The organism is Bifidobacterium pseudolongum subsp. globosum (genome assembly GCF_000741295.1).
GTDB lineage: Bacteria > Actinomycetota > Actinomycetes > Actinomycetales > Bifidobacteriaceae > Bifidobacterium > Bifidobacterium globosum.
Map to the genome: position 1 here is coordinate 1 of NZ_JGZG01000010.1, position 57,671 is coordinate 57,671.

Annotated in this window: 48 protein-coding genes, 2 tRNA genes, 2 pseudogenes and 1 riboswitch (1 of these 53 running past the window's edge); of the genes and pseudogenes, 25 read left to right on the forward strand and 27 right to left on the reverse strand. The window is 63.8% G+C overall.

Annotated features, from left to right (window positions below; genetic code table 11):
- The 4 genes and pseudogenes from BPSG_RS08875 to BPSG_RS06750 form a co-directional block, all read right to left on the reverse strand.
- Window positions 1–189: pseudogene (locus tag BPSG_RS08875) on the reverse strand (ISL3-like element IS2001 family transposase); the annotation flags it as partial.
- A 272-nt stretch (window positions 190–461) separates the two neighbouring features.
- Window positions 462–1,523 carry a ketol-acid reductoisomerase gene (gene ilvC / locus BPSG_RS06740; protein ID WP_026643825.1) on the reverse strand — a complete coding sequence of 354 codons (1,062 nt, stop codon included), beginning with the start codon at window positions 1,521–1,523 and terminating at the stop codon, window positions 462–464.
- 395 nt (window positions 1,524–1,918) lie between these two features.
- The gene (locus tag BPSG_RS06745) at window positions 1,919–3,292 is read right to left on the reverse strand and encodes an MFS transporter (protein ID WP_026643824.1); all 1,374 of its coding nucleotides are present in this window, start codon (window positions 3,290–3,292) and stop codon (window positions 1,919–1,921) included.
- A gap of 336 nt (window positions 3,293–3,628) precedes the next feature.
- The gene (locus tag BPSG_RS06750) at window positions 3,629–5,200 is read right to left on the reverse strand and encodes an MFS transporter (protein ID WP_026643823.1); all 1,572 of its coding nucleotides are present in this window, start codon (window positions 5,198–5,200) and stop codon (window positions 3,629–3,631) included.
- Between the two features lie 156 nt (window positions 5,201–5,356).
- Here BPSG_RS06750 and BPSG_RS08665 point away from each other — a divergent pair, with 156 nt between their 5' ends.
- A complete protein-coding gene (locus tag BPSG_RS08665; protein ID WP_129851275.1) occupies window positions 5,357–5,647 on the forward strand; it encodes a type II toxin-antitoxin system RelB/DinJ family antitoxin in 291 nt (96 codons plus the stop codon).
- Window positions 5,640–6,065, forward strand: a complete 426-nt coding sequence (locus BPSG_RS06755; protein ID WP_051592057.1) for a type II toxin-antitoxin system VapC family toxin — start codon at window positions 5,640–5,642, stop codon at window positions 6,063–6,065. The genes BPSG_RS08665 and BPSG_RS06755 overlap by 8 nt, the downstream gene beginning before the upstream one ends.
- Before the next feature lie 101 nt (window positions 6,066–6,166).
- Here BPSG_RS06755 and gtfA read toward each other — a convergent pair whose 3' ends face one another.
- Complete coding sequence (gene gtfA / locus BPSG_RS06760) at window positions 6,167–7,684, reverse strand: sucrose phosphorylase (RefSeq protein ID WP_026643821.1); 1,518 nt, start codon at window positions 7,682–7,684, stop codon at window positions 6,167–6,169.
- 632 nt (window positions 7,685–8,316) lie between these two features.
- On the opposite strand from gtfA, the gene BPSG_RS06765 reads away from it, so the two are divergent.
- Both BPSG_RS06765 and BPSG_RS06770 read left to right on the forward strand, forming a co-directional pair.
- Window positions 8,317–8,688 carry an MmcQ/YjbR family DNA-binding protein gene (locus BPSG_RS06765; protein ID WP_026643820.1) on the forward strand — a complete coding sequence of 124 codons (372 nt, stop codon included), beginning with the start codon at window positions 8,317–8,319 and terminating at the stop codon, window positions 8,686–8,688.
- 339 nt (window positions 8,689–9,027) lie between these two features.
- Entirely contained in the window at window positions 9,028–10,059 is a 1,032-nt protein-coding gene (locus tag BPSG_RS06770; RefSeq protein ID WP_026643819.1) for a LacI family DNA-binding transcriptional regulator, read from the forward strand.
- 2 nt (window positions 10,060–10,061) lie between these two features.
- Here the strand turns inward: BPSG_RS06770 and BPSG_RS06775 are convergent, their stop codons facing one another.
- From BPSG_RS06775 to fbaA, 4 genes are all read right to left on the reverse strand, one after another.
- Complete coding sequence (locus BPSG_RS06775; protein WP_026643818.1) at window positions 10,062–10,436, reverse strand: fluoride efflux transporter FluC; 375 nt, start codon at window positions 10,434–10,436, stop codon at window positions 10,062–10,064.
- Window positions 10,436–11,311: a fluoride efflux transporter FluC gene (locus BPSG_RS06780; protein WP_051592056.1), complete on the reverse strand. Its 876-nt coding sequence runs from the start codon at window positions 11,309–11,311 to the stop codon at window positions 10,436–10,438. The genes BPSG_RS06775 and BPSG_RS06780 overlap by 1 nt, the downstream gene beginning before the upstream one ends.
- 102 nt (window positions 11,312–11,413) lie before the next feature.
- Entirely contained in the window at window positions 11,414–12,700 is a 1,287-nt protein-coding gene (locus BPSG_RS06785) for an adenylosuccinate synthase (protein ID WP_026643817.1), read from the reverse strand.
- A gap of 97 nt (window positions 12,701–12,797) precedes the next feature.
- Window positions 12,798–13,862 carry a class II fructose-bisphosphate aldolase gene (gene fbaA, locus BPSG_RS06790; RefSeq protein ID WP_026643816.1) on the reverse strand — a complete coding sequence of 355 codons (1,065 nt, stop codon included), beginning with the start codon at window positions 13,860–13,862 and terminating at the stop codon, window positions 12,798–12,800.
- 219 nt (window positions 13,863–14,081) lie between these two features.
- On the opposite strand from fbaA, the gene BPSG_RS06795 reads away from it, so the two are divergent.
- The 6 genes from BPSG_RS06795 (at window position 14,082) to BPSG_RS06820 (ending at window position 19,285) form a co-directional block, all read left to right on the forward strand.
- Window positions 14,082–15,359: a polysaccharide deacetylase family protein gene (locus BPSG_RS06795; protein WP_080699260.1), complete on the forward strand. Its 1,278-nt coding sequence runs from the start codon at window positions 14,082–14,084 to the stop codon at window positions 15,357–15,359.
- Window positions 15,360–15,397: 38 nt separating this feature from the next.
- Window positions 15,398–15,757, forward strand: a complete 360-nt coding sequence (locus BPSG_RS06800) for a hypothetical protein (RefSeq protein WP_026643815.1) — start codon at window positions 15,398–15,400, stop codon at window positions 15,755–15,757.
- A gap of 411 nt (window positions 15,758–16,168) precedes the next feature.
- Entirely contained in the window at window positions 16,169–16,570 is a 402-nt protein-coding gene (locus BPSG_RS06805; protein WP_026643814.1) for a cupin domain-containing protein, read from the forward strand.
- A gap of 39 nt (window positions 16,571–16,609) precedes the next feature.
- Window positions 16,610–17,326 (forward strand): carboxymuconolactone decarboxylase family protein, encoded by a 717-nt coding sequence (locus BPSG_RS06810; RefSeq protein WP_026643813.1) that lies wholly within the window; start codon window positions 16,610–16,612, stop codon window positions 17,324–17,326.
- A 138-nt stretch (window positions 17,327–17,464) separates the two neighbouring features.
- Window positions 17,465–17,956 (forward strand): methylated-DNA--[protein]-cysteine S-methyltransferase, encoded by a 492-nt coding sequence (locus BPSG_RS06815; protein ID WP_026643812.1) that lies wholly within the window; start codon window positions 17,465–17,467, stop codon window positions 17,954–17,956.
- 93 nt (window positions 17,957–18,049) lie between these two features.
- Window positions 18,050–19,285 carry a Fic family protein gene (locus tag BPSG_RS06820; protein WP_225531761.1) on the forward strand — a complete coding sequence of 412 codons (1,236 nt, stop codon included), beginning with the start codon at window positions 18,050–18,052 and terminating at the stop codon, window positions 19,283–19,285.
- A gap of 18 nt (window positions 19,286–19,303) precedes the next feature.
- Here the strand turns inward: BPSG_RS06820 and BPSG_RS06825 are convergent, their stop codons facing one another.
- The 7 genes from BPSG_RS06825 to BPSG_RS06855 all read right to left on the reverse strand — a co-directional run bounded on the left by BPSG_RS06825 (window position 19,304) and on the right by BPSG_RS06855 (window position 25,798).
- Window positions 19,304–19,618, reverse strand: coding sequence for a DMT family transporter (locus tag BPSG_RS06825; protein WP_026643811.1), 315 nt, complete (start codon window positions 19,616–19,618; stop codon window positions 19,304–19,306).
- Between the two features lie 11 nt (window positions 19,619–19,629).
- A riboswitch (guanidine-III (ykkC-III) riboswitch) is annotated at window positions 19,630–19,697 on the reverse strand.
- A gap of 5 nt (window positions 19,698–19,702) precedes the next feature.
- Entirely contained in the window at window positions 19,703–20,914 is a 1,212-nt protein-coding gene (locus BPSG_RS06830) for an MFS transporter (protein WP_080699256.1), read from the reverse strand.
- A gap of 88 nt (window positions 20,915–21,002) precedes the next feature.
- Complete coding sequence (locus tag BPSG_RS06835) at window positions 21,003–21,680, reverse strand: SOS response-associated peptidase family protein (RefSeq protein ID WP_026643809.1); 678 nt, start codon at window positions 21,678–21,680, stop codon at window positions 21,003–21,005.
- Between the two features lie 325 nt (window positions 21,681–22,005).
- Window positions 22,006–22,079 (reverse strand) — tRNA-Gly (locus BPSG_RS06840).
- A 56-nt stretch (window positions 22,080–22,135) separates the two neighbouring features.
- Entirely contained in the window at window positions 22,136–23,122 is a 987-nt protein-coding gene (htpX, locus tag BPSG_RS06845; RefSeq protein ID WP_026643808.1) for a zinc metalloprotease HtpX, read from the reverse strand.
- 29 nt (window positions 23,123–23,151) lie between these two features.
- Window positions 23,152–24,222, reverse strand: a complete 1,071-nt coding sequence (locus tag BPSG_RS06850; RefSeq protein WP_051592055.1) for a serine hydrolase — start codon at window positions 24,220–24,222, stop codon at window positions 23,152–23,154.
- A 121-nt stretch (window positions 24,223–24,343) separates the two neighbouring features.
- Entirely contained in the window at window positions 24,344–25,798 is a 1,455-nt protein-coding gene (locus tag BPSG_RS06855; RefSeq protein WP_026643807.1) for an FAD-dependent oxidoreductase, read from the reverse strand.
- Window positions 25,799–26,101: 303 nt separating this feature from the next.
- Here BPSG_RS06855 and BPSG_RS06860 point away from each other — a divergent pair, with 303 nt between their 5' ends.
- Complete coding sequence (locus BPSG_RS06860) at window positions 26,102–27,139, forward strand: hypothetical protein (RefSeq protein WP_129867439.1); 1,038 nt, start codon at window positions 26,102–26,104, stop codon at window positions 27,137–27,139.
- Between the two features lie 169 nt (window positions 27,140–27,308).
- Here BPSG_RS06860 and BPSG_RS06865 read toward each other — a convergent pair whose 3' ends face one another.
- Together BPSG_RS06865 and BPSG_RS06870 are read right to left on the reverse strand one after the other, a co-directional pair.
- Complete coding sequence (locus tag BPSG_RS06865) at window positions 27,309–29,516, reverse strand: heavy metal translocating P-type ATPase (RefSeq protein WP_026643805.1); 2,208 nt, start codon at window positions 29,514–29,516, stop codon at window positions 27,309–27,311.
- 266 nt (window positions 29,517–29,782) lie between these two features.
- A complete protein-coding gene (locus tag BPSG_RS06870; RefSeq protein WP_080699255.1) occupies window positions 29,783–31,645 on the reverse strand; it encodes a S1C family serine protease in 1,863 nt (620 codons plus the stop codon).
- Window positions 31,646–31,859: 214 nt separating this feature from the next.
- Here BPSG_RS06870 and tgt point away from each other — a divergent pair, with 214 nt between their 5' ends.
- The 4 genes and pseudogenes from tgt to BPSG_RS06890 all read left to right on the forward strand — a co-directional run bounded on the left by tgt (window position 31,860) and on the right by BPSG_RS06890 (window position 35,676).
- Window positions 31,860–33,161, forward strand: a complete 1,302-nt coding sequence (gene tgt / locus BPSG_RS06875; RefSeq protein WP_033502281.1) for a tRNA guanosine(34) transglycosylase Tgt — start codon at window positions 31,860–31,862, stop codon at window positions 33,159–33,161.
- Between the two features lie 497 nt (window positions 33,162–33,658).
- Window positions 33,659–33,741: transfer RNA gene (locus BPSG_RS06880), tRNA-Leu, on the forward strand.
- Window positions 33,742–34,357: 616 nt separating this feature from the next.
- Window positions 34,358–34,715: pseudogene (locus tag BPSG_RS06885) on the forward strand (cupin domain-containing protein).
- A gap of 40 nt (window positions 34,716–34,755) precedes the next feature.
- Window positions 34,756–35,676: a putative RNA methyltransferase gene (locus tag BPSG_RS06890; RefSeq protein WP_080699254.1), complete on the forward strand. Its 921-nt coding sequence runs from the start codon at window positions 34,756–34,758 to the stop codon at window positions 35,674–35,676.
- On the opposite strand, the gene BPSG_RS06895 is transcribed toward BPSG_RS06890, so the two are convergent.
- The 4 genes from BPSG_RS06895 to BPSG_RS06910 are packed head-to-tail and all read right to left on the reverse strand — an operon-like array spanning window position 35,611 to window position 41,715.
- Entirely contained in the window at window positions 35,611–37,080 is a 1,470-nt protein-coding gene (locus BPSG_RS06895; protein WP_026643802.1) for a hypothetical protein, read from the reverse strand. The genes BPSG_RS06890 and BPSG_RS06895 overlap by 66 nt on opposite strands.
- Before the next feature lie 51 nt (window positions 37,081–37,131).
- Window positions 37,132–38,157, reverse strand: a complete 1,026-nt coding sequence (locus tag BPSG_RS06900; RefSeq protein ID WP_080699258.1) for a DMT family transporter — start codon at window positions 38,155–38,157, stop codon at window positions 37,132–37,134.
- Between the two features lie 47 nt (window positions 38,158–38,204).
- Window positions 38,205–39,278, reverse strand: coding sequence for an alpha/beta fold hydrolase (locus BPSG_RS06905; RefSeq protein ID WP_026643800.1), 1,074 nt, complete (start codon window positions 39,276–39,278; stop codon window positions 38,205–38,207).
- A gap of 52 nt (window positions 39,279–39,330) precedes the next feature.
- Complete coding sequence (locus tag BPSG_RS06910; RefSeq protein WP_051592054.1) at window positions 39,331–41,715, reverse strand: S9 family peptidase; 2,385 nt, start codon at window positions 41,713–41,715, stop codon at window positions 39,331–39,333.
- Between the two features lie 80 nt (window positions 41,716–41,795).
- Here BPSG_RS06910 and BPSG_RS06915 point away from each other — a divergent pair, with 80 nt between their 5' ends.
- From BPSG_RS06915 to pknB, 7 genes are read left to right on the forward strand one after another with little or no spacing between them, the layout of a single operon-like run.
- Complete coding sequence (locus BPSG_RS06915) at window positions 41,796–42,497, forward strand: FhaA domain-containing protein (protein ID WP_022857935.1); 702 nt, start codon at window positions 41,796–41,798, stop codon at window positions 42,495–42,497.
- 24 nt (window positions 42,498–42,521) lie between these two features.
- Window positions 42,522–43,082, forward strand: coding sequence for an FHA domain-containing protein FhaB/FipA (locus tag BPSG_RS06920; RefSeq protein ID WP_033489193.1), 561 nt, complete (start codon window positions 42,522–42,524; stop codon window positions 43,080–43,082).
- A 40-nt stretch (window positions 43,083–43,122) separates the two neighbouring features.
- The gene (locus BPSG_RS06925) at window positions 43,123–44,679 is read left to right on the forward strand and encodes a PP2C family protein-serine/threonine phosphatase (protein WP_051592058.1); all 1,557 of its coding nucleotides are present in this window, start codon (window positions 43,123–43,125) and stop codon (window positions 44,677–44,679) included.
- On the forward strand, window positions 44,679–46,247 hold the full coding sequence (locus BPSG_RS06930) for an FtsW/RodA/SpoVE family cell cycle protein (protein WP_080699253.1): 1,569 nt from the start codon (window positions 44,679–44,681) through the stop codon (window positions 46,245–46,247). The genes BPSG_RS06925 and BPSG_RS06930 overlap by 1 nt, the downstream gene beginning before the upstream one ends.
- Window positions 46,244–47,710, forward strand: coding sequence for a peptidoglycan D,D-transpeptidase FtsI family protein (locus BPSG_RS06935; RefSeq protein WP_026643796.1), 1,467 nt, complete (start codon window positions 46,244–46,246; stop codon window positions 47,708–47,710). The genes BPSG_RS06930 and BPSG_RS06935 overlap by 4 nt, the downstream gene beginning before the upstream one ends.
- A complete protein-coding gene (locus BPSG_RS06940; RefSeq protein ID WP_236822950.1) occupies window positions 47,707–48,723 on the forward strand; it encodes a serine/threonine-protein kinase in 1,017 nt (338 codons plus the stop codon). The genes BPSG_RS06935 and BPSG_RS06940 overlap by 4 nt, the downstream gene beginning before the upstream one ends.
- A complete protein-coding gene (pknB, locus tag BPSG_RS06945) occupies window positions 48,720–50,810 on the forward strand; it encodes a Stk1 family PASTA domain-containing Ser/Thr kinase (RefSeq protein ID WP_026643795.1) in 2,091 nt (696 codons plus the stop codon). The genes BPSG_RS06940 and pknB overlap by 4 nt, the downstream gene beginning before the upstream one ends.
- Before the next feature lie 103 nt (window positions 50,811–50,913).
- Here the strand turns inward: pknB and BPSG_RS06950 are convergent, their stop codons facing one another.
- From BPSG_RS06950 to BPSG_RS06960, 3 genes are read right to left on the reverse strand one after another with little or no spacing between them, the layout of a single operon-like run.
- Window positions 50,914–51,591 carry an anthranilate synthase component II gene (locus BPSG_RS06950; RefSeq protein ID WP_051592053.1) on the reverse strand — a complete coding sequence of 226 codons (678 nt, stop codon included), beginning with the start codon at window positions 51,589–51,591 and terminating at the stop codon, window positions 50,914–50,916.
- A 34-nt stretch (window positions 51,592–51,625) separates the two neighbouring features.
- Window positions 51,626–52,723 (reverse strand): class E sortase, encoded by a 1,098-nt coding sequence (locus tag BPSG_RS06955; protein ID WP_026643793.1) that lies wholly within the window; start codon window positions 52,721–52,723, stop codon window positions 51,626–51,628.
- Window positions 52,724–52,750: 27 nt separating this feature from the next.
- Complete coding sequence (locus BPSG_RS06960) at window positions 52,751–53,488, reverse strand: DUF881 domain-containing protein (protein WP_026643792.1); 738 nt, start codon at window positions 53,486–53,488, stop codon at window positions 52,751–52,753.
- Window positions 53,489–53,593: 105 nt separating this feature from the next.
- Here BPSG_RS06960 and crgA point away from each other — a divergent pair, with 105 nt between their 5' ends.
- Entirely contained in the window at window positions 53,594–54,073 is a 480-nt protein-coding gene (gene crgA / locus BPSG_RS06965; RefSeq protein WP_026643791.1) for a cell division protein CrgA, read from the forward strand.
- Between the two features lie 12 nt (window positions 54,074–54,085).
- On the opposite strand, the gene BPSG_RS06970 is transcribed toward crgA, so the two are convergent.
- Both BPSG_RS06970 and BPSG_RS06975 read right to left on the reverse strand, forming a co-directional pair.
- Window positions 54,086–55,306: a THUMP-like domain-containing protein gene (locus BPSG_RS06970; protein WP_026643790.1), complete on the reverse strand. Its 1,221-nt coding sequence runs from the start codon at window positions 55,304–55,306 to the stop codon at window positions 54,086–54,088.
- Between the two features lie 404 nt (window positions 55,307–55,710).
- Window positions 55,711–56,514, reverse strand: a complete 804-nt coding sequence (locus tag BPSG_RS06975) for a rhomboid family intramembrane serine protease (protein ID WP_026643789.1) — start codon at window positions 56,512–56,514, stop codon at window positions 55,711–55,713.
- 197 nt (window positions 56,515–56,711) lie between these two features.
- On the opposite strand from BPSG_RS06975, the gene BPSG_RS06980 reads away from it, so the two are divergent.
- Both BPSG_RS06980 and BPSG_RS06985 read left to right on the forward strand, forming a co-directional pair.
- The gene (locus tag BPSG_RS06980; protein WP_026643788.1) at window positions 56,712–56,939 is read left to right on the forward strand and encodes a hypothetical protein; all 228 of its coding nucleotides are present in this window, start codon (window positions 56,712–56,714) and stop codon (window positions 56,937–56,939) included.
- 265 nt (window positions 56,940–57,204) lie between these two features.
- A protein-coding gene (locus BPSG_RS06985; RefSeq protein WP_051592052.1) for a DUF805 domain-containing protein crosses the window boundary here: on the forward strand, window positions 57,205–57,671 show its beginning. The gene runs 631 nt beyond the window's last position; the window shows 467 of its 1,098 coding nt (coding positions 1–467); the start codon lies at window positions 57,205–57,207; the stop codon falls past the right edge of the window.

The following is a 57,671-nucleotide window of genomic DNA, read 5'->3' on the forward strand; positions in this document are numbered from 1 at the left end:
ACGCGCCGCACGAGGGCACCAGCGTGCGTCGTGCGAGTCCGGCTCGCACCTGATCTGCCTTAACCCCGGGCCGTCCGGCCTGCCAAGACGCCGCCACGAGAGCACACGAAGACCCATCTCATCCAAACCAAGGAAACGTTGGGGGTCGAACACGATAAACTCGGGTTCAGGCCGTGTTTCCTCATTCAATTTTTCTATCACACAAGCAATGATGAAGCACGGCCCTTACACACTAACTTGAGAAGAGCCCCTTTCTGTTGTTACGGGTAGTGCTTCTGCTGGCAAGCGCCAAGTAGAATCGTTGGAAAATAGCGGTTTATGGGGAGAAGATTCCTGGAAAAGCACTACCCGTAACGAAAAGAGCACTACCCGTAACACAAAGGTGGGGTGCACAACGGTTGTTGTGCACCCCACCTTGAAACCTAGGTTAGGCTACCCGGCCTGCTGGGGCCGGGCTGCGATCACTCAGCGTCCTGGACCTGGGCGCGGGCGATCTTGCCGGTGAAGGAGTTGGCCTCATCGGCGTCCTTCGCGGCTTCGTTGTTCCAGGAGAACATCGCGCGGAGCTTCGGGCCGACTTCCTCGATGCGGACGTTCGAGTACTCTTCCTGAAGCTGCTTGAACTTCGGGGCGCCAGCGGCCTGGTCGTCCATGAACTCCTTGGCGAAGGAGCCATCCTGGATGCGCTGCAGGTGGTACTGCATGCGCTCACGGGCGTGCTCGTCGATCACGGTGTTGACGTAATCGCCGTACTGAGCGGTGTCGGAGCAGCTCCAACGATCCTTGTTCAGGCCGCCTTCGTTCATCAGGTCCACGATCATCTTGAGCTCGTGGCAGACCTCGAAGTAGGCGATCTCCGGCTGGTAGCCGGCGTCGGTGAGGACCTCGAAGCCCATCTCGACGAGCTTGTTGACGCCACCGAGGAGCACGTTCTGCTCACCGAAGAGATCGGTCTCGGTCTCCTCCTTGAAGGTGGTCTTGATCGCGCCGGCGCGCAGGGCACCGATGGCCTTGGCGTAGGCGAGGGCCAGATCCCAGCCGTCGCCGCGCGGATCCTGCTCAACGGCGGTCACGACCGGAACGCCACGGCCGGCCACATACTCGCGGCGGACGATGTGGCCCGGGCCCTTCGGGGCGACCATGAAGACCGGGTGGTCCTCGGACGGCTTGATGTAGCCGTAGTGGATGTTGAAGCCGTGCGCGAAGGCCAGAGCGGCGCCTTCCTTGATGTTCGGCTCGATGTCGTTCTCCCAGATGCCCTTCTGATACTGGTCAGGGGCCAGGATCATGATCACATCGGCTTCGGCAGCGGCTTCCGGAACGCTCTTGACTTCCAGACCCTGCTCCTTGGCGAATTCCACGGACTTCGAGTTCGGACGCAGGCCGACGACGACGTCCACACCGGAGTCACGCAGGTTGAGCGCGTGCGCGTGGCCCTGCGAGCCGTAACCGATGATCGCGACCTTCTTGCCGTCGAGAACCGAGAGATCGCCGTCGTCTTCGTACCAGATCTGTGCTGCCATAATTGGCACTCCTTTGTTGTCTGCAGCGCGGGCATCTTAGCCTGCCGCGATGCTTGTGTTGTTGTGTGTCTGTTACATGGACCGCGCGCACCATGGTTTGGGGCGGCAATCCGTGTACGCAAGTTTCCCACTGTGTTGGAGCTTTTGCCTCCAAAACTGAATCCTCATATTACTGAAATCCGCAGGCGCTTCCGCCTCAAGTCCATCTTTTGGATACCGTTGACGCTTCGTTTTGGGATACACACGGTTTCTTTTGGAAAATGGCGCATACCCCTCCTCGTCTGTCTGAAATCAGCAAGATAATCCGCCCACATAGTGGACGCTCCCGGCGCGGCCCGCGTCGCCGCCACAGCCCTCCTTTCTCAACGCCGCGAACAGTGAACGCATGTGCGGGATCACTGCATGTAATCCACGTCTTTGGTTTCATGGCACGTCAGGATCGCCACAAGGCAGCACAGCGCCATGACGCCCAAATAGAGCCCCACCGACCCGACGCCCCAATGCGACGAGAGCCATGTGGCGACCGAGGGGACGAACGCTGCGCCGACGATCGCCGCGAGGTTGTAGCCGATGCCGGAGCCGGTATAACGCACATTGACACTGAACAGTTCCGGCAGCAGCGCGCCGATTGGCCCGAACGCGACGCCCATCAGCGCAAAACCGAGGCACAGGAACAGCATCGCGGCGGCGGTGTTGTGCACGCCGACGACATTGCGGTTCATCAGCAGCGGGAACAGCGCGGCGAAGACGAGCAGCGCGACCGACGAGCCGATGATCACGCGGCGGCGCCCCAGCCGGTCCGCGAAGACGCACGAGAGCACGATGAACGCCGCGAACACACAGACGGAGACCATGAGCATCGTCATGTATTCCTTGGTGGAGAAACCGAGTCCGCCACCGCCCTGCGCGTCGCTTTTCGTGGCCCACGCGAGCGACCATGTGGCGAGCGTGTAGAACAGCGTATATGTGACGGCCACAAGGAACGTGGCCTGCAGCACCTGCCGCCAGCTCGTGCGGAACACCTCGACGGCCGGCGCCTTGACGACGCGCCGGCTCTGCTGCGCGGCCCGGAACGCGGGCGTCTCCTCCATATGCACGCGCACGAGCAGACCCACGACCACGAGCAGCGACGACAGCAGGAACGGCACGCGCCAACCCCACGCGAGCATCGCCGCGTCGTCGTTGAACATCTCGAGCACCACATATGTGCCGTTGCACAGGAAGAATCCGATCGGCGCGCCAAGCTCGGGGAACGAACCGTACAGCGCGCGCTTGTCCACTGGCGCGTTTTCGGTCGCGACGAGCGCCGCGCCCGACCATTCGCCACCCAAACCGATGCCCTGCACGAAGCGGCACACGCACAGCGCGAGCACGGCCCACACGCCCCATGCGTCGTAGCCGGGCAGGCAGCCGATGAGGAATGTCGCCACGCCCATCGTCATCAGCGAGACGACGAGCGTCGCCTTGCGCCCGATCGAATCGCCGAAATGCCCGAAGATGAGCGAACCGACCGGCCGCGCGAGGAACGCGACGGCGAAGGTGACGAGCGAGAGCAGCAGCGCGACGGTCGGATTCGTGGTGTCGGAGAAGAACACGTGCGGGAAATAGTTCGCCGCGGCGGTGCCGTACGCGTAGAAATCGTAGAACTCAATCGTCGTGCCCACCATGGATGCGGCGATGATCGTGCCCACCGACGAGCGTGCTGCACGCGACGCCGGCCGGGCGAATGTGGCTGCGGCGGATTCCGCCTCTGTTTCGACTGCGGTCATGAAAACCTCCTGGTAGTGTGCCTGCGTTCATGGATTGGGGCACAAACGCAAAAACCCCGCACACATGGCGGGGTCCGAGGTAGTTCACGATCCGTCCCCACCACCGTCGGCGGGGCTGTGTTCGGATATACGAATCAGCTCGCCGATGGCGAGATAATAATTCGTACGATCTGCAGTCGTGCATTACCGGCCATGACGAGCCTCCTTTCGTGTATCCTGCGTGGTCATCACGTTGGCACCGAACCTACGCCGAGCCACCCTGCATCACCCTCGTTTATCCACATAGTGAGACAACTTCATCTGCGATACGGGCGGCTCGGCGATCAGGCAGCCACATCATCCCTGCTTGCGTGACGAGGCGATCGCCACGGCCGCGCACACCCCGGCGAGCGCGAACGCGACCGCCGCCCATAGGAAGACGCTCGAGAACGTGGCCGCAAAGGCGAAGACGAATCCGCCGGCTGCAACGCCGAGCAGACGCCCGAGCGTCGCGCTCGAGTTGAACACGGCCAGGTAGCCAGCCGCGCGGTCAATCTGCGGCACCGAGGAGACGGCGAGCGCCTGCAGCGCATCGTCGACCATGTGCACGGCGAACCCGCCGACACCCGCGAACACGTATAGCCCGGCGGTCGTATAGCTGACGAGCGGCACAACCGCCGCAACAATGGACAGCACAACACCCACCATGAGCACGAGCTGGTCGTTGTCTGTCGACGAGCGGATCAGGTCGGTGACGCCTTCACTCAGCAGCGCCATCGCGCACGCCAGCAGGCCCATCAACGCGACCATGATCATCGTGGCGCGCACATCGAGCCCCTCGCCGGCGCCGTGCAGATAGCGCACGACGAACCAGACGAACGCGATCGCGAGCACCGCGCCGGCCGAAGCGAACAGGCGCGTGAAGCAGATCATGCGCCATGCGCGCGTGGGGTGCGGCACGCGCAGCGTCACGAGCAGATCGTCGTTCGTCATCGGCTTGGCGCGCGAATAGACCGTCGACGATTCGCGCGGAATCACGAACAGGCCCACGATGCCCGCAATGAGCAGGCCGATGGCGCACAGATCCATGCCTTCGGCCGGGTTATGCGCCATGAGCACGCCGAGCCAGATGCCGCACACGAGGCCCGCGAGCAGGCCGACCGTGCGCCAGCGGCCCACGGCGTCGCGGAATTTGTCGGGGACACGCTCGCCGAGCGACGCGTGCAGTGAGCACAGCGCGGCGGCGATGCCGATCTGCATGATCGCCCAGACGATGCCGACGGCGGCCGGCGCATGGCACGCGCTGAGGGCGAACGCGAAGATGACGGAGAGGATTGTGCCGCCGGCGAACCAAGGCGCGCGACGGCCGAACGGCGTGCGCGTATGGTCGGACAGCGGCAGGAAGAAGATCGTGGCGACGAATGAGCACACAATGCCCACACCAAGCACCCAGGCGAGCCCAATGGCGCCGCCCACCGGGCCGCTCAGCGCGTCGAGCTCCTGCGGCACAAGTGTGATGTTGAGTGCGGCGAGCGCAAGCGCGAGGAAGAACGCCGTGCACGCGAAGCCAATCTTCATGCGCAGGATCTGGGTTTTCGTGGGGCGGTCGCCGTTGGCATCCACCATCGGGTCGCGCATGTCGAGGAATGCGGACTCGAGGGCCGGCACGGGCTCATCCGCACCACCGACGGGCGCGGTGACTCCCATCGCCGCGGCCTGCACTTCCGGCTGGTCGGCCGCGGCGGGCGGTGTCTTCGGCTTCTGGCGCACGGCGAGGCGCGCGACCGCGGCTTTGTCCTCGTCGGTGAGCGCCTTGTCCAGATCGGGGCGGTCGTCGATGCCCGGGCGCACGTAGTCGGAGTTCGGGAACGGGCGCGGCGCGGGGCGCTCGGGCTCGTTCGGGTTCTGTTGTGGTGACTGATCGTTCATACAGACAACGATAGCCGCACTGTACGGTGCGCGCAGCCGTTGCCACTAACCGCGCATTGTGTGTGGGGCAGAGTGATGGTCTCGTACATCCCTTACAACACCCATAATCAATGATAGAATTATCTACAGTAGATACACGGCTAACGGGGAGGGCATATGAGCACATCAACGGTCAGCGCAAGTGTGGATTCCACGACCAAGGCCATTGCGAACGCACGTATCCGCGAAGCAGGCGCCACACCAAACAGCGTGATTCGCGATCTATGGGCGCACATCGCCAGCACTGGCGACATTCCCGTGTATGACGACTCCAGTTCACGGCGTTCACGCAAACAGACGGCGATGCAGCGCCTGGAGGCGCTCCGTGCAACAGTACCGAGCGGCACGCCACTCGCCACCATGTCAGACAGTGAGGTTCGTGAGGAACTGAGGAACCGACATGTCTAATGCACGCCGCATCCTGCTTGACACCAATATCCTGCTCGATTACATAGTGCCAGACAGACCGCACTCCAGCGCGGCAGCGACGCTTGTACACATGGCCGGAGCAGAAAGCCTCACCATTTTCGTAACCCCCGGCTCACTGAAAGACATGTATTACATTGCACGCAAATACATCGATGAGCAAACCGCCCGGCAATATATTGAGCTGTTTCTTGACCTATTCGTAGTACTATCAGTCGGTCAGGAGGCTTGCGAACTGGCGGCGCGATCGGATGAGCCCGATTTTGAGGACGGACTCATCCGGGCGGTGGCGGAAATCAATTCAATCGACTTCATCATCACCCGTGACCGCACCGCATTCCAGCGCTCGACCGTGCGCAGCATGAGTTCCGACGACTACGTGCACCTCTTCGCACAGTAAAAGCGACAATCACTTCACATTGCGGATGCGCATGATGAGGGCGGCGACGAATACCCAGCATAGGCAGCGGCGGGCGGGAGTTGCGCAGAATGCTGCGGCGTTCAGTCCATGTGCACCACAGGCGGATTCGCAATCAGGTCGTCGCTCGTGTGCTCGCCGGCGGCGTCTGCCCACGTGAGCACGGCCACGGGTTGGGCGTTGTCCGCGCCCATGCCCCGCGAAGGTGTGAAGCGCAGGGTGGCGGAAGTCGCACCATCGTTCCACGTGAAACTCATCGTCTCGCCGTCGACGGCGTAGTTGAAGCCGCCATCGAACGCGGGCAGCTCGTTGCGGAACTTCGCGAGCGCGTTGAGCGCGCGTACGACGGGCCGCTCGAGGTTCGCGTCGATCTCCGCGGTCGTGTAGTAGTGGCGGTTGATGTCGCGGCCGACATTGGTGCGCTTGAGCAACTCCATGTCGTTGCTGCCGGCGAGCGCGCCGACGTAGTACACCTGCGGCACACCCGGCAGGAAGAACTGCACGGCGCGCGCAGCGATGTAGTGCTGGTCGTTGCCGCCGAGCGCGGAATAATACGTGGAGTTCACCTGGTACAGGTCGAGGTTCGACGCGGCGGCGCCGGTCGCAGCCTTCGACTCGCCGTGCGTGTTCTTCGCGATCGTCTCGACCATGGCGTCGACGTCCTCGTCGGGAACGAGGCCCTTGAGCGAGCGGTCGAGCTGGTCGGAGCCGATGTCGATGACGCCGATGCCATCGTGCGTGTCCAGCACGGTGACGGCGTTGTTCGGGCGGATCTCGGTCCAGTGCGCGAGCGCGTCCACACGGCCGGTGAACAGCGAATGCAGCAGCAGCGGGGGCAGCGCGAAGTCATAGACGCGGTCCACCTTCGCGGCGATCTCCACCTGCTTCTTGTAGTACGAGTGCACCTCGATGAGGATCTCGAGTCCGCGCTTGGCGCCCTCCTCGCGCAAACGGGAGATCAGAGCGAAGGTCTTGGGTGTCATGAAGCAGCTCGTGCCGGCCTCTTTTGCGCCATAACCGACGGCATCGAGGCGAATGTACTTGACGTGCGATGTGCCCATCCGGTCGAAGATCGACATCAGGTACGCCCAGCCTTCGGCGGAGTCGGTGTCGATGTCCACCTGCTGCGGCGTGAACGTGACCCACACCAGGCGCGTCTTGCCGGCGAAGGTGTAGTGGGTGAACGGCAGGCCCGGGCGCGGGCGGTAGATCCCGGCGAGCTCCTCTTCGGTCGCACCGTCCGGGAAGACCGAGCTCATCGTCAGGAACATCGGGTAATACTCGGACTCTTCGCCGTGCTTGAGCACATCCTGGAACTGGCGCGACTGCCAGCTCATGTGGTTGACGATCGCGTCGACCATGATGTCGTGTGTCTTGGAGAGCTCGGCGATGTCATCCCAATCACCGAGGCGCGGGTCGACTTTCGTGTGGTCGATGGGGTCGAAGCCAGCGTCGGCGCCGTCGAACGGCGTGAAGAACGGCAGGATATGCACGCCTTCATACACGCCGGCGAAACGGGTGCGCAGGATGTCGGTCAGGGATGCGAGATTGCCATCGCCCACTCGGTCCGCATAGGTGATGAGCTGCACTTTGTTCTTCACGAGTTCCTCCTCGTCGAGTCGGTTATGGTCGATCAATCACGCCGTTGGGACTAAACGGCCCGGTAGCCCGGGAGCCGATTCAGCACAGGTGCGCTTTTCCGCGCGGTGAGCCGTACGCTTACTGTGTCGAACCGGTTCGATAGCGATTATCACACTGTTCCCACAGCCATGCAACCATCTTCGTCTCGGCGTGTCGAACCGGTTCGATATACAGCAGGCCCTCTAGGGTATACCCCTCCCCCTTCTCCTTCTCGCCCCTTCTCCTTCCGCCTACCCAGACCTTCCCTCACCTCTCTGCAACCCGTCTCCTTTTTCACGGCTGCGCGTGGCTACCCCCTAGACATCCACAGCCACCTCCCTCTGCATAAACAGCACACCATGACTACCCACTAGACACCGACAGTCAACTTGGTGCGGATAAATGGTCGGATGTCGCTACCCCATAGACGCCAACAGCCAATCCAAAGTAGGAAAACAGCTGTAGGCAACTACCCACTAGACGCCTACAGCCATCGCATATCGACACGCTTACCGGTCTCAATCACATTTGGCTCCTCACGATGGGACCAGACGGCCTAGCGGCACGGGCCTAGACTGGGGCTTATGACAACAAGAGCGACACCTCGGCAACCATGTATGATCAGGCCAATGATTACATAAGCGAACGCTATGGCGTGCAGCCGGAACACCTATGGCAGGAATACCCGGAATACGATGTCTTCCGCCACCCTTCGCGCGACGGCAAAGGCAAATGGTTCGCATTCCTCGCCAATGCCATGTACGAGCAGATCGGCGAAAAAGCGAACAACCCGAACGAAGAGACATTCGTGGCTGTCGTCAAGGTGGACCCTGAGCTCATCAACGAGCTTTCCACACAACCCGGATACGCCCGCGGATACCACATGAACAAGGAGCATTGGCTCACCGTGCTACTTGACGGATCGGTGTCGTTCACTGATGTGTGCAAGCATATTGACAGCAGTTTCCAGCTCACCAGCGACTGACAGGCAGCAGAAACATCACCCATCCGCCGCATACAAGGCCGTCCGCTGCTACTGCATAGTCACTAACAGCCGCCCCAAAGCAGAACAACAGCTGTCGGTAACTACCCCCTAGACACCTACAGCCACTTTCCACTGCACACACAGCACTCCGTAGCTACCCACTAGACACCCACAGCCGTCAATCGCCGCGCAAACGGCCGCCCGCATCTACCATCCAGTCACCAACAGCCGCCAAGCGCCGCGCCCACAAGCACACACGGGACGGCGGTTGGCGCACATGGCGGCTGCGCATACAATAAAACCGGTTCGACCCCGGAGCACAACAGCGAGGAGGCACATATGGTCGGCATGCGCGATGTCGCAAAGAAAGCGGGAGTCTCGTTGAGCAGCGTCTCGCTCGTCATCAACGGCACCGGCTATGTGTCGCAGGACATGCGCGACAAGGTCGAGCAGGCGATGCGCGAACTCAACTATGTGCCCAATGAGCTCGCCCGCAACTTCTATCACGGCAAGACCGGCATCGTCGGCGTCATCGTGCCCACCATCCAGCATCCGTTCTTCGCGACGCTCACCGCGCATCTGCAGCGCGAGTTCGCCGCCCGCTCACTGCGCACCATGCTGTGCTCGACCGTCGACTCCGCGAACGGCGAAGCACAGTACGTCGAGATGCTGCGCCAGCGCAGCCTCGACGCGCTCGTCGTCGCCGCGCACACCACGCATGACAGCGACTATTGGACGTCGATCGGGCGTCCGATCGTCGCCTTCGACCGCAATCTCGGCGCGCACATCGCACAGGTGAGCTCGGACCACGCGCACGGCGGCGAGCTGATCGCCGACCTGCTTGCCAGCACCGGCGCGCGCAACGTCGCGATTGTCGGCGGCCCGCGCGCGCAATTCACCGATCTCAGCGGATCGAACACGACCTTCCCCACGGTGCGCTACGTGCAGACGCTGGAAAAATGCCTTTCCCAGGCCGGCATCGCGCACACGTACGTCGAGTCCGGCGAGGTGTGCGACCTCGACGGCGTGCGGCGCGCGGTGCATGGCGTGTTCAACGCTCACCCGGGCATCGACGCGTTTGTCGGCGCAGATTTGGCCGCCGCATTCGCGATGCAGGAGGCGACAATGCGCGGGATCGCCGTGCCCGGGCAACTGCAGATCGTGGCATATGACGGCACAATGACGGCCGATTGCGCAGGACTGCCGCTGACCGTGGTCCGTCAGGATTTCCGGGCGATCGCGTGCGGCATCGCAGACAAGATCGAAGCGGAAATCGCACGATTAGCAGGCGACGCGCGGCAATCCATGGCGCAGGCGCCGCAACCTGAAATCGTCCCGGTCACGCTCGAGGGACGCGCTACAACGCGGTAGCTTCAGCGCCCCATCGAGCCGATCCACCAGCCCACGATCACCATGCCGAATGGTATGACGAGGGTGACGAGGAAGTAGAAGGCCGCCATCACGAGCTTTTTGCTCTTGGCGAGCGAGACCATCTCGTTGACCGCCGTGGAGAACGTGGAAAAACCGCCGAGGAAGCCAGTCACGAACAGCAGATACGTGTAGTAATTCACCGTCTGGTATGTGTAGGCGGCGGCCGCCACGCCCGCGAGCAGCGACGCGAGCACGTTGATGATGAACGTGGAGAGAGGGAAGAGCTTGCGCCAGCTGCGTTGGATCGAGGTGTTGAGCACAAAGCGCGCCACGGCGCCCACGCCGCCGCATGCACAGATCAACAGGAACTGGCCCATCACTTCACCTCCCCCGTCATCGGGTCGGCCACCACGGGAATCTCGTCGGTGTCCGGGTCGGGGTCGCCGGTGTGCGTCGTCGCGGCCAGGGCGGCAAGCGACGCCGACTGCAGTTCGTCGTTCGAATCGGTGGTATGCGCCCCCGCCACCTCCGGGTCGGTCGGCACACGCACGCCGATCGCCGGCTTGGCGCGCGTCTGCATGCGCAACGCCTCGGCCACCGCCTGCTTGGCGGAACGTTTCTTGGTGAGCTGCAGTCCGAGCCATGAGCCGAACCATGCGACTGCGATACCCACGATGAACGTGACCATGGTGTAGAGGAAGAATCCCCAATAGCCGCCGTTGTGCATGGCGGTGATGTCTTCGATCATCATGGCCGAAAGCGTGGAGAAGCCGCCGCACATGCCCATGCCGACGCCGCGGCTGATCAGTTGCCGCGCGCGTTTGCGGATCCAGATCGCCTGGGTCATGTACGACGACAGCAGTGCGAAGACGAAGGTCGCGATCATGTTGGCGATGAATGTGGCCGGGGGGAACGCCATCAGCAGATGGTTTGTGGTGCCCCGGTACGGCAGCCACAGCCACAGGCCGTAACGCAGTGCCGTGCCGAAACAGCCGCCGATGAACACGACGAGATACACCATGACGTCGGCGAGCGGATTGAACCGCGCCTGCACGCGTTTGAGCGGCGCGAGCGGCACGCTCGGCGGCTTGCGCGCAGCCGCGGCGCCGGTGGGGTGCGGACGCAGCAGCTCCTGTTCGAAATCGCGGGTCAGTGGGTTGTCTGAGTCTGCGTTCGCCGCCGGTTCATGATCTGGTTCGGTGTGCGCCGTCAGCGACTGACCGCGCGGATCGCCGTCGTCGTACGTATGCATTGTGGGATGTCACCGCCTCGGTACTTCTTTGGGCTTGGGCGTGTGCTGCCCATGATAGCCCAATGCAACAGGGCACGGACAGCGCACGCCACGTGGTGGACGTCAGTCAATGAGCGAATGGATTTCGATGATGTGGTCGCGCTGCGGGCCGGTGCCAATGACCGAGATGCGGCAATTGGACAGCTCTTCGAGGCGCTTGACGTAGGCCTGGCAGTTGGCCGGCAGCTCATCGAAGCTGTGCACCTGCGAGATATCTTCGGTCCAGCCGGGCATCGTCTCGTAAATCGGCTTGGCGGCGGCGAACGCGGCTTGGTCGGTCGGCATGTCGTCGTAGCGCACGCCGTCCACGTCGTAGGCGACGCAGATCGGGATCTCATCGAGCCCGGTAAGCACGTCGAGCTTCGTGAGCACGATGTCCGTCAAGCCGTTGACTTGCGTGGCGTAGCGGTTGACCACCGCGTCGAACCAGCCGCAGCGGCGCGGGCGGCCGGTCGTCACACCGTATTCGTGGCCTTGCGCGCGCAGCCAGTCGCCCCACTCGTCAAACAGTTCGGTGGGGAACGGGCCTTCGCCCACACGCGTTACATACGCCTTGGAGACGCCGATCACGCGGTCGATCTTGGTCGGGCCCACACCGGTGCCGGTGCAGGCGCCGCCAGCCGTGGGATTCGACGAGGTGACGAATGGATAGGTGCCGTGGTCCACGTCGAGCATCGTGGCCTGACCGCCTTCGAACAGCACGGTCTTGCCGTCGTCGAGGGCGTCGTTGAGCACGAGCGAGGTGTTCGCCACATACGGCTTGAGGCGCTTGCCCAGTTCGAGCAGCTCCTCCACCGTCTGGTCCACGTCGATGGGCCTGCGGTTGTAGAGCTTGACGAGCATCTGGTTCTTCTGGTGCAGCGAGCTGGACACCTTGTCGCGCAGATGCTCCTCGTTGAACAGGTCGTGCACACGGATGCCCACGCGGTTGATCTTGTCGGCGTAGGCCGGGCCGATGCCACGGCCGGTGGTGCCGATCTTCTTCTTGCCGGCGAAGCGTTCGGTGACCTTGTCGATCGTGCGGTGGTACGGCGCGATGATATGCGCGGATTCGCTCACGAGCAGACGCGAGCAATCGATGCCGCGGCTTTCGAGCCCATCGATCTCCTGGAACAGCACTTCGGGATCCACCACAACGCCATTGCCGATGACCGGCGTGGCGCGCGGGCTGATGATGCCGGACGGCAGCAGGTGCAGCGCATACGATTCGTCGCCCACCACCACCGTGTGGCCTGCGTTGTTGCCGCCGTTGAACCGGGCAACATAATCCACCTTGGTGCCGATCAGATCGGTGGCTTTGCCTTTGCCTTCGTCGCCCCACTGGGCGCCGATCAATACGATTCCGGGCATGTTCGCTCCTCTGGGTCGCCGTATTCCCGCCGAGGCAAGGTTACCCCACGCCCTGCCCGTTTGGCTAGAGGGGCGCCGCCAGAGGGGCGAAGCGGCGTTACTTGAGCGCGCGGCCGGCGGATCCGAGTCGCTCGCACGCCTCGACGACGCGCGCGGCCATCGAATCCTCGGCCTCGCGCCCCCACGAACGCGGGTCGTACATCTTCTTGTTGCCTACTTCGCCGTCGACCTTGAGCACCTCATCGTAATGGCGGAACATGTGGCCCGCCACCGCGCGCGTGAACGCGTACTGCGTGTCGGTGTCGATGTTCATCTTCACCACCCCGTACGAGACGGCTTCGGCGATCTCCTGCGCGGTGGAGCCGGATCCGCCGTGGAACACGAGCTCGAACGGCTTGCCTTCGGGCACGTCCGCGTCGAGGACGGCATGCACCGTGCCGCTCTGCACACCGTTCCACACGCCTTGCTGGATCTCATGGAGCAGGCCGGGGCGCAGCTTGACCACGCCCGGCTTGTATGCGCCGTGCACATTGCCGAACGTGAACGCCGCCATGTACCGGCCGCGCTCGCCCAGTCCGAGCGCATTGGCCACTTCGACGCCATCTTCGACCGTGGAATACAGCTTTTCGTTGATTTCCGCGCTATGGCCGTCCTCTTCGCCGCCCACCGCGCCGATCTCGATTTCGAGCACGGTGTGCGCCTGCACGGACTTGTCGAGCAGCCGGCGCGCGATCTCGATGTTCTCGTGCAGCGGCACGGTCGAACCGTCCCACATGTGCGACTGGAACATCGGCTCACGGCCGTGTTTGACTTCGTCGATCTCGATGTCGAGCAGCGGCTCGACCCATTCGCCCAGGTACTGCTTGGCGCAGTGGTCGGTGTGCAGGGCCACGGTGATGTTCGGGTATTTGCGCGCCACCTCGTGCGCGAATGCGGCGAAGGCAAGCGAACCGGTCACACGGTCCGCCACACGCTGGCCGGAGAAATAGGCGGCGCCGCCGACCGACACTTGGATGATGCCGTCCGATCCGGCGTCCGCGAGCCCTTGCAGAGCCGCATTGAGCGTCTGGCTGCTTGTCACATTGATCGCGGGGTACGCGTAACCGCCGCGGCGGGCGGCGTCGAGCATCTGGGCATATCGTTCCGGCGTTGCAATAGTCATACGCACCATTATCCCGCGCGCTACCGGCGCCCATGCGTAAAAACACGCCCTGAGCGTGGAATTGTCGCTTACATCACGCCAATTGTGAAGAGTGGCGCGCGCACATGTATATAAGGGTGCGTCTACGGGCGACTCTGCTAGGCTGGCTTACAGCAGACCAACCCCACCGATACCCGCAGCAGGCATCTCAATTCACACGAAGAAAGCGTTGTGACCACGATGAACAGCACAGACCCGCGACCCAACGACGATTGGAATCTCGAAGACGCAGCAGATGCCACGGACACCGGCGATGTCGAGGAACTGGACATCGCCACGGCCAAGCGCGGCATGGGGCCGGTGGCCACAGCGCTCGTCACCGTGGCGGTGGCGTTGCTCGTGGTGGCAGGCGCGGGATTCGGCTGGTGGATGTGGCAGAACCACTGGCGGCAGGTCAGCATCACCGTGGACGGCGATCAACTGCACGCGCGCGCCGACACGACCGTGGCGCAGTTCCTGAAAGACCATGACAGTTTTCAACGCAAACCAGGCAGGCTCGTCTCACTCAAAGGCGACGTGCTCGAACCGGCCGGCGGCAACGCCGTGCAGGTCAAGCTCGACGGCACGGCCATCCCCGTGAGCGAGTACGGCAGCACAACGCTCGCCCGCGCCACCACGATGACGGTCACGCCGGGCACCGACCGCACCGAGGAGCACACCGTGGAACAGCGCACTGTGCCGTTCACCACAGACATCAACCTCAACAACGGGCCGATCCAAGTGGTCACACAGCAGGGCGAGGACGGCACGAACGAAATTTGGATAGGCAAGCGGTCGAAACAGGAAATCAAGAAGCGCACGGTGGAGCCGATGAAGAAGCTCACTGTGCAGTCGTTCTCGCCGCAGCCCGAAGGCAAGAAGGTCATCGCGCTGACCTTCGACGACGGTCCGAGCCAATACACCGGGCCGATTCTCGACATCCTCAAGAAGAAAAAAGTGAAGGCCACGTTCTTCGACCTGGGCGAAGAGGCGCTCGCCATGCCCACGCTCGAACAGCGCATGGTCAAGGAGGGGCACCAGGTGGCCTCGCACAGCGTCTCGCACCCCTACCTGCCCAACATGTCCGCACAGGAGCTGCGCAAGGAGATCACCACGAGCTTCGCCGACCTCAAGGAAGCCTCCGGCACTGTCACGCGCACATTGCGCGCCCCGTACGGCGCGTTCGGCGTGCAGCAGTGGAAGGACGCCGCCACGGTGCTCGACCGGAACGTGCTGTGGACGATCGACACCTTGGATTGGAAGCGCCCCGGCGCCAAGGCGATCCATGACGAGGTGATGAAGAATGCGTACAACGGCGCGATCGCGCTGATGCACGACGGCGGCGGCGACCGCACGCAGGACATCCAGGCCCTGCCCGGCATCATCGACGACCTGAAGAAGCAGGGATACTCGTTCGTCACAATCGACGAACTGTGTGAGATGGGCGGCGTGCCGAAGGCCGCGCAAGGCGAGGACTGAGCCTGCGCGCGGCCAATTCAGGGAAAGGGAACACACGTATGGCAAACGAGCAGAACCAACAGACACACCGCATGGTACTGATCGCGGAAGCCGCGCTCCTCATTCTCGGCTATGCACTGGTGATGCCGGTGCTGCTGTCGTCGTTCGACGGCGCGCCGAATGACGCGATCCGCGCATGGCTCAACCACTCCGCAACGAACCTGTGGCTGCTCGTCGCCGGCACGGTCGCCGGTCTGGCATGCTGGATCGGCGCGGCCGTAGTGGAGAAGAGATACCGCCGACAGGGACGCATGGGCGGCTGGAAATCATTGGTCCGCCCCGTGGTCACCACAGTGACCGGCCTCTGCGGGTTCTGCGTGTGCTTCAGCCTGCCGCTGCTGTGCATCACGCATCTGTGATCAGCGCGCACTGCGGATCTGCGTGAGGAACCGTTCGGCGACCGGGCTCAACGGGCGGTTGCGGCGCCACACCAGATGAAGTTCTGCCTCAAGCGTGGGTATAATGCAAGGCCCGTGTCCGCGCTCGTATCCACAAGACGCACGGACACGGCGCCGTTGCACGCCAAACCGAACGCCGTCTCAGGTCGGGCATGCATCAGCCCGCCCAGGCGGATCGTTCGAGGTGATTGAACAGTTCTTCGAGAAGAACCTGTAAACCAGGCAAGGGTTTAGCCGGCTGCGCAACTTGCATGGCGCAGCCGGCTTTTTGCATATGCGAAATCCGCATACAACCTATGCATTCTCATGATTTGCTGCATACAAACAATCGGCCAATAATGCAAGGCAGACAGCCAACAAAGTGAGGCACATATGAACGCATATCCAATCCCGGTCGGTGAGCCGAACAGCGCGTACGCACAGTATTTCACCGGCCGCAGCTGGCTCGCGTCGATCTCCAATGAGCAGGTGAGCATGGCGAACGTGACGTTCGAACCGGGCTGCATCAACCATTGGCACATCCACCATGCCACGCGGGGCGGCGGCCAGATGCTCATCTGCGTGGGCGGCCGCGGCTACGCGCAGACCGAAAGGCAGGAGCCGGTCGCGATGACCCCGGGCACCGTGGTGCACATTCCGGCGAACACGAAGCATTGGCACGGCGCCGCTCCCGGCAGCTGGTTCTCTCACATCGCGATCGATGTGCCGGGCGAAGGCAAGAGCAACGAGTGGCTCGAGCCGGTCGACGAAACCGAATACGCGAAGCTCAAGTAGTTAATACCAAGTAATCAATACTCAGAAATCAGGCTCATCATGACGAATCAGAATGACGATCTGCGCCGCACCGACCCGGGTTTCGCCGAGCGCATGCTGCACTTCGCGGACGTCGAAGTGGCGCAGGACCCCGACACCGCGCTCGACCCACAGACGCGCTATCTCGCGATCCTCGCGACACTGCTCGGCTGCCAGGGCGCCGACGAATTCCGCATCCAGCTGGTGCGCGCGCTCGACGCGGGCCTCACGCCCGTGCAGGTGAAGGAAACCGTGTATCAGGCGGTGGATTACCTCGGCATCGGCCGCGTGCGCCCGTTCCTCGGCATCACGAACGAGGTGCTTGAAGCGCGCGGCGTGAGGCTGCCGCTGCCCGACCAATCCACCACCACCCCGGAGAACCGGCTGGAAGCAGGCAACGCGAAGCAGGTCGAGCTGTTCGGTGAAGGCATGGACAAGAGCTACGAGCGCAGCAAAATCAACTATTGGCTCGCAGACAACTGCTTCGGCGACTACTACACGCGCACGGGACTGACCAACGCGCAGCGCGAGATGATCACATTCTGCTACCTCGCCGCCCAAGGCGGCGTGGAACCGCAGCTGCTCGCGCACGCGAAGGCGAACATCGGCGTGGGCAACAGCGCCGACCTGTTGCGCAAAGTCGTGCTGCAGTGCCTGCCGTACATCGGCTACCCGCGCACGCTCAACGCGCTGAGCACGGTCGGCGAGGCGGAACAAGCGGTCGCATCCGCCGAATGACGGCACGGATTGTGTGAATCTTGCGCAGAGCACAACGCGCACCGGCATGTTGCTCTACCCCCGCGCGCCTGCTGCCCATATAATCATGGGCAGCAGGCGTGCCCGCATTGCCGCGGGCCGATAATCAAGGAGAGTGTGATGGCGGGATTTGCAGTATACACAAGCCAATATGGGCCGGTCCGTGTGGATTGGAGCGACGGCGCGGTCACCGGGCTGCGCATCGTGACGCAGGCGGACAACACGGCGGACGGCCCGGGCGAGCCGACCGAACTGACCGATTTGGCGTTCCATGAATTGGAGCGGTATTTCGCTGGTAATCTGCGGCAGTTCACCGTGCCGATCGCATTCACGTATGGCACGCCGTTCCAGCAAGCCGTGTGGCGCACGCTGCTGCAGATTCCATACGGCGAGACGCGCACCTACGCGCAGATCGCCGAGGCCGTGGGCCAACCGAAGGCGGTGCGCGCGGTGGGTTCGGCGAACAACCGCAATCCAATCCTGTTCATCGTGCCGTGCCATCGCGTGATCGGCGCGAACGGCAATCTCGTCGGGTATGCGTACGGCGTTGAGATGAAACGTGAGCTTCTACGCTTGGAGATGCATGGCTTGCACAACACACCCACCGACTAACATTTACAAAATGTTAGTATGCAATAACTAAGATTACGTATATTGTAGTTATTTCAGTATTGCAGTGAACAGGGAGTGTGCAGGTAATCGGTCATGAAGCGCGACATATTCACAAATACGTCAACCGGCACATTGCGCATGCTGTCTGGCGAATACCCGAGCCGCTACGGTCTTATCTCATATGAGACGCCGTCATTCATTCCCGATCCACTCGGCGACTACCCCACCCTCACCATGCGCACATTGGGGGCAGTCAATCGCGCTTCCATGGCAGTGGCGCGCCTCAGCGAACTGGGAGAACGGCTTCCGAACCCAGACCTCATGCGCCGCCCGGCCCTACGGCGCGAAGCGCAGAGCACCAGCGCGTTGGAAGGCACCTATGAGCGTCTGGAAACTGTGTTGGCACAGGATTACGAGCCCGGTGGCAGTACGGTGGAACTCAACGCAACCATGCGGGAGATCCTCAATTATGTCGACGCCGCGAATTGCGGCATCGACAGCATGCGCGATAGCAGGCCGATCACACTCCCCCTGATCCGCGAATTGCAACAGATCCTCGTACACGGTACGGCGTCCGACAATCCACAGGCAGGTGAGATTCGCAATTCGCAGGTATTCATCGGCTCGCCGACACGCAAGATTGAAGATGCCCGATTCGTGCCAATGCCGCCAGGGCATGATCTCAACATTGCCGTGCAACAACTCATTGATTGGTGGAATGCACGAACCGAACCGGGGCTCGCCATGCTCGACATGGCCATGTTCCATTATCAATTCGAGACACTGCACCCGTTCACCGATGGCAACGGCAGAATAGGTCGGCTGCTGATCCTGCTGCAGATGATGAGTCGTGGACTGCTGCGTCAGCCATTGCTCTCGGTATCGTCCTGGTTTGAACAGCAACGCGGCGAATATCAGGATGCATTATTCGGTGTATCCACGCGCGGAGATTGGGATACATGGATTCTCCTGTTCTGCCAAGGCGTGGAGGAGGCGAGCGAAGATGCTCTGGCACGCACCAACCGGTTGCTCTTCATCCGCGAGCAATACCGAGAACTCGTCACCGCCCACGGATACGGCACCACGGTCATGGAAACGGGCATGCTCTTCATTGGACACCCATTCCTCACGCCCGCACAGCTTCAACGCCATATTCCACGGAGCACAACCGCCCTGCGCAGCGCGTTGAAACGGCTGGAATCGTTGGGAATCATCGAAAAAAGTGGACGTGAGTACGTTGCGCCGGACGTGCTGGATGCGGTAACGTCACCGCAAGGCACGCCCATCGACGTCGATGCTCCCCTGATTGCGCAAGGCCCTCGTGCCTGATGGAGCGACCGGCAACAATCAGCCGGCAAGTTTGAGGCCGGCAATGCACGCGACCATGCCGATGAGGCACAGAATCTTGAGCACCGACACGGATTCTTCGCCCACGACCATGCCATACACCACGGTGATCGCGGCCCCGATGCCGACCCAAATCAAATAAGCGGTGCCGACGCTGATCAAGCGCATCGCATACGACAGTCCAGCCATGCTTGCGGCCAGACCGCAGAAGAACACAATCACCGGAATGATTTTGGTGAATCCCTGCGATTTATCGAGCGCGACCGCCCACACCGCTTCGCAGATACCAGACAAAACAAGAACAATCCACGCCATGACGTGCCCCCAATGGCAAGTCTTTGCGCGTTCCTGGTACTTGACCATCGTCAGGGAACCGGCGCCGTTCGCCGATCCAACGCATTATTGTAGCAAACCGCGCTCATACCGGAACGCGTACAGCACGAGCAGCAGCACAGCAACCGCGGCGAACGGCGCGCCGCTGAGCGCTGGGTAATGGTAGTTCATCGCGGTGGCGTTCAGCACCGCGCCGCCGACGAACGAACCGACGGCGTTGCCGAAGTTGAACGCGATCTGCACAGTGGCGCCACCGATCAGCTCGCCGCCGCCCTTGCCCGCTTCGGCCATCAGCAGCTGCTGTGGCGCGGAGACGAAGAACAGTCCGAACGCGATCACAAACGTCAGCAATGCGGTGCTCCAGCGCGAGCCCGGCACCAGGAACACGGCGAGAAGCCCGATGCCGGCGACTGCCTGCCCCACGGCGGACGTGGCGCCGGGGTGCCAATGGTCAGCGATGCGCCCGCCGCACAATCCACCCACAACCATGGCGAAGCCGGCGAGCATCATCATCGCCGAGACCATGTTCGACGGCCAGCCGCCCACTTTCTGCAGCCAGGGGCTCACGTAGCTCCACCAGCAGAAAATGCCGGTATTGCCCACGAACACGGCAATCAGCACCATCCACGGGCCCGGTTTGCGCAAAAAGCGGAACTGCCCGCGCAGACCCGCGTCCTCCACTGGCTGAATGTACGGGATCCACAGGCGCGCCAACAACGCGGTCAGCGCGGCGATCGCGGCAAGCAGGCAGAACGCGAGCCGCCACGTCATGTGCTCGGCGAGCAATGTGCCGGCGGGCACACCGAGCATGTTCGCCACGGTCTGCCCCGTGACCATGGCGGAGACGGCGCGCGCTTCCTTGCCTTTCTGTGCGAGCAGTTTCGCGATCAGCGTGGCCGTGCCGAAGAATGCGCCATGCGGCAGGCCCGCAAGGAATCGTGCGGTGATGAGCATCAGCGCATTCACCGCGGCGGCGCTCAACGCATTGCCGGCGAAGGCGATGATCATGAAAATGACGATGAGGGTGCGCGGAGGGATCCTGCGCCCGAACACGAGGATGAGCGTGCCCACGCACACGCCGATTGCATATGCGGAGATGAAATTGCCGGCGAACGGGATGCTCACATGCATTGTCTGTGCGGCCTGCGGCAGGATGCCCATCATCACGAATTCGGCCGCGCCGAGCACGAACGCGCCGGAGGCGAGCGCGAGCAGGCCGAGCGCGTTATGGGATTGTGCACCGCCACTGCGTTGGGCGGCCGAGGCGTTGTTCGGCATATTCACTCCTCATCTGTGTGTGCCCATGCGGCGTTGCGCGTCCGCACATAATGCATCGCCTGAATTAAGTCGGTATCAAGTATAGTGCTCAGCGCACCGGCTGCGCGGTGAGCGGCACGGCGGAACGGTCCGCCAGCCGCATGTAGTCCGGGCCGAGCCATGTGGTGAGCTCGGTGGGGTGCAGAATGAGCGGCATGCGCGGGTGCACCGGCGCCATGCTCGCATTCGCGCGCGTCGTCACCATCGAATACTCGTGACTGCGGTGGATGCCGCCGATGAAGATGACCGGCATGCGCGGAATCGTGAACATGTACTGCTGTTTGATCGTGCGGCCGGTGCGCTCGCTGATGCGCGTCTCCGTGCCGCTTGACTCGTAGAACCAACGGCAGGCGATGATGCAACGGTCGTGCTCCATTGACGCGCGCCAGATTGGCTTATCGGCGCTTTCGATGCGCGTGTTGAAGATCGGCTGCGGATTCCACTGTGAGCTGTAGCCCCACTCGAGGTCCGCACGTTCCAGTGCGCCTGGCGCGAGCCGATCAACGCCGACCGCCGTGTCGAACGTGGGGACGATCACCGGCACAACCGATTTTGGGTAGACGTCGATTCGCCGCCCGGTTTCGGCATCCTCTGGTTCCGGATAGTTGAACTCCTGCTGGCTGTACTCCTCCGGCGATTCCGGTTCTGCCACCGGCTGCCCGCCGGTCAGTTGGGCGATGAGCAGGTTGATTTCCTCGTCTGACAATCCCACGTAATGTGCACACATGGTCTCACGGTACATCGGCGTGCTTGTACCCGTCTTGTATCTCTTCTTTCGGCGTCATGGGTTGGGCGGCACAGCCCCTTTCGCCGCTACGGGTAGTGCTTCTTCCGCTACGGGTAGTGCTTTTTCATTCGCCCCACCCCTGGAAACCGCTATTTTTCAACGGTTGTAGATGGGATTTGCCTGCGGAAGCACTACCCGTAGCAACGGAAGCACTACCCGTAGCAGCAGGGCGGGTTTTCAGGAATTTGTTATCAAAAAGTTCTCAAAATGGCTCATTCCAGCAACGCAAAACGGCTGATTTCGTTGGAAATCAGCCGTTTTCGAGTGGAGCGGATGACGGGAGTCGAACCCGCCTCTAAAGCTTGGGAAGCTTTCGTTCTACCGATGAACTACATCCGCAGGTGACCACTCACGCAGTCACAAGAAGATAGCGTACCACACGCGGTGACCCAGCACTACCTCCGGTAGCCGGTCTGCGAATACGGCTGTGCGTAGCCCGGTCCAACTTCACCGGTCGTCATACCCGCGTTCACGCCCGGCGCTCCCATAGCCGCCGCCATCTGCTGCAGGCGCGCGATGCGGTCCGCGGTCGGCGGATGCGTGGAGAACATCTTGGAGATCCCCCGCGCGGAGAACGGCGATTCGATCATCATCGCCGCCACGGAGCGGTCGGTCGCGGTCGGTGGCATCGGGTTCGCCGCCACGCCGTGCTCGATTTTGTACAGCGCCGAGGCGAGCGCCAACGGATCGCCCGTAAGCGCACTGCCGTCCTCGTCCGCGTCGTATTCGCGTGTGCGAGAAATCGCCATCTGGATGAGCGACGCCGCAATCGGCGCGAGAATGACGCTCAGCATGGCGCCGACTGCGCCCAACGCGCCGGCGCCATTGTCCGAATCGCGGTTCGAGCGCGTGGAATTGCCGAAGTACATGAGCGAATAGCCCAGGTACGAGATGACCGTGGCCATCGCGCCCGCGATCGCCGACGTGCGGATGTCGTGGTTGTACACGTGCATCAACTCATGCCCGAGCACGCCGCGGATCTCGCGCTCGTCCAGAATCTGCAGAATGCCCTGCGTGCAGCAGACCGCCGCATGCCGCTCGTTGCGGCCGGTCGCGAACGCGTTCGGTGTGCTTGTGGGCGCGACGTAGATGCGCGGCATCGGCTTGTCCGCCTTCTGCGACAGCTCGCGCACAATGCGGTAGAGTTCCGGCGCCTGCTGTTCGGTCACCGGCTGCGCGTGCATCGACGCGATTGCGAGCTTGTCGGAGAACCAGTACGAGACGAATGATGCGCCCAATCCGATGATCACGTAGTACCCGAGCGTGTTGACGCTCGCGCCTGTGGCCCACCAGATGATCATGATGATCGCCCACATGATTGCAAAGAGCAGCGCGGTTTTCAGCCCATTGTAATGATTGTGCAGTTGCGTTTTCCCGTTCATAGCCCCAGTCTACGGCAAGGGTCGCGCGTTCACGCGGCGCGCATGGCGTCGTCGACGGTCTGCGCGAGCGCGGTGAGCAGGTCGTCGCGCGCACACGCGTTCGTGAGCATGGCGAGCACATAGCCCTGCGGCTTTTCGCCCAGCTGCATGGACCCGGCCGGGATCACAATGCCCGCGTCGTTGTACGCGTACAGATTGCCTTCGCCATAGATCCAGCCGGCCTTCGACGCGACGATCTCACCCTCGCCGTGCACTGCGGCTATCGACGAGTTGAGCGAGCTGCGCATCTGCTGCGCGAGCCATGTGCGCCCCTGCGCATCCGCCGCGTCCGCCGAGGCACCGAACAGGTAGTCGTAGCTGTTGACCCACATGCGCGCCAGGTCGATGGCGGTGACGTCGCCGTAATACCCGTTGAGACCCGTGGTCGCGCCGGTGCCGGCGAGCCACTGCATGGTCGGCGCCGCACCGAACCGCTTATACAGCGCCTCGTACGTGTCGTTGTCCGAGACCTGCAGCGTCTGCGTGATGAGCCGGTTGATCCCGGCCGCGTCGGCGGTCGCGGACGTGGCGACGGCATTGATGTCGACCGCGCCGGTCTGCGCGAGCGAGACGATGTACGGCGCCTTGATCGACGACGCCGTGTACATGGGCATGCCGCCGTACGACGCGATGGCGGCGCCGGTGCGCATGTCGACGACCACGAACGAGGCTTGGTAGCCCTGCGCCCGGAAGTCCTCGATGCGCTCCATGAGCTGCGAGCGTTGCATCTCGTTGAGCTCCACGCCCGCGGACGCGAGCGTCGACGAGCCGTCCAGCTGGTTGAGATTGGCGAACGCCGCCGGTACGACCTGCGCGAGCGTGGGCGTGGGCGTGATTGTGGGGGCCGGCGAAGGCGAGACGGTCGGCTGTGCCTGCGATTGCATGGTCGCGGTGGCCGACGCGGCCGGCGCCGCCGCCGATGCGGTGGTCTGACGCACCGCCACGCCCATACTCGCAGCGGAAAGCGCAGCCACGAGCAAAGCGCTGAAACAGACGGTCTTCCACCGCGAAGCCGATTGCGTATGCCGCACGATGGCGTTGTCGAGCTGTGCATCGGTCATTGGAGGAATGTTGCCACGTCCCTGCGCCGACCGCTCACTTCGATGCATCTTCCGCACCCGTTCCCATAACTACCTGGATGACAAAACTCTCGAGACGACTATAGGCAACGGGCGCGAAGAATCAGTCCGCGATGTCGTGCGCGAGCTTGCGGAACTGCTCGGGGTCGATCACCTTCTTGTGCTCGCGGCCCTCCTTCGCGCCCTCGGCACGCTCGTACGCGTCGATGCGCTTCCAGCCGGCGAAATCGATCGGCTTGATGCCACGCTCGGCGAGCAGGCGGTCGATCGATTCGGGGTCGCGGTCGGCGGCGAGCTGCGCATGCTCCTTCGCCGCGGACAGGTCCTCGAGCATGTTCGTCACGATGAGCAGGGCGTCCGACTTCGTGGAGCCGATCAGGCCCACCGGGCCGCGCTTGGCCCAGCCGGTGGCGTAGAGGCGCTCGCGCACATCGGGGGTCTCGTGGTCCACGGTGATGCGCCCATCGCCGTTCGCGTTGGCCAGATGCGCGCCGCGTTCGTCGTAGGCGATGCCCGGCACGGATTCCGGCTGGTAGCCGATCGCATGGTAGACGGCCTGCACCGGGTAGTCGGTGAATTCGCCGGTGCGGTGCATCACGCCGTCGGCGCCTGTTACGGTGCGCTCGACGCGGATGCCCACGACCTTGCCGTCTTCGCCGAGGATCTCGGTCGGCGCGCTGTTGAAGTGCACATAGTATTTGCGGTCGGCTGGATTGCCTTCGAAGTCGACGTCACCATCGTCTTCCATATCCTCGGCCATCTCGCGGATCGCGAACAGTTCCTCGACCATCTGGCGGGTCAGCTTGTCTTTGCCCGCCTCCTCGATCGTGTCGTCGTCGAGTTCGAAGTCATCTTCGTCAATGATGAGCTGCACGCCGGGCAGTTTCTCCATTTCGCGCAGCTCCTGCACGGAGAACTTCGCCTGCGCCACACCGCGGCGGATGAACAGGTGCAGGACCTTCGCTTTGTTTTGTGCGATGCCTTCATACACGTTGTCGGGAATGTCTGTGCGGGCCTTGAGGTCGTCGGCGTTGCGCATGAGCTCGCGCGCCACGTCCATCGCCACGTTGCCGCCGCCGATCACCGCGACTTCCTCGGCCTCGAGAGGCCATTCGCGCACACCCGTCGGGTAGCCGTCGTACCACTCGACGAACTTGGCGGCGCCGTACACGCCTTCAAGGTCGGCGCCCGGGATGCGCAGCGGTTTGTCCTTGATCGCGCCGGTCGCGAAGAGCACGGCATCGTAGCGCTCGAGCAGGTCCTCGAGCGTCACGTCTTTGCCGAACTCCACGTCGCAGTACAGGTGGATGTTCGGGTTGTCGAGCGTCTTTTCGAGCGCCGACGCGATGAACTTGATCGACGGGTGGTCGGGGGCCACGCCGTAGCGCACCAGACCGAACGGCACCGGCAGCTTTTCGAAGAGGTCGATGCGCGCGTTCGTGCCCAGACCCAGTTCGTCGCCGAGCTTGGCGAGCTGGCGCAGGAAAATGTCGGAAGAGTAGACGCCGGCGGGGCCCGCGCCGATTACAGCAATACGAAGTTCAGAATCTTGAGTCACGGAACTCTAGAGTAGTCGACGAGGGCGAACGATGGAAGAGGGGTGCGCGGTGCCCCTGATTTCGATGTTTTCGCTGTTTTGGTCAGCGTTTTCGCCGTTCCTTCCAGTGTTTTCGCCGTCCTTGCCAGCGTTTTCGCTGTTTTGGTCACTTATCAAGCCAAAAAGTGACCAAAACGGCGAAAGCATTGACACAAACGGCGAAAACGGCGCGCGCTATCCACATTTGCGCAGACGCAAGGACCGCCCGACCACAGCGGGCGTGCGGGCTGGCCACCGCCGCGGAGGGTGCAGTAGCGTACCCGCATGAGCAGAACGACCAGAGTGCAGATCGATTCCCTGATACGGCAGGCTGCCGCGGAACAGCGGTGCGTCGTCGGCACAACGCGCCCTGTGCAACGTGGGTTGCAGCGCATGTGCCTGCAGGGACTGATGGTCAGCCCGTACATCAACCTGTACTGCCCCGCCGAACCATGGCAGACGATGAACGGCTGCGAGCGCCACCTCCATATATTGCGCGCGCTCCAGCTCACCCATGGTTGGACGGCCGCCGGCGAATCCGCGGTGGAGGCGCATGGGCTGCCGCACCCGTGGTCCATGCATGAAGGACTGATCACCATCGCCAGCGCGCACACCAGCAGCAATCCATACGGCGGGAAGCGCTATAGCACATGCCGCAACGCACCTGCCACGGCCATGCCCGTGCGTGGTTCGCGGCAACCACTGCGCAGGATATTCGTGCGCGATGATGAGCCGGTCATCGTCAATGGCGTGCGCGCCACATCCCTGCCACGCACGGTGGTGGATGCCGTGATGCTCGGCACGTTCGAATCGTCGATGGAGATCATCAACCATGTACTGGCCCACGGGCTGACGGAAAGCGAGCTGCGCGCGTACTGCGCCGGCCGGCGCATGGAGCATGCGCGCATCGAAAGCGTGCTGACCTACGCGAATCCGCTCGCGGAGAATGGCGGCGAATCGCTGGTGTACGCGACGATCATCCGCGCGGGGTTCGCGATTCCCGAATTGCAGTGCGAGTTCGAGAACTTCGACCACCCGGACTATCCGCTCCGCGTCGACTTCCTATGGCGCACCGACGATGGGCGCATGATCGTGCTCGAATATGACGGGCTGCGCAAATACCAGGACCCGACGATGACCCGGCACGCGCTGCAGGAGAACATCACCCGGCAGGCGTCGCGCGATCAGATGCTGCTCGCCCAACACGTGACGAAGATTGTGCATTGCTTCGCCGAAGACGTGTACCAACCCGAACGGCTCATCGCCAAGCTGGATCAAGCGGGCGTGCCGCGCCTCCCACAGCCGCGCGCGCTCCCCTTCTGAGCACTCCCTCGCTTCTTCCCATCCATTGCCAACATACCTATGCGCCGCCCCCTATGAATTCGCTGTTTTTGCCAGTGTTTTCGCTGTTTTGGTCACTTTTTGGCTTGATAAGTGACCAAAACAGCGAAAACACTGGCAAAAACAGCGAAAACGTTGGGAATGCAGCGTCTCAGTCCCTGTCGAACAGGGCGGTGAGCGCCCACAGGATCGACACGACGTCGATGCCCTCCTGCAGGAACGCGCCCACAACCACCGGAATCAGGTTGAATGCCGCGCACACCATGCCCACAATCGCGAGCGCAAGACCCACGCACACCGCCTGCAGCATGATGCGCTTGGTGCGGCGCGCGATGGAGATGGCCCGCGGCACGCATGCGATGTCGTCATTCATGATGACGACCTGCGCAGATTCCGAAGCGGCAGTCGACGTGCCGTCGGTCATGGCCATGCCGATGTCCGCGACGGCGAGCACGGGCGCATCGTTCACACCGTCGCCGACCATCATCGTGACAGGGCGGTGCATCGATTCGCCGAGCAGCTTCGTCATGACGCGGTCCCACCACGGGTCCTTGCCCTTCGCCGCTTCTTCGGAGGCTTCGCGCACGGCGTTCACCTTGTCTTCGGGCAGCAGCTCGTAGCGTACGTCGGTGATGCCGACTTCGTTCGCGATGATCATCGCCGAGGCCTTCTTGTCGCCCGTGACCATCGTCAGGTCGGTGACGCCGAGCTCGTGAAGCTTGTCGATGGACTTGCGCGCATTGGCACGCGGCACATCGCGCAGCACGATGCGGGCCGCGAGCTTGCCGTCGATGGCAATGTACGTGGCCATCTCGTCGGGCTCGAGTTGCGTGGGCCACAGGTCCGCTGCCTTGTGGTCCTCACGCTCCATCGCCTTCTCATTGGCCTCCGCCTCCTGGGCGTTGTGCGCGGTGGCCGAGGCAATCTGCTCGCCGGTCACGTATGCGAAACGCCCGACACGCACCGGGTGGCCGTCCACCGTGCCAGAGACGCCTTTGCCCGCGTCTTCCACGATATTGCCCACCACCGGGTAGTTCTCGATTGGATCGGGCAATTCGCCGGCGGCAGTGCGCGGATTGCGGTGGCCGACGCGCGCGCTCTTCGGCACACGGTGCAGGCGCTCCATCGCCTCTTTGCCCGCTTCGGTGATGCCTTTGGCCAGCACGTGCACGGAGTAGCTTTCAATCACGCCGGCCATGAGCAGAATCGCATCTTCGGTGAGGCTCGCAGGGGCGTCCTTTGCCTTCTGCACACCCACCACGCGCGGCTGTTTGACGGTCAGTGTGCCGGTCTTGTCAAAGAAGACGTGCGTGACGCGCCCCAGATTCTCCAGCACGTCCTGCGCTTTGATGAGGATGCTCGCTTTGGCGAGGCGGCCAGTGCCGGCCACGTACGCGACCGGCGCCGCGATCAACAGTGGGCATGGAGTGGCGAGCACGAGCACCTGCGCGAATCGCAGCGGCGTGCCAGAGACCGCCCACGCGATGCCGGCGATGAGGAACGAGATGATGGTGAACGGCACCGCGAGCATGTCTGCCGTGCGCACCACGGCCGCACGCGAATCCTGCGCGGACTGCACGAGTTTGAGGATCTGCTGGTATTGAGAGTCCTTGGCGAGCGATGTGGAGCGGATCGTCATCGTCGTCGAGCCGTTGATCGAACCGGAGAGCACCTTCGCGCCGGAGAACACCGTGCGTGGCACCGGCTCGCCGTTGATGTTGCTCAGGTCAAGCGTGGCCGAGCCGGACAGCAGCGTGCCATCGACCGGCACGATCTCGCCCGGCAGCACGAGCAGCACGGAACCGAGCTCCACCTGGTCCACAGGCACGGTGGTGAAGTGGCCGTTGCCCGCACTGAGCGTCTCGCCGGTGCGCTGTGCGTCGTCGATCGCCTGCTGCACCGCGCGGAATCCTTCGGAATCGGTGGTGGCGTCGGCGCCGGTCACGCCGGGCAATGTGACGACGTGCGCCTGCTGCGGCGCGGCTTTGATGAGCGCGGTCAGGTTGCCGCGCGCCTTGGATTGCGCGTAGGACTCGATGGCGTCGCCCGACGCCACCATGAGCGTGACGGCCCAGGCCGCCCAATACTGCTGCACCGCCACGGTGGAGGCGAGCGCCACGACCGCGAGCAGGTCGACGCCCACATGGCCTTCACGCAGGCTCTTAATCATTTCGCGGATGCTGGTGATGATGGTCCACGCCACAAGCAGGATCACGATCCATTCGCCCACACCGGGGTCGAATGCGGAAGGGATATGGCCCCATGGGCGCCACGAGGGGATGAGCGCCAAAGGAATCGCCGCCAGAATCACAATCGGCAGCAATGGCACTTCTTTACACAGATCGATGATTTTTCTCATCGCATCTCCTTACGGTCCGGTATCTCCATGCATGCGGCACGAACCGCATGCACCAATCACGCCTTGTTAACCCATCGAATGACGCGTTGCGTGACCACTCGATACACGGCGTAAAAAGATTGCACTGTCTTCAGTTATACGGGTCACCCTAGCAACATCCATGCGACAACTCAATTCGGGAGCGGGACAAGGCCAAAATATAGCGAGTCCCGCCGCTCCCCGTGCAGGGGAACGGCGGGACTCGCGTGCTGAGCGGGCGGTATGCCTTAGCGCAGCAGGCCCTCGAAGGGGTTGATCAGCCCGTCGCCGTCGTCTGAACCATCATTGCCGTTGTTCTGGTTGCGCTGCTGGTTCTGGTTGTTGGACTCCTGGCGGTTCGTGCCATTCACGGCGTCTTCGGCCTTGTCGAACTTCACATTGAGCTCGAGCGTCTTGCCGTCGCGCACCACGGTGAGCTTGGCGGTCGAATCCATGGCGGCCGCGCGCACAAAGCCGAGGAGCGAATAGTTGTCACTGACGGCCAGGCCGTTGAAGCCCACGATCGTGTCGTCCACTTTGACGCCGGCTTCCTGCGCCGGGCCACCGTCCACCACCGCCTTGACGACGGCGCCGCCGCGTGTCACGCCGTCAGCCGTCACGGTGCCGCTCTGGATTGTGACGCCGAGCGCCACATGCTGCACCTTGCCGTTCTTGATGATCTCGTCCGCCACGCGCTTGACGAGGTTGGACGGAATCGCGAAGCCGATGCCGATCGAGCCGGAGGACTGGGAGCCGGAGGCCATCGAGGCGATAGACGAGTTGATGCCAATCACCTGGCCGGCCGCGTTGAACGTGGGGCCACCCGAGTTGCCCGGGTTGATTGCGGCGTCGATCTGCACCGCGTTCGTCACGATCTGCGTGTTGTCTTCGTCCATCACGGTCACCGGTCGGTTGAGCGCGGAGACGATGCCGGTCGTCACCGTGCCGTCATAACCGAGCGGATTGCCAATCGCCATGACCGGCTCGCCCGGGGCCAGATTGTCGGAGTCCGCGAACTCGACCGCGGTCAGGTCGGCCGGCGGATTCTCGAGCTTGATCACCGCTAGGTCGGTCGTGGTGTCGGTGCCCACGGTCTTCGCTTCATACAGGTCGCCGTTGTCGAGCGTCACGACGATGCGCTGCGCGCCGGAGACCACGTGGTTGTTGGTCACGATATTGCCGTCTTTGTCGAGGATCGCACCAGTGCCCTGTGCGACACCGCTCTGCGTCTGCGTCTGGATCGAGACGACAGACTTTGAGACCTTGTTCGAGACCGCGGTCCAGTCGGGCGTTTCGCCACCTTCGACCTTCGCCGTGCCTTCACCGCCCTTGTTGGTGGTCAGGCTGGTCATCGAACCCGAGCCGGGGATGTTTACCCAGCCGTTCGCAAGCGCCGCATACCCCAGGCCAAGGCAGATCGCGGCGGTGACCACTGCGGCCACCACGGCCACGAGCACGTTGTTCGGCGTGCGCTCGGCCTGCTTCATCGGCGCGCTGTACGGATTGTTCGGGCCGCCGAACGAGTTCTGTCCGTGCGGCGGCGTGGGGCCGGTCGGCGTGGCGCCGCCGTGTTGCTGACCGTGCGGATTGCTCGGCTGCGCGGGGCTCGGCTGTCCAAATAGCCCGCCAAACGGCTGCGTGGGCTGCGATTGCGGCTGCTGATGCTGGTTCTGGTCTTGATACGGCAGCCCAAACGGCGGCATCTGCTGGGTCGGTTGCGTCGGTGGATTCGCCGCAGGCTGATGAGACGCCGGGGTCTGCCCCGGGCGGAACGCACCATACTGCGGAGCCGGGCGGTACGGGCCACTTGGCGATTCGAGCGGCGAGAGGTCGCCGCCATCCTGAATCGGCGTCGTCACTGCACCATCGGTGTCGTTGGCAGGCGCGCCGGCCGCCGCCGGTGCAGCGGTCACCGGCGACGGATTGCCGGCGTCGGAAGCGCCGTCGTATGCGGAAGTGTCGTGCGCATCTGTCTGTGCGCCCGAAGTGGCGGGCGGCAGCGGAGCGGTGCCCTGCACGCCTGCGCTCGGCGACGTCGGCGCGGTCGGATCGGTGCCATGGTCCGCGGGGTCGCCGGACGTGCCCCACGGGGTGTTGTGTTCGTCAGTCATGACGCTCCATTCCTCGAAATGTTCATTCACGTATATCGTTCGCTTCCCCCGATCGTAACCACACAATCGTTGCAATTACGCCGTTGGTTGAAGCACTGTCTTTTAGTTAAAACGTCAGTGCTGGAAGTTTCCTGAACGTTTCTTGAAAACTGCGAACATATCTTTTGAAGAAATGGTGGATTCCATCTACACCGGCCCATCTACAGTGGTCAGCATGACAAGTCTTCTCGCACATCCGCGCGGCGCGGAGCCCGGACAGCCGGGCGACCGCTCCGCATTTTCCTTCGAACAGCACACCCGCCTCACCGACTCCCCCACCGGCAAGGGGCGCGGCGGCGCGCGCTACGGCCGCACCGGCGTGATCCACACGCCGCACGGCGACATCCGCACGCCCGCGTTCGTGCCGGTGGCCACGCAGGCCGCGATGAAGGCGGTGCTGCCCGAGTCGATGGCGCAGCTCGGAGCGCAATGCCTGCTGTCCAACGCGTTCCATCTGTATGAGCGGCCCGGCGAAGATGTGCTCGACGAAGCCGGCGGACTCGCGAAGTTCATGAACTGGGACGGCCCCACGTTCACCGACTCCGGCGGATTCCAAGTGCTTTCGCTCGGCGCGGGATTCAAGAAGACGCTCGCGATGGACACGACCGACATGAAATCGGACGATGTGATCGCCAAAGGCAAGGAGCGCCTGGCGTTCGTGGACGAGGACGGCGTCACGTTCAAATCGCCGCTCAACGGGTCACTGCACCGCTTCTCCGCGGAAATCTCGATGAACATCCAGCACAAGATCGGCGCCGACATCATGTTCGCGTTCGACGAGCTGACGACGCTCATGAACACGCGCCGCTATCAGGAGAATTCCGTCGAGCGCACATTCCGCTGGGCGCGCCGGTGTGTGGACGAGCACAAACGCCTCACCGAATCGCGCGTGGGCAAGCCCTACCAGGCGCTCTACGGCGTGGTGCAGGGCGCGAATTACGAGGACCTGCGCCGGCGCGCGGCCCAGCAGATCGCGTCGCTCGACTTCGACGGCGTCGGTATTGGCGGCGCGATGGAAAAGCGCATCATCGGCGACATCTGCGCGTGGATCTGCGACGAGATGCCCCAGGAGAGGCCGCGGCACGTGCTCGGCATCGCCGCGGTCGACGACATCTTCGCATGCGTGGAGAACGGCGGCGACACGTTCGACTGTGTCGCACCCGCGCGATGCGCGCGCAACGGCGCGATCTTCACACGCGATGGCCGGTACAACATCAAACGCGCGCAGTTCAAGCACGACTTCGGCCCTCTCGAAGAGGGGTGCACGTGTTACACATGCACGCATTATTCGCGCGCCTACGTGGACCATCTGCTGCGCGCGCGGGAGATGAACGGGTTCACGCTCGCCACGATCCACAACGAGTATTTCTTCGTGCATCTGCTCGACGACATCCGCGCGTCGATTGACGGCGGGTATTTCGACGAGTTCCGCGACGCGACGCTCGCGCGCTTCTACGCGAACGGCTCACGCGGGTGAAGGCGAACGGGCAACACCAGCACCAATGTACGCCGCGCTTAGGGTAAGACGCAGCGTACGGGTGTATCTCGCTTACGCGAGTGCCATAATCGGCCACCTTCGAGTATCGATGTCCCATACCCTTGGAATTTCGCCATTGTTCGAAGCCAATACTCGTCGGCACCGCATATAAAGCACCCGCGTAAGCGAGATACAATCCGCCTCCCTGCAGGTTTCCGCCCAATCCACTAAAAACGCCAATGCGGGCGAAATACGCGTTCCGCCGAGAGTGCCCATACAAGGCGGAAATATGGGCCGGGCTATTCAGCGGTCTCCCACTGCCCACAAAACGCCCCACCTCAATGTGATGAACTATGTAGAATACCTCCGCAGCCCCACATCCTCTTCAGGAGCATCCCGTCTGGGCAAAAGCAGCCACCATGGTCAGCACCTTGCGGACCAACGCAACACGCCGAATTGCACTAATCGACGGTGTAGTGTAGAATAGCTCTTTGTCTGCGAGCGTGGCGGAATGGTAGACGCGCTGTCTTCAGGTGGCAGTGAGCGTATGCTCGTGCGGGTTCAAGTCCCGCCGCTCGCACTCTTCACAAACGGCTGATTTCCAACGAAGTCAGCCGTTTTGCGTTGGCGGAACAGCCCTCCCAAAGGTACCAAACATCTGAAAAGCAACTGCAGTCTTTGGTTTCCATACGCCCATCCTTTGGCGGCATCCACGCAAAGCACGTCGGTACTTGAACCCGTACGTCCAAGCACCGCCGCTCGCCTCCTGGAACCTTCAGCGCTACGGGTAGTGGAAAATGACCCAAAACATATTGTTTTTCGACAAACATATACTACCCGTAGCAATAAGGGACCAAGCGCAGGAAGCCGACCGTGGAGGAGCCGGAGGCCGAGACCACCCGTAGCAACATGGAATCCAATAAGGGATCAAGGCATATAGGAACCGGGCCGCCTCAGATGCGTATGAATTTTACGCGCAGCGGTAAGGGACGCGTACAATTCGCACGCCCATAGGGACGTTAGCGCAAGGATTTTACGCAGAATACAGGTTTTGCGTAAAATTCTTACGGAAACAGCGTGGTTTGCGCAAGGATTTTACGCAACTCACGGCGAAGCGCGTACAATTCGCACGCTATTGACCCCATCTCCTCTGGCGCCCATGATGGAAATAGCAATCTACGCCAAGGAGGATCGCCATGAACACCGACGAATCACAGATGCAAGTACTGCCAGACCTCACGAATATGGTGAGCGTACAACCGGAAGCCACGGTGTCGCGCACCGTGATGCATACCGAAGGGGGGCAACGTGGTGCTGTTCTCGTTCGACACTGGCCAACAGCTGAGCGAACACACGGCCGCGATGCCGGTGTTTGTGCAGGTGCTGAGCGGACGTCTGCTCATCAAGGGCGGTGATGACGAACAGGAGGTGGCGCCAGGCGAGCTCGTCTACTTCCCCACCCGCTTGCCGCATGCAATCACCGCGCTCGAGCCTTCGGTGATGATGCTCACGATGATCACCCCCGCCCGCGCACGCAACGCCATCGACGCGTAAGCGCCGACCCCGTGACGCCCGCGGCGGCTACTATGGCGGCATGAATCCCGCACGACTCGCACGTTTCCACGATTGCCCCCGCTACTTCATCTGCCCGCTGTGCCATGCCGAACTCAATCTTGCCGGCACAAGCCTGCGCTGCCCGAATCGGCACACCTTCGACATCGCGAAGCAGGGCTACGTGAACCTCGCGCCGGCCGCCAAACAGTCGCAGTTCTACAGCAAGGAGTCGTTTGCGAACCGCGGACGCATCCTCAACGCCGGCTACTACAGCCACATCGCGAGCGCCGTGCTCGCCGCCGTGCGCACCCACTGCCCCGCCAATCCGCGCCCGGCGGTCCTCGACGCCGGCTGCGGCGAGGGCTTCTACGCGCGCGCCGTGCAGCAGGCGAATCCACAGGCCGACGTGCTCGCCTTCGACATCTCCAAGGATTCCGTGCAGCAGGCGGCGCGCGAAGACACGAGCCTCGCCGTGCGCTGGTTCGTGGGCAATCTGGCCGACCTGCCGCTACGCGACGCGGCGGTCGACTGCATCCTCGACGTGTTCTCCCCTGTGCATTACGGCGAGTTCGGCCGCGTGCTGCGACCGGGCGGCATCGTCGTCAAAGCGGTCCCCGGCGCGCGGCACGACGAGCAGCTGCGCGAACTCGCGAGCGCGCACCTGCGCCACACCGACTATTCGAACGAGCAGACGGTCGACCAGTTCGCCCGGCATTTCGACGTGCTGGACACGCGCCTCGTCTCGCAGACCTTCGCCATGCCACCGGATGACGTGCGCGCCTTCGCGCATATGACGCCGCTGTTGTTCAATGTGGACGTCGACGCGCTCGACCTCAGCCAGATCAGCGAACTGACAATCGAGGCGCAGGTGCTCGTCGGCAGGGACCGCCGTACATCAACTCCTGCGCAGCGACACCACGTAGCTGACGTCGTCGCACATGATGGCGAGGTAGAAGCATAGCGTCTCCTCGACGATCTCCTGCTCGCAATCCGCGCACCGCACGAGTTCCTTGAGCGCGTGCACATTCATTTTTGCGGTGTCACGCCAATCATGACGGCGCCTCACCGCACAGATCAGCGCGCGCAGCTCGCTTGAGGTGAACGCGACGAGCGGCACACCCTGCTCCTCGGCTTGCGGAAAGAACATCGCTGCCCATTCCGGCACGAGTTCCATCGCGGATTCCCCCGCCTCCAGGACCTCGTGCACCACCCGCCACGGCACTGTCATCAACCGCAGGTTCATGCCGTATTCGCTCAGGTCGTGCTGCGCAATCGTGGAGGAATCCACCAACTGCGCGAACAGGTCGTAATGCTGCCACTGCATGGTCTTCTGCGTGAATTGCGCGTCGTGGAACAGCGCGCGCGTGGGGTGGATGGCCAGCCGGCATATCACGAACCGCGCGGCCGCCACGTTGACGAGGCTCCATACGGCGATCGCCTCCACAACCCACGGGCGCACCGCCTGCGCGCCGGTGAACGCGACCCACAGGAGGACGCCCGCATACCACAGCACGACAAGCTCCACGACGGCAAGCGCCGCAGCCGCGGCGGCGCCCCACACGCGGCTGGCGATCGCCTTGACGAACCGCTGCCGCACGTAGGCATACAACAGCACCATCACCGTGACGAGCAATGCGGCGGCGAACAGCGCGGCCGCCGCCCATCCGCCATCCCGCAGGCGGCCCATCTGCCCACCCATGCCGGCAAGCGCGAGCCAGAACAATGCGTTGACGGCGCACACCGCGACCGCCCACACAGGCCAGCGTCCGTGCGTGCGCAAAGCGCGCATCTGCACGTATTGCCGCAAATCCACGTTGCGCGCCCGCTCATTGTGCGTCATAGTGCGGTGGGTGATGTAGATCTGGCTGCCGTAGTTGAGGATCCACCCCATCAACAGACACCCGGCCCCAGTGATGATGGCCGTCTTGGCCACGCCATTCGTGTGGTACATCTCAGGAAGCCAAAACCCGGTGATGAAGGCGGTCGCGAGCGAGGAGCACATGAGCAGCCCGCTGAAATCGCCGATCGCGTCCCTGTCGGACACGTAATGCTCGTTTTGGAACGCGACGCCAAGGCATATCGTCACGACAACGCCCCATATGGCGGTGATGAAATCGACGGGGCTCGTGGTCTCCTCCCCCAATTGGAAGGTGTGGTTGAAGTCGTTGCCCAGCATGTCGGCGATACGGAACGAAAACGGCTCCTGATCGTTGAACAGGAACCGCAGAACACATGCGAGGATGGTCGTCACCGTGACTGCGCCGACCATCCTGAACATACGGAACGTGGAAAAACGCTGCAGTTCCACAAGCGACTTGTAGACCTGCTTGATTGGAACCCGCCGCCTGGAATCGTATGCGCCCATGCCGCGCCCCTTTCCTCGCCATCCACGCGCGGCGCCCGCGCGCAACATATGTCAATGCACCAAGAATGCCATGATGAGGATGAGCGCGAAGCCAATAAGGTCGATGGGCGTAAAAATCGCCCCTGTCCACATGACCGCGGTGACCGTCGCGGCCACGGGCTCGATCGTGCCGAACATCGTCGCGCGCATCGACCCGATGCGCACGACGCCCGCCATATAGAGCCAGAACGCGACGAATGTGCCGACGACCACGGTGAACACGAGCAGCCACCATCCGCGCGCATCGAACGCCGGCACATGCGCCCATGGCCGTACGAACGGCGTGAGGATGAGGCCGGAGAGCAGGAACGTGATGCCGTTGACAACGAAATTGCCGTATTTCGCAATGAGTTTGACCGGGATGATCGCGAGGCATGCGCATGCAAACGCGTCGGCGAGGCCCCACAGCAGGCCGGGCAACGGCAGCGACAGCGCGCCCAGGTCGCCGCCGGTGGCGAGCAGCCACACGCCGGCAAACGCGAGCGCCACGCCCACCACTTCGCGCACGGTCGGTTTGCGCCGCCCGCGCACACACACGTACACGAGCACCATGAGCAGGTTCACCGTCTGCAGCACGGTGGCCGTGCCCGCATTGGTCCAATGGATCGAGAACAGGTACGCCACTTGCACAAGCGTCACGCAGGTGAGCGCGGTGACAAGGTACATGGGGTAGTCACGCACGGTCGTGAACGCTTTGCGCATCGCTTTGGGCGAACCGATCGCCCCACACGCCAGGAAGATCAGCCCGGCGAAGATCTCGCGCACGCACGCCACCCACATGGGGCTGGCGTCGTACTGCTCCATGAGGATCTTGGAGACCGACCCGTTGACTCCCCACAGCACGCCGCCGCCGAGCGTGCAGGCGATGCCGGCCATCATGCGCCGCGGTGTCTGCGCCACATTCGGCCGCGCTTGGGTCTTGTCCGCGAGTTCCTGTGCGGCATCACGCTGTTCAGTGCGCGCGGCCCGCTCGAGCATCTCCTCCACATTGCGTTGCTGCTGCGTCACTTCATTCCCTGCCTCACCACGTAGTCGCATGTCTTCCGCGACCATAGTAACGAGCGACCGGCCCCGCGCACCGCGCCTTACGGCAACACCGTCACCACTTCGTCGGTCTGCAGGAAGCGCAGCACATGCTGCAGATACGGCGCCATGACGTCGTTGGGCATGGCGAAGATCTCGTGCACTGATCCGGGCACGCGGATGAACCGCAGGTTGCCACCGTCGCGCCGCACATGTTTGGCGAACTCGTTCTGCGCGCTGTTGCGCACCCAATGGTCGGCGCCCGCCTGGAACATGAGGATGGGCGTCTCGATCCGCTCGCACATGTCCTGCCGCAGCACGGCCGGCGAAAGCCGCGCCGCCTGCCGCACCCACTCGTTCGCCGGTGCGGTGGTCTGGTAGTGCGTGTCCGCGTCGCGCAATGATTTGAACCATGTGACGCGCGCCACGCTCGCCCCGCGCACCTCTTTCCAATTGATCGCCGTGGTGAACCCGTGCTGGCCGGGCGCCATGCGCTTGCCCTTGCCCGCGTCGGCGAGCGCCCCGCACACCGTCGCGGCGAGCCATGTGGGCAGGCCCATGTTCGCCTCGATCATCGGCGACGAGAGCACGGCGCGGTCCACGATGTTCGGATAGCGTTCGAGCATGGCCGCGGCGATGCCGCCGCCCATCGAATGCGCGAACAGCGTGAGCGGGTTGCCCTGCGCGTACCCGCGCCCCACTTCTCGCGTGAACTTGGCGAAGTCGGCCACATACCGCCGCCAGTCATCGATGTACACCACCTGATCGTCGCGCACATCACGCTGCGAATAGCCGTGCCCGCGGTGCTCGAGGATGCACACGGAGAGTCCGGCGAGCAGGAAATACCATGCCATTTCGGCGTATTTCGCGGCGAATTCGGAGAACCCGTGCGAGATGACGACGGCGCCGTGGTTCCGCGTCGACGCGCCGGGCATGTGCAGCTGCTGGAATTCGCCCACGTCGTAGCACACGTAGTGCAGGTGCCCGAGTTCGGCGAGCGGCGGCAGCGGATGGCCTAGATGGTCTTCGGTGGCCGGCTGCATCGTGCCGCTGTGCCTGCAGCGCGCTATCGCCGGCAGCATGGTCTGTTCCACGGCGGCGCGGAAGTGCCGTTCGTCAATCATCGCGATTTCCATACCGACCATAGTAGGCAATGCGCGGCCTGTGCGCGCACAGCGGCACGCGCGCCTAGCGGGCGAGCGCTCGGGCGAGGAAGTCGCGCTGCAGCACGAGCAGGTTGCGCGCCACGGCCGGGTCGTTCGTCATGTGCGTGATGCCGGTGAGCGGCAGGAAGGTGTGTTCGCGGCCGGCTTCCATGAGCGCCTGGCTCAGGCGCAGCGAATGCGCGATCGTCACGTTGTCGTCGGCGAACCCGTGGATGAGCATGAGCGGGCGGCGCAGGCGCGGCGCGTCGGCGATGATGCTGTTGCGCGCGTAGACCTCGGGGTCGAGCCCCAGATACCGCTCGGTGTAGCACGTGTCGTACAGCGTCCAGTCGGTGGGTGGGGCGCCGGCGCACGCCGCGGCGAACACGTCTGGCGCGCGGAGCACGGCGAGCGCGGAAAGGAACCCGCCGTACGACCAGCCGATCATCACCACGCGCTCCAGATCCGGCTCGGGCAGCGCGCGCACGGCGGTATGCGCGTGGCGCGCGTGCGGCTGGCCGGTGTTGATGGCCTGCACGGCGTCGGTGATCGCGTGCACGGCGTCCACCTGGTCGGCGAGTGTCACGTCCTTCATGCATTCGTGAATCTCGCGGTCCCAGCGCGGACCGCGTCCTGTGGTGCCACGCCCGTCGGCCACGACGACGAGATACCCCTGTTCGGCCCACCACTGCGCGTCCCAGTAGGCGGCCATGCTCATCGTGACCTCCTGGAAGCCCGGGCCTCCGTACGGGTGCATGAGCACGGGCAGCTGCCGCGCGGCGGCGTATTGCGCGCCGGTGGGCGCCACGATCGCCGCGTGCAGGCCGCGCTCGCCGAGCCGCGCGAACCGCACGTTCATCGCGAGCCCGGGCACCGCCGCATGGTTCTTCACATGCACGCCGTTGCCGTGGAAGTAGTGCATCATCTGCGCCTGCGGGTGCGCCATGTCGCGCCCGGCGATCATGAGGCCGTCGCCGCGGCGGGACGCGCCCCACACGCCCGGCTCGTCGGTCACCGGGTACACATGCCCTTCGTAATCGATCGCCACCACGTCGAAGCTGCGCGCGTCGTGGTCCGCCGCCGTCGCGCGCCACGCGTCGGGCACGTCGGGCGCAAGTTCGGGCGTGCGCTGCACGACGCACATCACCGTGCCGTCGTCGGCGTCGAGCAGTGCGCGCACCTGCCAGCCGGCCGGGGTGAACGGCACGCCGTCCACGGTGAGGCGGTTCGTGTCGGCGCGCATGTCGTTGACGGAGCAGATCAGCCGGCCGTCGGGCGTATATGCGGGCGTGCCGTCGATCAGGTCGATCCACTGGTCGTTGTGATGCGTCTCGAGCACACTGACAGGCAGCAGTGGCATCGTGTGCTCGTCGATCGACGTCAGATGCGCCCATCCGGATTCCTCGGGCACGTCCACGCGCAGGATCTGCTCGTCGGTCTGCAGGCGGTTCAGCACACGCAGCAGCGGGCGCTGACCGGACTGCCAGCGCACCACGGCCAGGTATTCGTAGGCGGTGTTGTCCCAATCCACAAGCGCCGTGCGGTCCACATGCAGGCGGTCATCGGCGAGATGCACGGCGAACAGGTCCACCACGGCGTTCTGCGTCAACGCGCGCGGGTAGCGGTGGCGCATGCCCGGGTCGGCCGGGTTCGCCGGGTCGCTGATCGTCCACAACGGTTCGGCGGCGGAGTCGAAGCATTCCACGAGCAATGTGCGCGAATCGGGGCCCCACCAGAAACCGCTGTAGCGGTCCATCTCCTCGGCCGCGGCGAATTCCGCCAGGCCAGCGCGCATCGTGGCGCGGTCCTGTTCGGCCACGGTGAACACGGCGTGCGCGCGGCCGGTCGCGGTCTCGGCCACCACGACCGCCGTGCCGGTCGCATACGCCACGCGCGTGCCGTCCGGGCTGACGCGCGGATTGAGGATCGGCGTGGCGTACTGCCGCTCGCCGTCATCGTCGAACGTGAGCTCCAGCCGGCGCGTTTCGGCGGTGACGCCGTCCTCGCCGAGCTCGCAGACAAACAGCTCGCCGTTGATCGTGAACAGTACCGTGCGGCCCGCGTCGTCGACGCTGTACGCGACGATGCCGCTGCCGCTTTCACGCGCGCGCTCGCGGCGGGCGCGCTCCTCGGCCGGCACATCCTCGGCGTCGGCGTCGGCGAGCAGCGTGCGCGGGTCGGCGAGCATGAACTCGCCCACCGCGTCGGTGCCGTTGTTCACGCTGACCCACAACGCCGTCACCGTGTCCTCACTGCCGTCGGAACGCAGGAACAGCATGCGTTCGCCGTCACCGAGCAGCGTGGCACAACGCGGGGCGCCGCAGGTGAACCGGGTTGTGCGCGCCTTGTTGGCGGCGTATTCGCGCACGGCTTCGGACTGGATGGAATCAGCCGTCTGGCCGGCGGCGGGCTGCAATGGTTTCGTCATACCGCCTTACGCTAGCACCCGCAAAAGCCGTCCTGTTGGCAACCCCGCGTAGGATAGGTGGAGTATAGAAAGGGACAACTATGAGCGTTCTTGATCGTTTTGAGAAAAGCGTGGAGGGCGCGGTCAACGGAGTGTTCGCGAAATTCGGCTCCAAAGACCTGCAGCCCGTCGACCTCTCCAGCGCGCTCGAGCGCGAGATCGACGCCGAGGCGATGCCCGTGGGACGCGACCGCACGGTGGCGCCGAACGAATACCGATTCAAGCTGAGCACCCCCGATTTCGACCGCATCGAGCAGTGGGGGTCCGAGGCGCTCGCCAACGAACTGGCCGACAATCTCACGCAGTACGCGAAGAGCCAGCATTATGCGTTCGTGGGCCCGGTCGTGGTGATTTTCGAAGAGGACCTCGACCAGACAAAAGGCAACTTCAAACTCACGTCCGAGTCCGTGCAGGGCAATGCCGTGCCGGTCACGACCGACGCGCAGACCGAGGACTGCCCCATGCTCGAAGTGAACAACAGCCAGTACCTGCTCACGAAAGACAAGACGATCCTGGGGCGCGGCTCCGGCTGCGACATCGTGATCGACGACCCGGGCATCTCGCGCAAGCACCTCGAGATCGACATTACCGACAACGGCGTGATCGCACGCGATCTCGGCTCCACCAACGGCACGTACGTGGAGGGCCACCAGGTCCCCGCCGCCACCCTGCTCGACGGCAACACAATCACGATCGGCCGCACGCGCATCCTGTACTGGGCCTCCTCCCAAGATCAGGAGTAATCCGGAAGACCACCACCACTCGTTATGATTACCGAACTCACTTTCACGGTACTGAAGTACGCGTTCCTCTTGCTGCTGTGGGTGTTCGTCTGGCTCATCTCGCGGTCGCTGTACCGCGATGTGGCCACGTTCAGCCCACGCAAGTCGCGTGCCAGCCGCCGCAAGGAACGCCAGGCGCGCAAGAAGGCCGAAGTGCCGGCCCCCGCCGCGCAGCCGCTGCGTTCGCCCCCATCCACCGCCGCCGGCGCCGCCGTGCCCGTCGCGGCGGCGCAGCCGCAGGCCGCCGAGCAGAAGCCAACCCTGCTCGTGATCATCGACGGCCCCCTCGCAGGTACGTCCGTGCCGCTCAACAATGGTGTGATCACGCTCGGCCGCGCCTCGTCCAACAATGTGGTGCTCGACGACGAGTTCGTCTCGTCGCACCATGCGCGCGTCTACCCCGACCCGACAACCGACTCGTGGGCCATCGAGGACCTGCACAGCACCAACGGCACCGTGGTCAACCAGCAGCGCATCAACGCACCCACGATTCTGGCCCCACGCGTCCCCGTGCGCATCGGCGCCACCACGTTCGAACTGAGGTGATTGAGCACCGATGACCTCTTCCGAAGAACCCACGTTGTACATGTATTCGACGACCGTCTCCGACGTCGGCACCGTGCGGTCGAACAATCAGGACTCGTCGTTCGCCGGCGCGCACCTGGTGGCGATCTGCGACGGCATGGGCGGCCATGCGGGCGGCGACACCGCCTCGACGATCGCGATCCGCTCCCTCGCGCACATCGAACAGGACTCCCCGAACGGCGACGTGGCGCGCGCCACGCAGATCATGGAGGCCTCCGCGATGGCCGCGCACGACGCGATCGTGGGCAAGGCGAAGCGCGAACGCAAACTCGCCGGCATGGGCACCACGATCACCGCGATCACACTCGTGGCCGACTATTGGGTGCTCGCGCACATCGGCGATTCGCGCGCGTATCTGCTGCGCGACGGCCATCTGATGCGCCTGACGAGCGACCACAGCTACGTGCAGCACCTCATCGACACCAAGCGCATCAGCCAGTCCGAGGCACGCAACCACCCGCAGCGCAATGTGGTGATGCGCGTGCTTGGCGACTTCGACATCGACGCGCGCCCGGACATCTCGATCCGCACGGCGCGCGCGGGAGACCGCCTGCTGCTGTGCTCCGACGGCTTGTGCGGCGTGCTCGAGGATTCGACGATCGAAGAGACGATGCTGCACTTCACCGACCCCGAGGAATGCGCGCAAAAGCTCGTCTCGATGGCATTGCGCGCCGGCAGCACCGACAATGTGAGCGCGGTGATCGCCAACGCGACGCTCGCGCTGAACGCCGACGGCTTCGATCTGCCGCACCAGACGCCGATCGTCGGCGGCGCGGCGAGCGCGACGCTCGAAGCGGTGGCCGACATCATCCATGAACCGGTCGTCTCCGCGCCACCGCTGATCTCCACGTCATCGCCGGCGGAACGCGCGGCCGCGCTGATCGCGTCGCGCAAACCGCGCACCGAGGGCGAGGACGAGCAGTCGAGCCAGACCGTGGGCCAGCCGTCGGACGTGCGTGAGGAGACCGGCGAGCGCACGACGCCGGACACCGGTGAGATCCCGGTGGTGCAGAAGCAGGACGGCAACTACAGCGCCGACCCGAACGACCCCGAAGTGGCGCGGGCGATCCATCAGGAACAGCTCGACCAAAAGAAGCAGGCGCGCACGAAGCGCTTCCATGGGCGCGTGGCCGCGGTCATCACGGCCGTCGTGATGCTTGTGGCGTTGTGTGGCGGCGCGTGGGGCGCCTATGCGTGGAGCCAGAACCAGTATTACCTCGCCGCAGACGAAGGCAAGGTGGCGATCTACCAAGGTGTGCCCACGAACATCTTCGGCCTGCAGCTTTCGCACCCAATCGAGCAGACCTCCATGCACATCAGCGAGCTGCCCGAACAGTGGCGCAACCAGCTCGAGCAGGGCATTCCCGCCGACAGCTACAGCGACGCCCAGGCGCATGTGGACCTGATCGAAGACCAGTTCAACCAGATGCAGCAGGAGCAGGAAGCCAGGAAGAAGGCGGCCGAAGAGGAGCGCAAGCGCCTTGAGGAGCAGGCCAAGAAGAGCAAGTCCTCACCGAGCCCCAGCCCGAGCAAGAAGGCTTCGCAGGAGGATTCGTGATGGCCAAAGTCCAGATACGTTACCTGTTGCAGATCCTCTTCGCCATCGTGATCGCGGCGCTCGGATTCTTCCAGATGTTCGCGCGCATCGACGGCGGTCTGCCGAGCAATGTGCTCGTGATGATGATCGCCACGGCGGCCATGTTCATCATCACATGGGCGCTCATCGCCCGATTCCAGCCGTATGCGAGCCAGTCGATCATGGCGTGCGTGTTCATGCTCACCGCGCTGGGCATCCTCATGATCGCACGCATCGACGCGGAGTCGGACACGCGCGTGGCGAGCCGCCAGATGATCTGGCTGTGCATCGCGCTCGTGTGCTGCGACGTGCTGTTCGTCTGCATGCGCGATTACCGCATCCTGCGCCGTTTTTCGTATGTGAGCATGGTCGTGGGCCTTGCGCTGCTGCTGTCGCCGATGGTGCCGGGCCTGGGCCGCGAGATCGGCGGCGCGCGCATCTGGATCGGCATCGGCTCGTACCAGCTGCAGCCGGGCGAGTTCGCCAAGCTGTTCCTCGCGTTCTTCTTCGCGTCGTACCTGTTCAACCACCGCGACCAGCTGGCCGTGGGCGGCAAGAAGGTGCTCGGCCTGCAATTGCCGCGCCTCAAGGACCTCGGCCCAATCGTCATCGTGTGGATCGCCTCGATGGTCGTGCTGATCGTGCAGCACGACCTGGGCACCTCGCTCATGTTCTTCGCGATGTTCGTGGCGATGCTGTACGTGGCCACCGGGCGGTCGAGCTGGATCCTGATCGGCGGCGTCGCCTTCGCGATCGGCTGCATTGCGGCCGCGCGCATCTTCGCGCACGTCGGATACCGCGTGGAAGCGTGGCTGCACCCCTTCGACCCGGTGATCTACAACCGCTATCCGGGCGGTTCGAGCCAGATCGTGCAGGGCCTGTTCGGACTCGCCGCCGGCGGCCTGTTCGGCACCGGCCTGGGCCAAGGGCACCCGGCCATCACACCGCTCGCCAACTCCGATTTCATCTTCGCCTCCGCGGGCGAGGAACTCGGCCTCGTCGGCATCTTCGCGATCCTGCTGCTCTACCTGCTCGTCATCGCGGCCGGCATGGTCGTGGCGATGAAGATCAAGGACGGCTTCGGCAAGCTGCTCGCCTCCGGGCTCGTGTTCACGATGGCGTTCCAGGTGTTCACCGTGGTCGGCGGCATCACGCTCGTCATCCCCCTGACCGGCCTGACGATGCCGTACATGGCGGCCGGCGGCTCGTCACTGATCGCGAATTACATTCTGGCCGCACTGCTCGTGATCATGTCGAACGCCGCGAACAAGCCGCAGGTCGACACGATGAGCGACACGTTCCGCATGGAGGCGCTTTCCGCGCTCCAGCAGCGCCAGCAGCAGAAAGACACGTCGCGCCACAGCGGCGCGACGGCCACGGCGCAGGTGGACGAGCCCGGCCACACCGCCGACATGCCCGTCGTACCGCTGGCCCCGCGGCATGGCGCGCACGCGGCCCCGCCGGCGCCGCCCGTGCAGGACGGCGAGGCGACCGAGGTGTTCGCGCCGCTGCGTTCCACCGACGACACCGCGGGAGGTGACGAATCATGAACAAGAGCCTGAGGCAGCTGTTCACCGCTGTGCTCGTGCTGTTCGTGGTGCTCGGCATCTCGTCGTCGATCATCATGACCGTGCAGTCGAACTCGCTTTCGCACGACGTGCGCAACACGCGTTCGCTCTACCACATGTACGGGGCGCCGCGCGGCGCGATCCTCGCCTCCGACGGCACCGTGCTCGCCAAATCGGACCCCGTCAACGACGCGTTCTCGTACCAGCGCTCGTACGCGAACGGCGCGCTCTATGCGCCGGTCACCGGGTATTTCTCGGTCACGCAGAACGCCGACCGTGGCATCGAAGCCTCCGAGAACGACCTGCTGACGGGTGAATCGAACGCCCTGTTCTGGCAGCGGATCAAAGCCGTGTTCACCGGTGAGGAGAACCGCGGCGCCTCGATCGAGACGTCGATCAACACCACGTTGCAGACCGTGGCGGCGCAGGAGCTCGGCGACCAGGACGGCTCCGTCGTGGCGATCGAACCGAGCACCGGCCGCATCCTGGCCATGGTCAGCTCGCCGAGCTACGACCCCAACGCGTTGGCGACGCACGACACCGGTTCCGCGAGCAAGGCGTACACCGAACTGGTGAACGACGAGTCCAACCCGATGCTCAACCGCGCCACGAGCCAGCTCTACCCGCCCGGATCCACGTTCAAGACCGTGGTGGCGGCCGCCGCGCTCGAATCGGGCAAATACCAGCTCGATTCGCAGATCCCGGCCGGCTCCGCCTACACGCTGCCCGGCACGCAGACAGAGCTGACGAACTCGTCGTCGCTCGGCGACGGCTCGGACGGCAAGATCTCGCTCAAGAGCGCCATGGCATATTCGTCGAACACCGCGTTCGCGCAGCTCGGCGTGGCGCTCGGCGACGAGACGGTGTCGGACATGGCCAAGAAACTCGGCTTCGATTCGACAATCACGATCGACGGGTCGGATTCGACCGGCCTGCCGATGCGCGCCGTGGCTTCGCGCTTCCCGCAGAACGTCGCCGGCGACAAGCTCGCGCTCGCCTCGATCGGGCAGGGCGACACACTCGTCACCCCGCTGCAGAACGCCATGGTGGCCGCGGCGGTGGCCAACAAGGGCAAGGTCATGAAGCCCACGCTCGTGGACCGTGTGCGGTTCAGCGACCTTTCGGTGCTGCCGGACACGAAACCGCAAGTGATGAGCACGGCGTTCAGCGAAGACACCGCCAAGAAACTGACCGAGGCGATGGAGGCCGTGGTGACGGAAGGCAACCCGAACCTCGAGATCCCCGGCGTGCGCGTGGCGGCGAAGACCGGCACCGCACAGATCGGCGTCGACAACAGTTCGATCGACGGCTGGACGATCGGGTTCGCGCCGGCGGACAACCCCAAGATCGCAGTGGCGGTCGTCGTACACAATGTGGATTTATATGGATCATTTGCAGCAGGACCAATCATGACGGCAGTAATGAAGGAGGCGTTGAAGCAATGAGACTCATTGAAGGACAGCTGATTCACCGCCGTTACCGCCTTGATTCGCGGCTCGCGCAAGGCGGCATGGGCGAAGTGTGGAAAGGGTTCGACATCCAGCTCGGGCGCCCGGTGGCCATCAAGGCGTTGCGCACCGACACGACGAACCAGGAATCGAAACTGCGCAGGCTGCGTGCCGAGGCACGCAACTCCGCGAATCTGGCGCACCCCAACATCGCTGCGCTGTTCGAGTATTACGAGCACGACGGCATCGGGTTCCTCATCATGGAATACGTGCCGAGCAAATCGCTCGCCGACCTGTTCCACGAGCTCAACGGCCCGATGGACCCCACCGAACTGCTGCCGATCCTCGTGCAGGTGGCGCGCGGCCTGTTCGTGGCGCATTCGCACGGCGTGATCCACCGCGACGTCAAGCCGGCGAACATCATGGTCTCCGACAACGGCGAAGTCAAGATCACCGATTTCGGCGTCTCGTACTCCACGAATCAGGAGCAGATCACGCAAGACGGAATGGTCGTCGGCACCGCGCAGTACATCTCGCCCGAGCAGGCGCAGGGCAAGCACGCCACGCCGCAGTCCGACATCTATTCGCTCGGTGTGGTGGCGTACGAAGGCCTGTGCGGGCACCGCCCGTTCACCGGCGCCACGCCAGTCGACATCGCGGCCGCGCATGTGAACAACCCGGTGCCGCCGCTGCCGACGAGCGTCGACTTCCAGCTGTCGCAATTCGTGATGTCGATGCTGTCGAAGGACCCGCTCGACCGGCCGAACGACGCGCTGACCGTGGCGCGCATCCTCACGCGCATCCAGCGCCGCCTGCTCGACCAGCAGACGAGCGCGGCGGACGCGACGATGATCACCTCGAGCGCGCGCATGCCGCGCCGCGTGGTGAGCGCGCCGCACCACGACCCGGCCGGTATGCTGCCGCGCACGGCCGATGAGGACCACGCACAATCACTCTTCCATTCGACTCTACGACCTGGCACACGCCTGCAAGCGAAGGAGCAGCAATGAGCAGCACAATGCCAACCACCCTTGACGGCGGTCGTTACCAGCTGGGCCAGCTCATCGGGCGGGGCGGCATGGCCGAGGTCCATGTCGCGCTCGACACGCGCCTGGGCCGCACCGTGGCGATCAAGATCATGCGCCCCGACCTTGCGCACGACGAGATCTTCCTGACGCGCTTCCGCCGCGAGGCGCACTCGGTGGCGCAGATGAACAACCCGAACATCGTCAACATCTACGATTCGGGCGAAGAGGTCGTCATACTCGACAACGGCCAGACCGAACACCTGCCTTATCTGGTGATGGAGTATGTGAAAGGCCAGACGCTGCGCGACATCATCAAGGCGAACGGCCCGCTGTCGCAGCGCGACACCGAGCATGTGATGATCGGCCTGCTCTCCGCGCTCGAGTATTCGCACCGCATGGGCATCATCCACCGCGACATCAAGCCCGGCAACATCATGATCTCCGAGCAGGGCGTGGTCAAGGTCATGGACTTCGGCATCGCCCGCGCGCTCGACGATTCGGCCACCACGATGACCAAGTCGCAGGGCGTGGTCGGCACCGCGCAATACCTCTCCCCCGAGCAGGCGCGCGGCGAAAGCGTCGACATGCGCTCCGACCTCTACTCCGCGGGCTGCGTGCTCTACGAAATGCTCACCGGCAGGCCGCCGTTCACCGGCGACTCCGCCGTGGCGATCGCCTACCAGCATGTGTCCGAAGTGGCCACCAAGCCGAGTGCGATCGTGCCCGGCCTGCCGGTCATGTGGGATTCGATCTGCGCGAAGGCCATGGCCAAGGACCGCCAGAACCGCTACGCGACGGCCACGGAGTTCAAGAACGACATCCTCGCGTTCATGAACGGCGGCATGCCGGTGGCGGCCGCGTTCAATCCGCTCACCGACCTGACCAACATGAAGGCGCGCAAGCAGGCCGAAGACAACGCGAAGACCGTGCCCTACACGTCGCCGGTCACCGAACCGGGCGCGCCCACTCAGGCATTCAACCCGGTCACCGGGCAGTTCGAGCAGGTCGGCGCGCCCGCAACGGGCACGCAGCTGCCGACGCGCGCGCAGCAACGCGCGACCGTGGCGCAGAAGAAGCATAAGAAGAACGTCGCGATCGCATGGTCGATCATCGGCGTGCTCGTGGTGCTCGGCCTGCTCTCCGGATTCCTCGTGTGGAACCACAAGCGCAACGAGCCGCAGTTCGTGACCGTGCCGACGTTCGGCGAAAGCACGACCGAGGCGCGCGCACGCAAGCAGCTCGAGGACCTGGGCCTGCGCGCGAGCATCAAGCAGGACACCGATTCGTCGAAGCCCGAAGGCATGTTCACCAAACAGGACCCGGCGGGCGGCAAGAGCGTGCAGAGGGGCAGCACGGTCAACGTGTGGTTCTCCACGGGCCCGCGCTCGATCAAGGTGCCCGACGTGACCGGCTATTCGCAGGACATGGCGCGCGATGCACTCGAAGAGGCTGGGTTCGAGGTGAACCCGGCCGTGCAGACCGAAGACAGCGCCACGGTGACGAAGGATTGCGTCACGCGCACCGACCCGGCTTCGGGCACATCGCAACCCAAGGGCTCTACGATCAGCCTGTGGGTCTCGTCGGGCATGACGCGCATTCCGGACGGCATCGTCGGCCTCTCGCAGAACGACGCCGTCAAGAAACTCACCGACATGCACCTGACGACCACGGTGCTCACCGAGGCCTCCGACACCGTGCCGAGCGGTTCGGTGATCAGGCTCGACCCCGACCAGGGCGCGTCGGTCATGCAAGGCAGCGTCGTCACGATCTGGGTCTCCACCGGCAAGGAGAAGGTGCAGGTGCCAAGCCTGAACGGCATGACACTCAACGAGGCCAAGCAGGCGCTGCAGAACGCCGGACTGACACTCAAGCTCGCCGACGGCAGCAACTCGAGCGATGACGCCACGGTGGACTCGTTCTCGCCGAACGCCGGCGAAAGCGTCGACAAGGGCTCCGAGGTCACGGTGAAGACGAAGGCGCCGGACAAGCCGAGCCCAAGCCCGAGCGAAAGCAGCTCGAACAGCGGCAACGACAACAACGGCGACTCGGGCAACAACAACGGCGACTGATCCCGTTGGGGTCGCCAACACTGTGATTGCGGGGCGTGTGCACACTGCACACGCCCCGCAATCACATCGGGCCGCATTCGCGGACCCCGGACGAATCCGTCTGTCAGCGCACGATCTTGGGCTGCAGGCCGATGCTGCGCTCCACCGCGCTCTGCTGGCCGCATTCGGCGAGCCAGTTGGCAAACACGCGGTAGCCGTCCTGCGTCATCACCGATTCGGGGTGGAACTGCACGGCGACCATCGGCAGTTCGCGGTGGCGGATGGCCTGCACGATGTGGTCGTCCACCGTCCACGCGGTCACCTCGAGTTCGCCGGTCACCGACTGCGGCTCCACGGCGAGCGAATGGTAGCGTGTGACGACCATCGGGTTCGCCACACCTGCGAAGATCTCGTCGTCCGCATGCTCCACAAGGCTCGTCTTGCCGTGCATGATCGTCGGCGCGTGGCTCACCGTGCAGCCGAACACCTCGGCGAGCGCCTGCATGCCCAGGCACACGCCGAACATCGGCTTGCGTTCGCGCGCGCACAGCCGGATCACGTCTTCGCTCACGCCGGAGTCGGAGGGCGCACCAGGGCCGGGCGAGATTAGCACGCCGTCATAGCCGTCGAGCGCGCCGTCCGCCTGCACGTCGAAGGCGTCGTTGCGCACCACGGTCACCTCGGCGCCCAAGGTCTTCAGATACCCGACAATCGTGTATACAAACGAATCGTAATTGTCTATCACAAGGATGCGCGCGGCGTCATCCGCGGCTCCGGTGGTGTGGTCGTTGGCCTGTTCCATAGCATTCATCTTAGGGCTCTCTCTTGTCTGGTCGTCAGATCGTCACGTAGTTCGACATCTGTTTGAGGAACTCGATATTGCCGGCGGCCCACGGGAATCCCCACTGGAACAGCGCGCACACCGCGGCGAACACAAGCAGCAGCACGAGCAGCCAGCGCACCGGCGCGGCGCCCGGCTGGTGGCGCAGCAGCCAGCCGTAGATGTCGGTGTCGGGCAGCGACGTGCGGCCTTCTCGGATCGCACGCAGCGCCGGCCAGCGCCATGCGACGGCGGCGGCCGCGAACACGAGCGCGTAGACGGCGAGCGCGCCCCACACGTACGGCGCGAGCGAGCCGATCGATGTGAAGAACGACTGTTTCTCGTTGTTCACGAACTGCACGGCGCCGTCAGGGCCCTCCTTGGCGAGCTCCTGCGGAATGCCGTCGGCCACCTTGGCCCAGTATGCGAGTTCGCCGAAGCTGATCCAGCGGTGCGTGGGCGTCGTGTATTTCGGCTCGCATGTGGTCATCGTGATCATGCGCTTGGTCGGCGCTTCGCCCGGGTGTTCGGGGTTCGACCCAATCACCGAACCGTCGTCCGGGGTCACGATTGTGTAGTTCGTGTATTGGTAGACGTACCAGTAGTCCTGCGAGCGGATCACGATCGCGTCGCCCGGCTGCAGCCGGTCCACGTCGCCGAGCGGCTGGCCGTAGCCGTTGCGGTGGCCGGCGATCGCGAAATTGCCCACTTGGCCGGGCATCTGCGAGGTCTCATAATGCCCCAGCCCGTGCTGGTTGAGCTCCACGAGCGACGTGCCCTGCACCAGGTTGCGCTCCCACTGGTCGCCGAAGCGCGGAATGTACACGCGCGCCATCAGCTCGCCGACGCGCGCGGATTCGGGTTGCACGGGCGGCTCGCCCTGCTGCGGCTGCGCGATTGTGAGCGCGCCGCCGGCGTCGGGCTGCGCCCAGGCGACCTGTTGGCGCGTCTCTTCCTGCACATGCGCGGATTCCACGCCCGTCCACCACTGCATCCATGCGACGTACAAGCCGCAGATCGCGGCGAAGGTGAGCAGGACCTCGGCGATGACCGTGATGATCGACCGCGAGACGCTGCGGCGAGGTGCGGGCGCGGATTGCTGGCTGTGTTTCATGATTCCCCCGTTTGTCTATGCACGGGACTATTCGTCCACGCGCGCGTACTGCAGCGGCTGCAGCAGCAGCGGTGTGCTCGCGAATTCCAGGCGCTCTTCGTCCTTGACCTCATACCCCAGGCCGAACGCGTCCACATACTGTTTGTAGATCTGCACGGCCTGCGAATTGTCGAGCGCATGCTTCATCAGTTCGGGCGGCCCGATCGCGGAGATCGTGAACGGCGGCGAATACTTCTTGCCCTGCAGCAGCAGCACATTGCCCGAGCAGATCACCGCGGACGTGGGCAGCAGGCGCTGGCCCATCACCTCCATCGATTCGGCGCCCCCGGCCCATAGCGCGTTGACCACGGCCTCCACATCCTGCTGGTGCACCACGTATTTGTCCCAGTCCACACTTGAGCCCGCGGTGTCGGCCACGCTTTGCCACATCGACGAATCGTGGAGCGTCACGGTGACCCCGGGACCCTCCACCGCCGGGAGCATCGTGCTCGAGCCTGCGTTCTCGCTCGCCGTGGACTTGCGGCTGTTCTCCTGCGCGCTCAACGCGCCCACCTGCGCACTGAGCTCGTTGACCTCCTGCTGCAGCCTGTCGGCCTGTTTCACGCGGTTCTCCACGAGTTCCGCGGCGTCGGACGAGACCGTGGTCGTGCGGTTGACGCGCATGTTGGTGACGAGCAGAAAGCCCGCGAATATGATCACCAGGAACACGGAAATACTACCGATCAGTGTTTTCCGTGTGCCGTGCTTGGGTGTACGCTTCGCCATGCCGCCTCCGAAATATGGTGATTTTGCTCAAATGGCCGTTGTGGACTTCGCGTTTCGAGTGCAACCACTATGATAACCAGTAGCCTATTAAAGGAGATAAGACAAATGGCTGACGAAGAGCTGCACACAACACCCACGGATGGCCAGACTGAGGTTGAGGCGAGCGTGACGGTAGAGGAAGCCGAGCCAACCACTGCCGATCAGGGCAAGGGAGAGCACGACGACCACCCCACGCTGGCCGAGGCCGCCACCTATGTGGAGGACGACGAGATTCCGCTCGGCAAGATCCAGAGCGTGCTCGATTCCACGGTGGACGAATCCCAGCTGACCCCGCAGATGCGCCGCATGATGCAGCGCCAGAAGGAGAACTCCAAGCGCGTCGAAGAGAGCATCAAGGGCACCAAGGCCAACCCGAGCTGGTATGTGCCGCTGTTCTGCACGCTCATGGTGATCGGCCTCGTCTGGGCCGTGGTGTTCTACCTGACCAACAACACCTACCCGATTCCGGGCATCGGCTTCTGGAACCTCGCCATCGCGTTCGGCTTCATCCTGGTCGGGTTCCTGATGACCGTGGGCTGGCGCTGAGCGCCCCCATATTCATGTGGTTGCGGGCGGGGCTTTGTGCGCGAGGATCAGCACATGGCGCCCGCCCGCGTCCGTTGTGGCGAACAGATAGTTGCTGCCACCGTCTTTGAGCTTGAGTCTCCTGCGCAGCTGCGGCGCGGTGAGCGGGAAATTGCGCACGGCGATGTTCGCGTGCGTCACGCCTTCCAGCAGCGCTTTGAGTTCGCGCTTGCCCATGCCGCCTGTACGCGCGATCTCGAACGCGCGCCCGGGCACCGCCCCCACCGGCTGTTCGCCCACGAACAGGTGGCTGTTCGGACCGATCTGCGCAAGGCTGGGGCATTGCCGTTGCAGTGCGGCGAACGCACCCGCCTTCATGATCGACGCGTTCGGCTCCACCAGGTAGCGCATCCGCTTGATTGACCCGGCCGGCGCAATCGACGGCCGCTGGTCCTCGGTGGCGCGGAACGCCACCACATCGTCGTCATTGATGCAATCCACGCGCACATCACCATGCGGCGCGCGCGTGAGCATGAGCAGCAGCTCCTTGCACTCGTTGCCCGTGGAGACCACGGCCACGCGCTGCACCGCCCCGCCGAAGTCCTCGACCGCCTTGCGCCAGTCGAGCATCGGCGAGAGTTTGACCATCACCACCGGTGCCTTGGCAAGCAATTCGTCGCGCAGGGCGAGCACGTCCGGCGTGCAGTCCTCGATCGCGTAGGTACGCGAGCCGTGTGCATCGCGGCGCGCGGGGTCCACATAGATCATGCTGGCGGGCAGCATGGTGCGCAGGAACTCCACGCCGTCGGCGCGCTCCACGCGCGCGTTGCGCACGCCGAGCGCGTGCAGGTTGTGTGCGGCGAGCGCGCACAGCTGCGGCTGGCGTTCCACATACACCGCCTCGTCGAACCGCTGCGCGAGCGCCCAGAAATCCACGCCCAAGCCACCCGTCAGGTCCACAAGCCGCGTGGGGTGCGGCAGGTCGGCGATGAGCTCACACGCCAGCCGGGCCTTGGTATGCGCGGTGAACTGCGACGAGCACTGCTCCATCGGCACATGCGCGGGGTAGACCACACCGCTGCACGCCGCCCACGCGGGCAGTTTGGTGCGTGCGATGCGCCGGCCGGCGATCTGGTCGAGCGCGAACGGCAGGTCGAGCCCCGGCTCGCCGCGTTTGGCGTGCAGGGCGAGGTCGCGCGGGTCCTCGCCGGCGTGCGCGTCGATGAATGCGCGCGTGGCCTCGGATATGTGGATTCGCGCGATGTCGCTCGCGTGCGGCGCGGCATCACGGGGGATATGGTTCGGCATAGCACCATTGTAGGAACATCATTCCCAGCATCATTCCCAGACGAACGTCATACACACAGGGCCAGCATGTCTTCTGACATAACGTGAAATGTGGATAGCTGGATTGCCACTATATATGGGATTCGCTGTATTGAGAATCCCTAATTATGCTTGGAATTCCACCGATTCTCAGTAATGTGGATAACTTCTGTCCACATTGTCCACAAGTGGACAACCATAGAGATATCAACATTTGTGGATTACCCTGTGGATAACTTTTGCCTGAATCCTCACGATATCCCCGACTTATCCACAAGGTTTTCCACATTTGTGGATAACTACATGCGTGTAATTCTCCTGAGCGGCGTCAGTCACCCCAGATTGGCGGTCCAGACCATAGGCTGCAACGCCGGATTGCCCGCGTTGCAGAATGCGAAGAGCACCGCCATGATCACCACGAACACACCGCCATAGATGCCGATGCGCACAAGCGTCGATGTGCGCCGCAGCGCGGGCACGCCGTCGATTGTGAGCAGCGTGAGCAGACCACCCACGACGAATCCGCCCAGATGCGCCTGCCAGGCGATGTTCGGTGTGATGAGCGGCATCAGGAAGTTGATGCCCATCCAGATGAGCATCGAGCGCAGGTCCTCGCCCACCTTGCGGTAGACCACGAGACACGCGGCGAACAGACCGAACAGTGCACCCGACGCACCATACGACGCGGTGAGCCAGTTGAACTGGTTGCCGCTCAACGCGGCCCACACCATCATGCCCATGCCGCCGCCGATGCCCGAGACGGCATACAGCACCAGATACGCCCAGTGCCCCATGAGGCGTTCGAGGAACGGCCCGACTGCCCATAATGTGAGCATGTTGAACAGGATATGGAATATCGACCGTGGTTCGTGCAGAAACATCGACGTGATGAACGTCCACGGCTCGCGGAACGCGGAAGCCGGCTGGAACATGCCGAACTGCAGCAATCCATTGAGCAGCTGCGGCGCCAGGAAACCCAGCAGCAGCTCCACGATCCACAGCGCGATGCACACCAGCATGATCGCAACGGTCACCACGGGGTCGTTGTTGCGCCAGCGGGCGCGGATGGAGCGCGCGGAAAACACCTGCCGCATATGGGGGGAATCGGGGAACAGACTGAAACGTTGATGTGCCATACCCGCCACCCTACCAATGCGCACAGCCCGACCGGTTCCCGCGCGCGGATGGGGTAAGCTGGAAGGCGGGTGTGCATGCCAGCCGAACCCGACTTGCCATCAGCACAATGCGGTCGCGCAGATGCGGCCTTGGCTTTATGATGGAGAGCAGAGTTGGCTGGGGACACCGGTCAACGCCAACATGGAAAGGAGCCGTCATGGAGAATCATAAGTCTTCAAACGGTTGGAAGTTCTTCGCGCTGCTCTTCGGCGCCCTGCTCGCCGCAGTCGTGGGCGTCTACGTCTACAAGCAGCAGAACCCAGATTACGATCCGTGGGAGGAACCGTGGGAGAACAGCTCTTCCCCCGTTGATCTGACGCTCGCGAAAGGCAAGACGGAAGACGACCTGGACAAGGCCGACGCCCCTGCCGCAGACGCCGCCTGACGGTTCGGATACTGATTGGGACGGCGCATAGCGCCGGCGCCCCAGCGAAAAGGACGCACCACTGTGGTGCGGCCTTTTCGCATTGCCCGCACATGCGGCGACAAGGACGTCGCCATGCCACGGCGATGCAACCGTTTTCGGACACCGAATTGCCGCGCAAATCAGTGTGCCATATACTCAGAACCACCATATTGCTGTGTTGCGATCATCGCTGTTTGCAAACGTTAGCGGCACTGTACAACACTGACACCAAGGAGAGCCAATCATGACTGACCCGTTTGCCACGCCTGACCCGCAAGCCCCCCAGGAGCCGACCCCCGTGTACGACTCCGCGAATCCCGCAGGCAGCGCGCCGCAGGCTCCGCAGCCGAACGAACCCGCGCCGGTTCTCTACGGTGAGTCCGTCACGTTCACGGAGACGAGCACGCCTGCACCAAACCCGTCGCCGGCGTACGGCGCGCCCGCAGACCCGTCTGCAGCGGCATTCAACGCACCTGCTTACGGCGGCGCCCCTGCGGCAGCCGATCCAAACGCGGCGGCGTTCAATGCGCCTGCGCCGGCCGTTCCGGCGTATACCGCGCCCACCTACCCCGCGCCGGCGCCCGTCGATCCGACCGCCGCGACCTATGGCACCCCGACGTATGAGGCGCCAACCGTGCCGCCGGCGCCCGCCGCTGCACCGGCATATGGCGCGTCGGTCGCGAACGTGCCGCCAGTACCGGCCGCTTCCTA

What these genes read in the sequence shown, in the direction of transcription:
- ilvC (WP_026643825.1), bottom strand. Translation starts at nt 1,523, where the DNA reads ATGGCAGCACAGATCTGGTACGAAGACGACGGCGATCTCTCGGTTCTC.
- BPSG_RS06745 (WP_026643824.1), bottom strand. Translation starts at nt 3,292, where the DNA reads ATGACCGCAGTCGAAACAGAGGCGGAATCCGCCGCAGCCACATTCGCC.
- BPSG_RS06750 (WP_026643823.1), bottom strand. Translation starts at nt 5,200, where the DNA reads ATGAACGATCAGTCACCACAACAGAACCCGAACGAGCCCGAGCGCCCC.
- BPSG_RS08665 (WP_129851275.1), top strand. Translation starts at nt 5,357, where the DNA reads ATGAGCACATCAACGGTCAGCGCAAGTGTGGATTCCACGACCAAGGCC.
- BPSG_RS06755 (WP_051592057.1), top strand. Translation starts at nt 5,640, where the DNA reads ATGTCTAATGCACGCCGCATCCTGCTTGACACCAATATCCTGCTCGAT.
- BPSG_RS06765 (WP_026643820.1), top strand. Translation starts at nt 8,317, where the DNA reads ATGTATGATCAGGCCAATGATTACATAAGCGAACGCTATGGCGTGCAG.
- BPSG_RS06770 (WP_026643819.1), top strand. Translation starts at nt 9,028, where the DNA reads ATGGTCGGCATGCGCGATGTCGCAAAGAAAGCGGGAGTCTCGTTGAGC.
- BPSG_RS06775 (WP_026643818.1), bottom strand. Translation starts at nt 10,436, where the DNA reads ATGGGCCAGTTCCTGTTGATCTGTGCATGCGGCGGCGTGGGCGCCGTG.
- BPSG_RS06780 (WP_051592056.1), bottom strand. Translation starts at nt 11,311, where the DNA reads ATGCATACGTACGACGACGGCGATCCGCGCGGTCAGTCGCTGACGGCG.
- BPSG_RS06785 (WP_026643817.1), bottom strand. Translation starts at nt 12,700, where the DNA reads ATGCCCGGAATCGTATTGATCGGCGCCCAGTGGGGCGACGAAGGCAAA.
- fbaA (WP_026643816.1), bottom strand. Translation starts at nt 13,862, where the DNA reads ATGACTATTGCAACGCCGGAACGATATGCCCAGATGCTCGACGCCGCC.
- BPSG_RS06795 (WP_080699260.1), top strand. Translation starts at nt 14,082, where the DNA reads ATGAACAGCACAGACCCGCGACCCAACGACGATTGGAATCTCGAAGAC.
- BPSG_RS06800 (WP_026643815.1), top strand. Translation starts at nt 15,398, where the DNA reads ATGGCAAACGAGCAGAACCAACAGACACACCGCATGGTACTGATCGCG.
- BPSG_RS06805 (WP_026643814.1), top strand. Translation starts at nt 16,169, where the DNA reads ATGAACGCATATCCAATCCCGGTCGGTGAGCCGAACAGCGCGTACGCA.
- BPSG_RS06810 (WP_026643813.1), top strand. Translation starts at nt 16,610, where the DNA reads ATGACGAATCAGAATGACGATCTGCGCCGCACCGACCCGGGTTTCGCC.
- BPSG_RS06815 (WP_026643812.1), top strand. Translation starts at nt 17,465, where the DNA reads ATGGCGGGATTTGCAGTATACACAAGCCAATATGGGCCGGTCCGTGTG.
- BPSG_RS06820 (WP_225531761.1), top strand. Translation starts at nt 18,050, where the DNA reads ATGAAGCGCGACATATTCACAAATACGTCAACCGGCACATTGCGCATG.
- BPSG_RS06825 (WP_026643811.1), bottom strand. Translation starts at nt 19,618, where the DNA reads ATGGCGTGGATTGTTCTTGTTTTGTCTGGTATCTGCGAAGCGGTGTGG.
- BPSG_RS06830 (WP_080699256.1), bottom strand. Translation starts at nt 20,914, where the DNA reads ATGCCGAACAACGCCTCGGCCGCCCAACGCAGTGGCGGTGCACAATCC.
- BPSG_RS06835 (WP_026643809.1), bottom strand. Translation starts at nt 21,680, where the DNA reads ATGTGTGCACATTACGTGGGATTGTCAGACGAGGAAATCAACCTGCTC.
- htpX (WP_026643808.1), bottom strand. Translation starts at nt 23,122, where the DNA reads ATGAACGGGAAAACGCAACTGCACAATCATTACAATGGGCTGAAAACC.
- BPSG_RS06850 (WP_051592055.1), bottom strand. Translation starts at nt 24,222, where the DNA reads ATGACCGATGCACAGCTCGACAACGCCATCGTGCGGCATACGCAATCG.
- BPSG_RS06860 (WP_129867439.1), top strand. Translation starts at nt 26,102, where the DNA reads ATGAGCAGAACGACCAGAGTGCAGATCGATTCCCTGATACGGCAGGCT.
- BPSG_RS06865 (WP_026643805.1), bottom strand. Translation starts at nt 29,516, where the DNA reads ATGAGAAAAATCATCGATCTGTGTAAAGAAGTGCCATTGCTGCCGATT.
- BPSG_RS06870 (WP_080699255.1), bottom strand. Translation starts at nt 31,645, where the DNA reads ATGACTGACGAACACAACACCCCGTGGGGCACGTCCGGCGACCCCGCG.
- tgt (WP_033502281.1), top strand. Translation starts at nt 31,860, where the DNA reads ATGACAAGTCTTCTCGCACATCCGCGCGGCGCGGAGCCCGGACAGCCG.
- BPSG_RS06890 (WP_080699254.1), top strand. Translation starts at nt 34,756, where the DNA reads ATGAATCCCGCACGACTCGCACGTTTCCACGATTGCCCCCGCTACTTC.
- BPSG_RS06895 (WP_026643802.1), bottom strand. Translation starts at nt 37,080, where the DNA reads ATGGGCGCATACGATTCCAGGCGGCGGGTTCCAATCAAGCAGGTCTAC.
- BPSG_RS06900 (WP_080699258.1), bottom strand. Translation starts at nt 38,157, where the DNA reads ATGCGACTACGTGGTGAGGCAGGGAATGAAGTGACGCAGCAGCAACGC.
- BPSG_RS06905 (WP_026643800.1), bottom strand. Translation starts at nt 39,278, where the DNA reads ATGGAAATCGCGATGATTGACGAACGGCACTTCCGCGCCGCCGTGGAA.
- BPSG_RS06910 (WP_051592054.1), bottom strand. Translation starts at nt 41,715, where the DNA reads ATGACGAAACCATTGCAGCCCGCCGCCGGCCAGACGGCTGATTCCATC.
- BPSG_RS06915 (WP_022857935.1), top strand. Translation starts at nt 41,796, where the DNA reads ATGAGCGTTCTTGATCGTTTTGAGAAAAGCGTGGAGGGCGCGGTCAAC.
- BPSG_RS06920 (WP_033489193.1), top strand. Translation starts at nt 42,522, where the DNA reads ATGATTACCGAACTCACTTTCACGGTACTGAAGTACGCGTTCCTCTTG.
- BPSG_RS06925 (WP_051592058.1), top strand. Translation starts at nt 43,123, where the DNA reads ATGTATTCGACGACCGTCTCCGACGTCGGCACCGTGCGGTCGAACAAT.
- BPSG_RS06930 (WP_080699253.1), top strand. Translation starts at nt 44,679, where the DNA reads ATGGCCAAAGTCCAGATACGTTACCTGTTGCAGATCCTCTTCGCCATC.
- BPSG_RS06935 (WP_026643796.1), top strand. Translation starts at nt 46,244, where the DNA reads ATGAACAAGAGCCTGAGGCAGCTGTTCACCGCTGTGCTCGTGCTGTTC.
- BPSG_RS06940 (WP_236822950.1), top strand. Translation starts at nt 47,707, where the DNA reads ATGAGACTCATTGAAGGACAGCTGATTCACCGCCGTTACCGCCTTGAT.
- pknB (WP_026643795.1), top strand. Translation starts at nt 48,720, where the DNA reads ATGAGCAGCACAATGCCAACCACCCTTGACGGCGGTCGTTACCAGCTG.
- BPSG_RS06950 (WP_051592053.1), bottom strand. Translation starts at nt 51,591, where the DNA reads ATGGAACAGGCCAACGACCACACCACCGGAGCCGCGGATGACGCCGCG.
- BPSG_RS06955 (WP_026643793.1), bottom strand. Translation starts at nt 52,723, where the DNA reads ATGAAACACAGCCAGCAATCCGCGCCCGCACCTCGCCGCAGCGTCTCG.
- BPSG_RS06960 (WP_026643792.1), bottom strand. Translation starts at nt 53,488, where the DNA reads ATGGCGAAGCGTACACCCAAGCACGGCACACGGAAAACACTGATCGGT.
- crgA (WP_026643791.1), top strand. Translation starts at nt 53,594, where the DNA reads ATGGCTGACGAAGAGCTGCACACAACACCCACGGATGGCCAGACTGAG.
- BPSG_RS06975 (WP_026643789.1), bottom strand. Translation starts at nt 56,514, where the DNA reads ATGGCACATCAACGTTTCAGTCTGTTCCCCGATTCCCCCCATATGCGG.
- BPSG_RS06980 (WP_026643788.1), top strand. Translation starts at nt 56,712, where the DNA reads ATGGAGAATCATAAGTCTTCAAACGGTTGGAAGTTCTTCGCGCTGCTC.